The sequence below is a fragment of the Bdellovibrio sp. ArHS genome, from assembly GCF_000786105.1.
Classification (GTDB): domain Bacteria; phylum Bdellovibrionota; class Bdellovibrionia; order Bdellovibrionales; family Bdellovibrionaceae; genus Bdellovibrio.
Genome location: NZ_JTEV01000018.1, coordinates 1 through 57,671, shown reverse-complemented (window position 1 = coordinate 57,671; position 57,671 = coordinate 1). Strand labels below are relative to the sequence as shown.

At 47.6% G+C, this 57,671-nt stretch carries 48 protein-coding genes (1 of these 48 running past the window's edge); 31 read left to right on the top strand and 17 right to left on the bottom strand.

The annotated features are described in order from the left end of the window. The 5 genes from OM95_RS10375 to OM95_RS10355 form a co-directional block, all read left to right on the top strand. Nucleotides 1-408, top strand: partial view of a hypothetical protein gene (locus OM95_RS10375; RefSeq protein WP_041873369.1) — the final stretch only. The gene continues 951 nt to the left of window position 1, outside the view; the window shows 408 of its 1,359 coding nt (coding positions 952-1,359); the start codon falls outside the window, past its left edge; its stop codon occupies nucleotides 406-408. Then, nucleotides 398-2,698 carry a hypothetical protein gene (locus OM95_RS10370; protein WP_041873367.1) on the top strand — a complete coding sequence of 767 codons (2,301 nt, stop codon included), beginning with the start codon at nucleotides 398-400 and terminating at the stop codon, nucleotides 2,696-2,698. The genes OM95_RS10375 and OM95_RS10370 overlap by 11 nt, the downstream gene beginning before the upstream one ends. Nucleotides 2,699-2,712: 14 nt before the next feature. After that, the gene (locus tag OM95_RS10365; RefSeq protein WP_291516114.1) at nucleotides 2,713-3,774 is read left to right on the top strand and encodes a hypothetical protein; all 1,062 of its coding nucleotides are present in this window, start codon (nucleotides 2,713-2,715) and stop codon (nucleotides 3,772-3,774) included. Next, complete coding sequence (locus tag OM95_RS10360; protein WP_291516112.1) at nucleotides 3,774-4,961, top strand: RNA methyltransferase; 1,188 nt, start codon at nucleotides 3,774-3,776, stop codon at nucleotides 4,959-4,961. The genes OM95_RS10365 and OM95_RS10360 overlap by 1 nt, the downstream gene beginning before the upstream one ends. Nucleotides 4,962-5,044: 83 nt before the next feature. Beyond that, nucleotides 5,045-5,995, top strand: coding sequence for a hypothetical protein (locus OM95_RS10355; RefSeq protein ID WP_041873364.1), 951 nt, complete (start codon nucleotides 5,045-5,047; stop codon nucleotides 5,993-5,995). A gap of 65 nt (nucleotides 5,996-6,060) precedes the next feature. Here OM95_RS10355 and OM95_RS10350 read toward each other — a convergent pair whose 3' ends face one another. Then, on the bottom strand, nucleotides 6,061-7,245 hold the full coding sequence (locus tag OM95_RS10350) for an endonuclease/exonuclease/phosphatase family protein (protein ID WP_041873361.1): 1,185 nt from the start codon (nucleotides 7,243-7,245) through the stop codon (nucleotides 6,061-6,063). A 151-nt stretch (nucleotides 7,246-7,396) separates the two neighbouring features. On the opposite strand from OM95_RS10350, the gene OM95_RS10345 reads away from it, so the two are divergent. Then, nucleotides 7,397-8,323 carry a hypothetical protein gene (locus OM95_RS10345; protein WP_041873358.1) on the top strand — a complete coding sequence of 309 codons (927 nt, stop codon included), beginning with the start codon at nucleotides 7,397-7,399 and terminating at the stop codon, nucleotides 8,321-8,323. Between the two features lie 78 nt (nucleotides 8,324-8,401). Here the strand turns inward: OM95_RS10345 and OM95_RS10340 are convergent, their stop codons facing one another. After that, a complete protein-coding gene (locus OM95_RS10340) occupies nucleotides 8,402-9,253 on the bottom strand; it encodes an RluA family pseudouridine synthase (protein WP_041873356.1) in 852 nt (283 codons plus the stop codon). A 97-nt stretch (nucleotides 9,254-9,350) separates the two neighbouring features. On the opposite strand from OM95_RS10340, the gene OM95_RS10335 reads away from it, so the two are divergent. Beyond that, entirely contained in the window at nucleotides 9,351-10,028 is a 678-nt protein-coding gene (locus tag OM95_RS10335) for a DedA family protein (RefSeq protein ID WP_291516109.1), read from the top strand. Between the two features lie 40 nt (nucleotides 10,029-10,068). On the opposite strand, the gene OM95_RS10330 is transcribed toward OM95_RS10335, so the two are convergent. Further along, a complete protein-coding gene (locus OM95_RS10330) occupies nucleotides 10,069-11,127 on the bottom strand; it encodes a hypothetical protein (protein ID WP_041873498.1) in 1,059 nt (352 codons plus the stop codon). A 116-nt stretch (nucleotides 11,128-11,243) separates the two neighbouring features. On the opposite strand from OM95_RS10330, the gene OM95_RS10325 reads away from it, so the two are divergent. The 5 genes from OM95_RS10325 to OM95_RS10310 all read left to right on the top strand — a co-directional run bounded on the left by OM95_RS10325 (nucleotide 11,244) and on the right by OM95_RS10310 (nucleotide 15,250). After that, entirely contained in the window at nucleotides 11,244-12,053 is an 810-nt protein-coding gene (locus OM95_RS10325; RefSeq protein WP_041873351.1) for a TatD family hydrolase, read from the top strand. Beyond that, nucleotides 12,050-12,922: a tRNA threonylcarbamoyladenosine dehydratase gene (locus OM95_RS10320; RefSeq protein WP_291516107.1), complete on the top strand. Its 873-nt coding sequence runs from the start codon at nucleotides 12,050-12,052 to the stop codon at nucleotides 12,920-12,922. The genes OM95_RS10325 and OM95_RS10320 overlap by 4 nt, the downstream gene beginning before the upstream one ends. Continuing rightward, nucleotides 12,919-13,044 carry a hypothetical protein gene (locus OM95_RS17285; RefSeq protein ID WP_291516105.1) on the top strand — a complete coding sequence of 42 codons (126 nt, stop codon included), beginning with the start codon at nucleotides 12,919-12,921 and terminating at the stop codon, nucleotides 13,042-13,044. Before OM95_RS10320 ends, OM95_RS17285 begins: the two co-directional genes overlap by 4 nt. Nucleotides 13,045-13,110: 66 nt before the next feature. Next, nucleotides 13,111-14,166 carry a class I SAM-dependent methyltransferase gene (locus OM95_RS10315; protein ID WP_041873349.1) on the top strand — a complete coding sequence of 352 codons (1,056 nt, stop codon included), beginning with the start codon at nucleotides 13,111-13,113 and terminating at the stop codon, nucleotides 14,164-14,166. A gap of 112 nt (nucleotides 14,167-14,278) precedes the next feature. Further along, complete coding sequence (locus OM95_RS10310) at nucleotides 14,279-15,250, top strand: deoxyhypusine synthase family protein (RefSeq protein WP_041873347.1); 972 nt, start codon at nucleotides 14,279-14,281, stop codon at nucleotides 15,248-15,250. 93 nt (nucleotides 15,251-15,343) lie between these two features. Here the strand turns inward: OM95_RS10310 and OM95_RS10305 are convergent, their stop codons facing one another. Together OM95_RS10305 and OM95_RS10300 are read right to left on the bottom strand one after the other, a co-directional pair. After that, the gene (locus OM95_RS10305; protein ID WP_041873344.1) at nucleotides 15,344-15,862 is read right to left on the bottom strand and encodes a hypothetical protein; all 519 of its coding nucleotides are present in this window, start codon (nucleotides 15,860-15,862) and stop codon (nucleotides 15,344-15,346) included. Then, nucleotides 15,859-16,164 (bottom strand): helix-turn-helix transcriptional regulator, encoded by a 306-nt coding sequence (locus OM95_RS10300; RefSeq protein WP_041873341.1) that lies wholly within the window; start codon nucleotides 16,162-16,164, stop codon nucleotides 15,859-15,861. The genes OM95_RS10305 and OM95_RS10300 overlap by 4 nt, the downstream gene beginning before the upstream one ends. Nucleotides 16,165-16,436: 272 nt before the next feature. Here OM95_RS10300 and OM95_RS10295 point away from each other — a divergent pair, with 272 nt between their 5' ends. Continuing rightward, nucleotides 16,437-17,255 (top strand): MOSC N-terminal beta barrel domain-containing protein, encoded by an 819-nt coding sequence (locus OM95_RS10295; RefSeq protein WP_291516103.1) that lies wholly within the window; start codon nucleotides 16,437-16,439, stop codon nucleotides 17,253-17,255. Between the two features lie 40 nt (nucleotides 17,256-17,295). On the opposite strand, the gene OM95_RS10290 is transcribed toward OM95_RS10295, so the two are convergent. Beyond that, entirely contained in the window at nucleotides 17,296-17,820 is a 525-nt protein-coding gene (locus OM95_RS10290) for a hypothetical protein (RefSeq protein ID WP_041873338.1), read from the bottom strand. Nucleotides 17,821-18,003: 183 nt separating this feature from the next. On the opposite strand from OM95_RS10290, the gene OM95_RS10285 reads away from it, so the two are divergent. The 5 genes from OM95_RS10285 to OM95_RS10265 all read left to right on the top strand — a co-directional run bounded on the left by OM95_RS10285 (nucleotide 18,004) and on the right by OM95_RS10265 (nucleotide 28,309). Then, nucleotides 18,004-20,103, top strand: coding sequence for a TonB-dependent receptor (locus tag OM95_RS10285; RefSeq protein ID WP_291516101.1), 2,100 nt, complete (start codon nucleotides 18,004-18,006; stop codon nucleotides 20,101-20,103). 94 nt (nucleotides 20,104-20,197) lie between these two features. Then, entirely contained in the window at nucleotides 20,198-21,334 is a 1,137-nt protein-coding gene (locus tag OM95_RS10280) for a patatin-like phospholipase family protein (RefSeq protein WP_041873336.1), read from the top strand. 582 nt (nucleotides 21,335-21,916) lie between these two features. After that, nucleotides 21,917-23,998: an AarF/UbiB family protein gene (locus OM95_RS10275; protein ID WP_041873333.1), complete on the top strand. Its 2,082-nt coding sequence runs from the start codon at nucleotides 21,917-21,919 to the stop codon at nucleotides 23,996-23,998. Nucleotides 23,999-24,103: 105 nt separating this feature from the next. Next, a complete protein-coding gene (locus OM95_RS10270; protein WP_041873330.1) occupies nucleotides 24,104-25,498 on the top strand; it encodes an MFS transporter in 1,395 nt (464 codons plus the stop codon). Between the two features lie 123 nt (nucleotides 25,499-25,621). Continuing rightward, nucleotides 25,622-28,309 carry a hypothetical protein gene (locus OM95_RS10265; protein ID WP_041873328.1) on the top strand — a complete coding sequence of 896 codons (2,688 nt, stop codon included), beginning with the start codon at nucleotides 25,622-25,624 and terminating at the stop codon, nucleotides 28,307-28,309. A 26-nt stretch (nucleotides 28,310-28,335) separates the two neighbouring features. On the opposite strand, the gene OM95_RS10260 is transcribed toward OM95_RS10265, so the two are convergent. Both OM95_RS10260 and OM95_RS10255 read right to left on the bottom strand, forming a co-directional pair. Next, the gene (locus tag OM95_RS10260; RefSeq protein WP_041873325.1) at nucleotides 28,336-29,676 is read right to left on the bottom strand and encodes an MATE family efflux transporter; all 1,341 of its coding nucleotides are present in this window, start codon (nucleotides 29,674-29,676) and stop codon (nucleotides 28,336-28,338) included. Nucleotides 29,677-29,681: 5 nt separating this feature from the next. Further along, nucleotides 29,682-30,227 (bottom strand): NifU family protein, encoded by a 546-nt coding sequence (locus OM95_RS10255; RefSeq protein WP_041873323.1) that lies wholly within the window; start codon nucleotides 30,225-30,227, stop codon nucleotides 29,682-29,684. A 198-nt stretch (nucleotides 30,228-30,425) separates the two neighbouring features. Between OM95_RS10255 and OM95_RS10250 the strand changes: the two genes are divergently transcribed. From OM95_RS10250 to OM95_RS10235, 4 genes are all read left to right on the top strand, one after another. Further along, nucleotides 30,426-31,352: a class I fructose-bisphosphate aldolase gene (locus OM95_RS10250; protein ID WP_041873321.1), complete on the top strand. Its 927-nt coding sequence runs from the start codon at nucleotides 30,426-30,428 to the stop codon at nucleotides 31,350-31,352. A gap of 78 nt (nucleotides 31,353-31,430) precedes the next feature. After that, nucleotides 31,431-32,909, top strand: a complete 1,479-nt coding sequence (gene lysS, locus OM95_RS10245; protein WP_041873318.1) for a lysine--tRNA ligase — start codon at nucleotides 31,431-31,433, stop codon at nucleotides 32,907-32,909. A 54-nt stretch (nucleotides 32,910-32,963) separates the two neighbouring features. Continuing rightward, entirely contained in the window at nucleotides 32,964-33,809 is an 846-nt protein-coding gene (locus tag OM95_RS10240) for a rhodanese-like domain-containing protein (RefSeq protein WP_041873316.1), read from the top strand. Continuing rightward, nucleotides 33,800-34,252: a YiiD C-terminal domain-containing protein gene (locus tag OM95_RS10235; RefSeq protein WP_291516099.1), complete on the top strand. Its 453-nt coding sequence runs from the start codon at nucleotides 33,800-33,802 to the stop codon at nucleotides 34,250-34,252. The genes OM95_RS10240 and OM95_RS10235 overlap by 10 nt, the downstream gene beginning before the upstream one ends. Here the strand turns inward: OM95_RS10235 and OM95_RS10230 are convergent. The 6 genes from OM95_RS10230 to OM95_RS10205 all read right to left on the bottom strand — a co-directional run bounded on the left by OM95_RS10230 (nucleotide 34,186) and on the right by OM95_RS10205 (nucleotide 40,006). Then, nucleotides 34,186-36,327, bottom strand: a complete 2,142-nt coding sequence (locus OM95_RS10230; RefSeq protein WP_041873314.1) for an ATP-binding protein — start codon at nucleotides 36,325-36,327, stop codon at nucleotides 34,186-34,188. The genes OM95_RS10235 and OM95_RS10230 overlap by 67 nt on opposite strands. A gap of 55 nt (nucleotides 36,328-36,382) precedes the next feature. Continuing rightward, entirely contained in the window at nucleotides 36,383-37,261 is an 879-nt protein-coding gene (locus tag OM95_RS10225) for a serine protease (protein WP_041873311.1), read from the bottom strand. Then, nucleotides 37,258-37,740: a hypothetical protein gene (locus OM95_RS10220; protein ID WP_291516097.1), complete on the bottom strand. Its 483-nt coding sequence runs from the start codon at nucleotides 37,738-37,740 to the stop codon at nucleotides 37,258-37,260. Before OM95_RS10220 ends, OM95_RS10225 begins: the two co-directional genes overlap by 4 nt. A gap of 88 nt (nucleotides 37,741-37,828) precedes the next feature. Beyond that, nucleotides 37,829-38,575 carry a hypothetical protein gene (locus tag OM95_RS10215; protein WP_041873309.1) on the bottom strand — a complete coding sequence of 249 codons (747 nt, stop codon included), beginning with the start codon at nucleotides 38,573-38,575 and terminating at the stop codon, nucleotides 37,829-37,831. Between the two features lie 91 nt (nucleotides 38,576-38,666). Continuing rightward, the gene (locus tag OM95_RS10210) at nucleotides 38,667-39,062 is read right to left on the bottom strand and encodes a hypothetical protein (protein ID WP_041873308.1); all 396 of its coding nucleotides are present in this window, start codon (nucleotides 39,060-39,062) and stop codon (nucleotides 38,667-38,669) included. Continuing rightward, a complete protein-coding gene (locus OM95_RS10205; protein ID WP_041873483.1) occupies nucleotides 39,059-40,006 on the bottom strand; it encodes an HD-GYP domain-containing protein in 948 nt (315 codons plus the stop codon). Before OM95_RS10205 ends, OM95_RS10210 begins: the two co-directional genes overlap by 4 nt. Before the next feature lie 59 nt (nucleotides 40,007-40,065). Between OM95_RS10205 and recG the strand changes: the two genes are divergently transcribed. The 6 genes from recG to cysS all read left to right on the top strand — a co-directional run bounded on the left by recG (nucleotide 40,066) and on the right by cysS (nucleotide 48,661). Further along, nucleotides 40,066-42,153 carry an ATP-dependent DNA helicase RecG gene (gene recG, locus OM95_RS10200; protein WP_041873307.1) on the top strand — a complete coding sequence of 696 codons (2,088 nt, stop codon included), beginning with the start codon at nucleotides 40,066-40,068 and terminating at the stop codon, nucleotides 42,151-42,153. A 142-nt stretch (nucleotides 42,154-42,295) separates the two neighbouring features. Beyond that, entirely contained in the window at nucleotides 42,296-42,703 is a 408-nt protein-coding gene (locus OM95_RS10195) for a hypothetical protein (protein WP_041873304.1), read from the top strand. A 97-nt stretch (nucleotides 42,704-42,800) separates the two neighbouring features. Continuing rightward, nucleotides 42,801-44,942 carry a S8 family serine peptidase gene (locus OM95_RS10190; protein WP_041873301.1) on the top strand — a complete coding sequence of 714 codons (2,142 nt, stop codon included), beginning with the start codon at nucleotides 42,801-42,803 and terminating at the stop codon, nucleotides 44,940-44,942. Nucleotides 44,943-45,119: 177 nt separating this feature from the next. Beyond that, nucleotides 45,120-45,614, top strand: coding sequence for a CarD family transcriptional regulator (locus OM95_RS10185; protein WP_041873299.1), 495 nt, complete (start codon nucleotides 45,120-45,122; stop codon nucleotides 45,612-45,614). A gap of 109 nt (nucleotides 45,615-45,723) precedes the next feature. Next, complete coding sequence (gltX, locus tag OM95_RS10180) at nucleotides 45,724-47,205, top strand: glutamate--tRNA ligase (protein WP_041873297.1); 1,482 nt, start codon at nucleotides 45,724-45,726, stop codon at nucleotides 47,203-47,205. A gap of 7 nt (nucleotides 47,206-47,212) precedes the next feature. After that, the gene (gene cysS, locus OM95_RS10175) at nucleotides 47,213-48,661 is read left to right on the top strand and encodes a cysteine--tRNA ligase (RefSeq protein ID WP_041873295.1); all 1,449 of its coding nucleotides are present in this window, start codon (nucleotides 47,213-47,215) and stop codon (nucleotides 48,659-48,661) included. Between the two features lie 56 nt (nucleotides 48,662-48,717). Here cysS and OM95_RS10170 read toward each other — a convergent pair whose 3' ends face one another. The 3 genes from OM95_RS10170 to OM95_RS10160 all read right to left on the bottom strand — a co-directional run bounded on the left by OM95_RS10170 (nucleotide 48,718) and on the right by OM95_RS10160 (nucleotide 52,097). Continuing rightward, nucleotides 48,718-49,218, bottom strand: coding sequence for a hypothetical protein (locus OM95_RS10170; protein WP_291516094.1), 501 nt, complete (start codon nucleotides 49,216-49,218; stop codon nucleotides 48,718-48,720). A gap of 129 nt (nucleotides 49,219-49,347) precedes the next feature. Beyond that, on the bottom strand, nucleotides 49,348-49,662 hold the full coding sequence (locus OM95_RS10165; RefSeq protein ID WP_041873290.1) for a hypothetical protein: 315 nt from the start codon (nucleotides 49,660-49,662) through the stop codon (nucleotides 49,348-49,350). Nucleotides 49,663-49,805: 143 nt separating this feature from the next. Next, nucleotides 49,806-52,097, bottom strand: coding sequence for a penicillin acylase family protein (locus OM95_RS10160; RefSeq protein ID WP_291516092.1), 2,292 nt, complete (start codon nucleotides 52,095-52,097; stop codon nucleotides 49,806-49,808). 146 nt (nucleotides 52,098-52,243) lie between these two features. Between OM95_RS10160 and uvrB the strand changes: the two genes are divergently transcribed. The 3 genes from uvrB to murJ form a co-directional block, all read left to right on the top strand. After that, a complete protein-coding gene (uvrB, locus tag OM95_RS10155) occupies nucleotides 52,244-54,322 on the top strand; it encodes an excinuclease ABC subunit UvrB (RefSeq protein ID WP_041873479.1) in 2,079 nt (692 codons plus the stop codon). Next, on the top strand, nucleotides 54,319-56,208 hold the full coding sequence (gene uvrC, locus OM95_RS10150; RefSeq protein ID WP_041873289.1) for an excinuclease ABC subunit UvrC: 1,890 nt from the start codon (nucleotides 54,319-54,321) through the stop codon (nucleotides 56,206-56,208). Before uvrB ends, uvrC begins: the two co-directional genes overlap by 4 nt. After that, a partial coding sequence (gene murJ / locus OM95_RS10145) for a murein biosynthesis integral membrane protein MurJ (RefSeq protein ID WP_291516088.1) occupies nucleotides 56,205-57,671 on the top strand: 1,467 nt, incomplete at its 3' end. The genes uvrC and murJ, both read left to right, overlap by 4 nt.

The following is a 57,671-nucleotide window of genomic DNA, read 5'->3' as shown; positions in this document are numbered from 1 at the left end:
TTACTCAGTCCTTTTATTGAATGGACGAATGGCCGCTGGGGCGTGAATCTTCAACACCTGGATATTTTCGGCGGTGATGTGCGTGAGGAAGGCGAGCTTGCCAATCCCAATCGTGCCGCTTTGATGACTCGGTATCCTTATAAACAGGCCCAGCAAATTTCCCTTTTGACGAACTATGCGTTTGGTAAAAACCGCCGTCTGATCGGCAAGCTGAGTTTCACCCATTCAGATAAAAATCAGTTTGATTTGATCCGTTTGAGTGCGCGTTTCCGACTGTCAGGCATCTGGTCTTTGGTGGGCGAGATGCAGATGGTGAAAGCCGGGGAATTGACCGCTTCTAACCAGAATGAGATTGCGCAATTTGTGAATAATGACCGTTTGATGTTGGGAGCCGCATATGTTTTTTAAAAACACCTTCCGCATCCTCACGTCTGTCACGGTGGCGCTGACGTCGGCCGGTTGCAGTGAATTCTTAAATGGCAAAAAGGCCGAACCCCAGGTCATGGAACTTTCCGACGCTCGTTTTAAGTGTCTGCAAAGCCTGCCTCAGCAACTGCAAAAATTTTCAGTCGGAGAAGCGCAAGAACAGGACATCCGCGATGGTGCGGATTGTATGACGGAAGCTCTGCTTTATTTCAATAAGCGCACCTTTGGTTCACTTCCGAATGCTTACACTGTTGAAGAAATGCGTAAGTTTTTTGGAAAGTATTTTTTGAAAGAAAATAACGTCAGTCCGCAATTTGCCGCAGAACTGATGAAGATCAAACGGGCTCTTTTAGGGGGCTCAACGACATATATCACCAAAGAAGAGATCGTGCATATTGTCGAGATCATGAAGGTCGTGCGTGATGAGGCGGTTCTTCTGGCGCCGCATATCAAGATTCTCTTGAATCAAAAAACTCAAAACACAGCGGAATGGGAACAGATCAGTCAGGCGACCGATCAATTGCGTCGGGCTTTGCAGCGTCTTTTAGAAAAAACTCAAGTGTCAAAATCAGAGTACAGTTTTGAAGATGCCAAAAAAGCTTTGGCGGGTTTCTCGGAATTTATTCGCGGGGAAACACCGTTTGCGCCGTATGATCAATACGGTGAATGGATTCCTGTGGTCGAGGCGGTTAAAAATGTCCTGATGGGCGAACGCGCGCAATTCACCAGTCAACAGCAGTGGAGCGACAGCCTTGATACCCTGATTAATCTTTACGAGTTGGCGTTGAAGTATCACTACTCATTGAGTGATCTGCGCTTTGAAGATCGCAGTAAGTTGCGCCAGGTCAGTCAGTTTATGGGACAGGCTTTGCAGCTTCTTCAGAACTCGCACACTATGAAAACCACCGGGCGCATCGCGATCAAGGACATCGACAATCTGATCTTACAGTTGACCACCAAGTTCCCTAGCACCGCCAGTGAAAAAGCCCTGAAAAAAACCTATCGGGCGGTTTTGATCAAAGTTCTTGATCCGGAAAGAAAGGCTGACACGCGGGATTTGCAAGGTCTTGAACGCAAACATTTGGCGACGATTTCTCGCGAATTCAACATCTGGCGTCTGCATCAAAGCTTTATTGATAGTTTGCAGTTCGAAGAAAAAGAAGGCGGGTACACGCAAAGCGAACTTTTTGAAGCCTACAAGAAATTCAATCGTACTTTTGTGATTGAAAAAGGCCTGGTCGACGACGCTTTCGAGCAGCAGGCCTTGGAGCTGGCATGGCAGGACTTTGGCGAAATTTTGCAGAAAAATATCCCGGTCAGCTTTAATGATGAGGGTCGATTGCTTATTACCCGCAATGCGAATCAATTGAAGCAGACGTGGAAGTCGTTGACGAAGGCCAATTTGATCCGGGCTTTAGCGCGTCTGTTAACAATTGGCTGGGGCGAGAATGCCACGGGCCGCATGACGTCGGCCTTTATTTCCCAACAAGGTTTGATCAACTGGTACGATGATTTTCAAGAGATCGGTCGTGACTTGAAAGCTTTTGATCCGCGGTCGGCCAACTCGGGCGGTCGCAGTTTCCTCGAGGCCAATTTCTTTACCTTCAGCGGTAATGGGGATCAGGCGATGGATCAAAGTGAAACCTATGAGTTCGTCAGTACCTTAGTGGCGGCCGGTCTATCGTCGGCGCAAGCTCTTCAGAATCATATGGCGCTTGCGGGTTGTGAGGTGAAGGAAAAAGATGTGTTTGGCAATCCCTATATCAATCAGGGTTGTTTCCGAGATAAGCTGCATAAGCACTTTCATTACTACTTCAATAATCTTCCCGGTATGGTGCAATACGTACAAAGTCTTAGTGTCGCCGACTGGGAGCAGTTCTACCGTCATTTGGCGGTTGCCGCCGAAGCGCCGGGGCAGAAGCCCGGCCTGATTGAAACGGCGAACATTCGCACCCTGGTCACAATTCTTCACTACATCGAAGGGATGATGGTGATGTACGATGCTGATGGCAGCAGCACACTTTCTTTAGACGAGATTTATGCGGCGTCACCGCGCTTTATGTCGTTCTTTAAAACCGTCACGGATACAAAATCCGAGACTCTTTTAAAAGAGGGCTTCGCTTATCTCGTGTTTAGAGGCTCAATCCCCGGTGCGGGAGCGCTGGCGGGCTTCCAGTGGGATAAAATGTGGGGTGTTGAAGACGCCCAACGCATGGAGATCGCGCGTATCTTTGGAACCTTGAAGGATCAATTGAACAAGCCCAAAAAGTAAGATAAGGTCAGGTCATGATCTTAAGGGTTCTTCTTTGTTTACTTCTTGTGACGACCGCTCAGGCGCATTCATCGATGGATGAGGAAGTTCCTATTATTCTGCGCGGTCCGGCGGCAGAAGGGTCTCGCAATTATCGTCCCGAGGCGCGAGCCCGCATTCAAAGCATTATTGATCACAAAACCTTAAAGGCCGAAACCACCTTCAACGACTGGCATGTCGGAGAAGTCCTCGCGCTTGAGTCGCACACGCCTTCAATAGGCGTCATCGGCTTTGTCGAAGTTTCAGGCATTGAGAACAAACAGGATGGCACCTACGAGCTGACCTGCGAACTTTTGCGCCAATCTCGTCTTAACTTCGTGCAGGTGGGAGACCAGTTGATGCATCTGGATCTCAGCACGGAAAACGAAAAATACAAAGGCTCTACGGATCTCATTGTCAAAGAATCCGATAAAAGTATTTCTTCGAAGTACAAACCTCTTTTCACTCAAGGCCTGGCTGTCGGCGAAACTGCCGAAACGCTGTGGGAAGGCGAGTTTCTGGTCACCTGGTTCGGACAATTAAGCTACGGTGTTCAAGAGTGGTTGACGGTCAACACCATTGTTCCGGCGAATTTTATTGGCGCTCCCAATGCGGCGGCCAAAGCAAATATTTATAAATCCTATTCGAACGTGCTTTCAACAGGGGTGAACTTCGCCAAAATCCCGAGCGAAAGCCGCAGCACTCTGAATTTAAATATTTATTGGGATTCGATTTCCTCTGAAACCGTGGTTTCGCACACTCTTTTGACCTTGGCTCTTTTTAGTTTCGAGGATGCGGCAGATGCGACGGCTATCAAGTCTTTGGGAACAAGCTCTTTGCAGTCCGGTTATGAATTTATCCTGGGCAATTGGGATCGTGTTCTTCTGGGCCCCTCGTATAACTTCGAAAAAAAGGCCGTCGGGGGTTATCTGACCTATCTTAAAATCTGGGATAAGTTCCATCTCAGTTTTTCGATCAACTCTACCAACATCACTTCTTTCAAGCTGTCACCGACGGACGGATACTACGCGCTGTTTGACGCCTACTGGAGATTCTAGTGAATCGTTTTTTCGTTTCAACTCCTTTGGATTATGAAGAGCGCACTTTGGCCGAAATGAAAGAGATCTGGCCCTATCTGCTAGGGAAGGACGCGAAAACCCACGCGTTGCCTTTTCCCGAAGTGGATGTCGTCCAAGGAGGGCTGGAGTTTGACACGGATTTGTTCGCAGGCTTACAACTGAATTTCTTTTTGAAGACGGCCAATCGTGTTCTTTTGCGGATGGCCTCTTTCAAGGCCCGTGATTTACCGAAGTTTTATCAGAAAATGAAAGCTCTTCCCTGGCGCGAATACCTGGCTTCTGCCAACGTCGAATGGGAAGTGGCCGCGCAAAAAAGTCGTTTGAATAATGAAAAACGACTGCAAGACAGTGCGGAATCCGCCTTGCAAGAGCTTTTCAAAGGTATGCCTGCGGGCGAGCTGTGTGGTTCGATTTACATCCGCATGGATGATGATTTGTGCACGATCAGTTTGGATAGCACCGGAGAACACTTGCATAAGCGGGGCTGGTCGGTTTTAAAAGGTGAAGCGCCACTGCGTGAAACCATCGCCGCATTTCTTCTGAAAGAAATGATGAGCGACTTGACCCCAGCGGAATTGTCGCAGGTGACTTTGCTAGATCCAATGATGGGGTCGGGAACCTTGCTCAGCGAGGCGCGGGCCTTAGGCAGCGGGCAATTTGCACGACCCTTTGCTTTTCAAAAGTGGAAGAAGGCGCCAAAGCTTTTTCTTTCCCCGAGCTTTGCGCTTAATTATGAAATACCGGCCGCTTATGGTTTTAAAAAGTTTGTCGGCTTTGACATTAAAGAAGAGATGATTCCGGCGGCAGAAAAAAACTTTGCCGAAGTGGAGCGTCAGCTGCAATCCGTGCAAAAAGGACAGTTTAAGGCGGTTCCCGCCGAATTTAGGGCCCAGGATGCGCTGGAGGGAAGCTACGCGGGCGCGGAAGGCCCTCTTTGGTTGGTCTCCAACCCACCTTATGGGGAGCGCTTGCCGACGGCCATAAAAGGGGGCCTGAAGGGGCTTTGCGAGGTTCTTTGCCGTCAATACAGCCCACAACGCCTGGGGATTTTATATCCTGAAAAGGAGCGAGTGCAGAGTCCTCCGGCGGGCTATAAAGTGTCTAAGGAGCTTAAAATCAATAACGGGGGGCTGCGCTGCCTGTTTACGATTTTGACACGTCTGTAAATTTTTAGGAATTGGTTAGATTTGCGGGAAAGGACCGAGGTTCCACTAGAATCTTGTGCTTTTTCAGGATAGATTTCCGAGCCATGAAAACATCCGCCATTTTATCCGCTTTATTTGTTTCTTCTGCCCTCTTAACAACGGCCTGCACCCCTCGTGATGTCTCTGTGACAGATAAAGACACGCGCGCAAAAATCCAGGCTCAGAATGCCCGTAAAACAGGAAAACCTGTTGCTGGCGGTGCTGACTTTAAGATCGGTGGATATTCAGGATCAGCTCTTTTGGCGGATCGGGCGATTGAAGCTTTAGAAGTGATTCGTCTGGCGACTTCTGAAGAAAAAACTGAAAAATCTCAATATAAAGTGTCAGAAAAAACGGCGCTCAAGGATGGCGAAGGTTATTCCGTTGTTTTGAATGCGGCCAATGATGTGTTGTCTTATGACGTCGACGGTGTCGAATACAAGTCCACTTTGAGCAAAAGATGGAATGTGACGGTGAGCACGGCGGCAGGTAAAATTCAATCTGTGACGGCGGTTGCGGAAAAGGCCAAAACAACGATCGATAAAGAAAAAGGCGTGACCTTCCTGAATGTCGCGGAAAATGAGATCAAACTTGTTTTAGCAGCGGTGGAAGGCTCTGATTCCTACAAAGTGTCTTTGGAATCAAAAGGCTCGGTAAATGGTCGTTTGAATAAAGCGGCTAACACCGGCAGCATGGACACATCGGTCAGCTTTCTAGTGGACGGTGCGGGTTTAGAATCCGGAAAGGCGACCCTTACGAAGTTTGACGGCAAATTCGTTTTCACGAAAAAAGACACCACCAAGCCGAATACAAGCTCTGCCAAGGGAGAGCTGACTGTGGATCTTGAAGGCTTCTGTCATACAGCTCAAGGTAAGTTGACCTTAGGTGGTTCCAACCCTAAGAACATGATTCTTTCCAAAACCGGCATCGTGGTGGAAGGAACAAAATTTAAAATGACGACAGCCACGTGTGGTAAAAGTCCGACAGTCGATTTCAGTCGCTTGTTTGTCTGGTAAGTTTTTAAAAAATAAAGACGAAAAAAAGCCGCGAACTTCGCGGCTTTTTTATTTTTAAAGAGGGCTTACTTTTTACCCTTGGCTTTCTTTGACTCCTTGGCAGGGGTCTTCGCGGGAACTTCTTCTTGCACCGGGTTTTTGGCCTCACTTCGTTGTTTCAAACGAACATAAAGAGGGAAGTGATCGGCCACGCCTTCCATTTTGTCGTAGTCCCAGCGCTTGGGGTATTTTCCTTTGGAAAGATGCACATCATCGTAGCGAATCACATCGATGGTATTCGGAAGCATTTGGTAGCTGCCTTTGCCATCGGCAAGGAGAGCTTTGCTATAAATGTGCGCATCTAGGAAGGACCATGATTTACGATAGTTGTGTGTTCCGGGACATTCTTTACAGCCGACGAAGTGAGAAACCGCGCCGCCTTGTTGGAAGATATCGCGGAAGATGTGATTCTTTTCTTCTTCTTCGTGAGTGATATTCAAGTCACCTCCGAATACCACCATGGCATCGGGCCCTTTGGCTTTCATCAGCTCCACAGCGAAAGTGGCGATTTGCTGGCGCCAGTAAGTGGGGTTGGCTTGAGAAGGGAAGTGGGCCGCCATAAATGTAATGGGATCGCCATTAGGGGCTTTGACCGTGACTTCCAGGATGCGGCGCGAACGCTCCATCCATTCACGATCCTTTTCTTCTTTTGGTTTCCAGGGGATGGGATGCAAAACCGGTTTACCGACAACAGGCATACGGGACAAAAACGCCAGATTGATACCGCGTTTATCCGGCCCATCGATAATCACTTCTGTGGTATAGCCGGCGTCCTTAAGATATTCCGTGTTTAGTTTATGCAGGACCACGTCACTTTCGATTTCCATGATCATCAGCGCATCAGGTCCCTTACCGTCGACACCTAAAATCACTTTGGCGACGTTAGCTAGTTTTTTATTGAGGGCTGCTTCGCTCCAGTCGGTTCCCAAACACTCGTTACGGCGATAGGAACTGTCATTGTTTTTGACACAGGCCTCGCGCAGTTTAGGGTCGGCGTTTTTCGCCGAAAGCGGCATATAGGTCTCATCATTGTGACCAGGGGTTTTGACTGTGTCGAAAAGGTTTTCGACGTTGAAGGACATCACGCTCACTTCGTCAGCAGCTTTGGGCGGAAGGTCCCATTTTTCTTTTTTAAAGGAAACTGCGCAACCCGCCAGGGTTAAAAGCGCGATGCAAAGGATGAGTTTTTGAATAAGTCGTAAATTTTTCATGACGTCACACTAAGGGGTTTGTGGACTCATCTCAAGTCGAAAGAGTTTTAGGATTACGTTGAGACATACTATGTCTAAACTTTGGATATTGCGCAATGCATAGCGCTATGGCATAAACACCTCGATCCAGTCTGGAACTTGAGGAGTACGTATGTTGAGAAAATCGCTCGCTTTAGCCCTTTCCTGCCTTTTCGTGGCGTCCCCTTCGTTGGCGGCGGTTCTAGATGGTGAGGATTTCGGGCAGATTTCCACTTCCGCGGGGCGTTTCAATGACTGGAATATGTCGTTCTTCTCGATCGCGTCTGTGCAAAATATGAAGCCGGGCAAAAAGGCGACAGACACGCGTTCTATGGACACCTACAGCTATCTTTCTTTGAACTACAAGCTGGATTCCAACAGCCGCGCTTCTTTGCGTGTCCCTTTCAATTTCACCACTCAAGGTCAAAATGAATATGGCGACGAAGTGACTTCGGATTTTTCTTTGAACGACATTCACTTCGTTTATTCAAACTACGACTTAGGTTACATCGGTGATGTGGATCTTTCGGGAAAAGTGAAATGGTATTTGCCGACAAGCCGTGTTTCGCAAAATCAAAAGACCATCAGCAAGATCCGTCTTGAAGGTTATGCGGATTATTCTTTGTCGCGCTCTATTTTGGTGGCTTATGTCGCGAAGCCCGATATTTATTTGCAAAGTCAGACAGCCTCTTTCAATCAGGATGTGCCACAGTTTGATGATGGTGGTTACGTCTACGATCCTCGTCAGACAACAAAACAGTTTGGTATAGAACACTTTCTGCAATTCCAATGGGACATCAACTCGATGTTCAGTATTACGACAAAATCCGGTTTCAACGAAAGCTGGTATCACACGTCGAACGTGGAAGATCTTGAAGGGAACCATGTCACAGCTCTGCGCTTGGGTGCAAACTTGTGGATTCGCCCTATGCGTGGTCTTTCCTTCACCTTGGGTGTTAGCAACGACACGATGTTAAATAGCTACCGCGGCAAAGACATCGCTTTCGCCGAACCTCAGAATACCCAGTATTCTTTGATGACGAACGCCTGGATCTTCTAGTTTTCTTCGATCGATCTTAACAGGGAGTTGGATTTAGCCACTCCCTCGCTATGTCTTTCAGTCAAAAAATATTTCTTATTATAATGTGAAAGAATGCTTTTGCAGAGTCAGGGGATTGGTGAACGCAAGCTCATGGGCTTCCAGTTCGATTTTTTCTTCTGTACTGATTTTTGCAGCCCCATAGGTGTGATCGCCTACAATCGGATGTTTTTCGCAGCCCAATTGGGCCCGAATCTGATGTGTTCGTCCCGTAAGTAAATGAATTTTAAGTTCACTGCGGTTGTCGGCAAGCACATCCATATTCAGAATTTCCAGAACACAGTCTTGCCAGCCAGGTTGGAACTGCCGCGACACCGTTTTGGGGGCGCGGGGAGAAGGCTCCATATAATGAGTCAGAATTCCCGTTTGCAGACTCTGGCCCTCGACGACCGCTTTATAGATTTTGGTCATCTCGCGCTGCACGAGCAGTTTGTTGAATTCGCTTTGAAAGTGCAGATTCTTGGCGAAGACGATCAAACCTCGTGTCGGTACGTCCAGCCGATGAGTGACAAAGAGCTCGTATCCCAGCGCCTGACTCAGATAGTTTTGCAGATGTTCTTGATCGTTGTCGACGCTGGCGTGAACCGGAATGCCTGAGATTTTATTAGCCACTAAAAAATTTTCGTCATCAAAGATCACGCGTTCTTGCCAGCGCAGATTCGCGACTGGAAAACGGCGAGGCTTGGTGTGCACGCGCAGATAGTCGCCAGCAGAAACCGAGGAATTTTCTTTAACTCGTTTGTGGTTCAAGTAAATAGATCCAAGACCCAGCAAAAATTCGATCTCAGTCCGGTCGAGGTGCAAAGTGCTTAATAAAACATCAATAAGTCCTCCCGACTGAGGACTTATTATGTGTCTTACTCCATATTCAAAACCTCTGGCACTCTGCATACTATTCCTTAACGAAGAAACTACACATAGCACGGTGTAGCAAGTGTGTTCAAGTGCGATGCTTTCCCGCATAGTGGGTGCCTTAGGAGAACAGGATTTGGAATTTGCTAACGAGCCCATATTTCAATGGATGTCGCAATTCGCCTACCAACCCGGTACGGTTTACGCGGCATTAGTTGGTATGATGATGCTTTCGGCTGTGGGTTTTCCTTTGCCGGAAGAAGTGACCCTGATCAGTGTAGGGATTTTGGCCTTCATGGGGGCGCATCCTCAACATTTTCCGCCGCCGTTTCCTGGCGCTCCGGTTGTCAATGTTCATACCGCTTCGATTATTGCTTTCACCGCCGTGGTGGCCGCCGATTTCATTATTTATCTGATAGGGCGGGTCTTCGGACGAAAGATGCTTTATCACCCACGGGTGCGTAAGTTTTTTCCTGAGCACATGATGAAGCGTGTGGAAGAGTGGACACATAAATACGGTGCTTATGCCTGTGGGATTTTCCGCTTTACACCCGGCCTTCGTTTCCCGGGGCACCTTGCCTGCGGTATGCTTCGTTATCCCGCGTGGAAGTTCATCGTGATCGATGGTGTGGCGGCTTTGATCAGCGTGCCCACGCAGATCTATCTTTTGGCCCATTACGGCGAACCTATTCTTAAATATCTTCGTCAATTTAAGCTGGTCGTTTTTGCCATCATCGGATTGTTGATTGTTTATTTTGTCGCAAGAAAACTGCGAGCCAAGTGGTTGCAGCGTGCCGCTGAAAACAATGGATAGAAATAAAAAAGGGCCCCTTCAGGCCCTTTTCTTTTTTGGTTTAACCGGCTTTTTTACCGTAAACCGTTTCGTCGTTCACCTCGCAGCATAAGTGCAGGGTGACGGGTTTTGTATGCGACACGGGTTCAACATCTTTCCAAAAAATCTTTTCATAGCCACTTTGTAAGCCGAAAATTTCTTCCCGAATTTTAAACAGCAATCCTGCTGGTGAACCCAACAACCAGTCCATTTGCACCAAATAGAAAGCCTCTTCCAGTTCCACAGGGTTTAGGGAAGAAACAAAAGAGGGAGGAAGATTGTCCACGAGGTGACAAGCATTGTGCGAGTACTTATGGAAGGCCTTTTCCATAGGATTTACGAAAAGCTTTTCTACGCGGGGGTCCGGAGTTCTGGGGCCTGAAAATGGTTGCGAGAACTTCTTGAAGTTCCAATACAGAAGAGCGTCGTTAACAACGTATTCCGCACGCGGCAAATAGTCGGTGATCGCATCGACTTTTACACCTTCGTGTGAGGCATCTTCCACGTGCGCGTTGTGATCAATCGCCACAAGACTGCGCAGATGATAAAGGAATGAGTAAAGCGCCTGCAATTTTTCAGTGAAGTTTTTTGAAAAATTCAAACCGAAATTATAAAGCAAAGGGGCGCCAATCTTGTTTTCGAAAGAAGCAAAGGAATCTAAAAGAGGCCACAAGGCTGTCAGGTCCACGCCCCACGGCTTGATCGCCATTTCAAAGTGTTCTTGGAATTGGTCTTCAAACTCCGCGCAGACTTCTGGATTCACGACGGCTAAGTGTGATTGCAGGGCGCGCACGCGCTTTTGACAGCGTTCATAAAGTTCTGAATGGGGATCTAAAGCCTTCCAAGCTTCCACCGCGAAAGAGTAATCCAGATGAGGAGTGGCGATGGGACTTTTAATATAGTGATTGAGTTTGACCAATGACAATCCGGTCAAAGCATCCGCATGATATTTAAACGGAGCTGTGGGCGAAAATTTTTTATAATTTTCTTCCTGATTCCAGAATTGCACTTTTAAAGGACGCCACGTGGCTCCTTTATCCATTGTTAACTCAAAACCCAAACGCAAGCTTTTATGCTTCATGGAAGACTCCTTCAAAGGCATCTGCTTCTTTACGAGCGCAAAGAATCAGGCTTCTTTCCTATCGGCGGAAATTGAATCTTGTTCGAGTCCTGCTTTTTAAGGTACAACCAGGACCTATGGTTGGTTTTGGATTTTGGATCGATGCACATGGACACCTTGCGGACCCCCGGTGGGCGGGCCTGCAAGACGCGCTGATAGAAGAAGCGCGGGGCAAAGGCATTCACTTCTTTATGCAAGGAGGTGTGGGGCCTGAAGACTGGGTTCGCCAGCAAGAACTTAAGAAACGTCATCCCCGTCATATCGGCCTGTGCTTCGGACTGCACCCTTATTGGGTGGCGGAGCATGATGAAGACGCCTGTGAAGAGGCTCTTAATCAGCTTGCGGTGGCCTTGCCAGAGGCTTTGGCCTTAGGGGAAATGGGACTGGATTTCAGACCTCATATTATGAAAGAGTCGCGGGAGCGACAGCTTGATGTCTTCGCGCAGCAGATTGAACTGGCGCATTTTTCGCAAAAACCGATGGTTCTTCACTTAGTACAGGCCCACGAGGAAAGTTTAAAACTTCTAGACCTGTATGGCGTACCCCAACAAAAAGGTATGGTACATTCTTTCAATGGCAGTGCGGCGAAGGCGCGGGATTTTCTAAACAGAGGCCTGTATCTTTCCATCGGCGGGCCGGTGTGCCGTCCTGATAACAAGAAATTGCATCAGGCCGTGAAAGAAATGCCCCTGGAATATCTTCTGATTGAAAGTGACAGCCCCGATCAACCTCCTCCGGCCTATAAAGACGGTTTGAATCCTCCGGAAAGCATTTGGGAGGTGGCAAGAACTATAGGGGAGTTAAAATCACTTGATCCTCTGGAAATATTAGATATCACTACGGGTAATTTTCACAGACTGATAGGGAAACAAACGGAGACTCCATGAACCAAACTCCTGACCAACAAAACCTACAAACGAATCTGCCACAACCTCAGGAAACAGAATATGTTCTGCACCGTCGCTTTGACCGGATGGGACGCTTGGTGGGTGATGAGGTGATGAAGAAGCTTTTCAACACGCACGTGATGGTCATCGGTTTGGGTGGTGTAGGTTCTTGGGCCGCGGAATCTTTGGCGCGCTCAGGTGTTGGTAAGCTTACGGTGGTGGATTTTGATGAAGTTTGTATCACCAACGCCAATCGTCAGTTGCACGCCTTGCAAGGTCTGGTGGGCAAGAAGAAGGCCGAGGTTATGGGCGAACGCCTTCGCAAAATCAATCCTCAGAACACTGTGAACGTCATTCCGGAGTTTTACAATGAAGAGAACTCGGAAATGATGTTGTCGTGCAAGCCTGACTATATCGTGGATGCGATCGATAATATGACTGCGAAAGCACATCTTTTGGCAACGTGCAAAGAGCGCGGAATTAAAATTATCACTTCGGGTGGTTCGGCCGCAAAAATGGATCCACTTCGAATCAAGCTGAAAGATTTAGGGGAAACTTATGCGGACCCCATGGCCGCTTCGATTCGCAAGATTTTGCGTCAGAAGTATAATTTCCCGGATAAGAAGAAGTTCGGCATTCCTTGCGTTTTTTCGGATGAAATTCCACGTCTGCCTGAAGAATTGAAGTATGACAATGGCCAGGGCTTTAAATGCGTTTGTCCGACAAAAAGCAGTCTGCATGGGTGTGACAATCGTAACATCATTCATGGCACGGCCAGCTTCGTGACAGGTTCTTTTGGACTTGCGATGGCGTCGTATATCGTGAATGAGATTTATGCGTCCGTGAAAAATCCAGAGGTGCAGCCATGATCGTTGCTGCTTGGTTCACGCTTGTTGCATTGGTGATTTTGACGGGCTTTGTAATGTTGGGTCTGACTTTTCGGCACTGGTATCAGCAGAAGAAGTTAGCGCAACCTCCTAAAGCAAAATAACACCGCAGTGCTCGCTTGAGTTGCGCCTCAGTTCGCAGTAACCTGAATTGCGAAAGAGGTGCCGCCATGAAGCTCAAGATTCCATACCAGGATAAAATCACTCTGGGATATTCTTTGGCTCGGTCCGCTCACTTTGCGGCCCAGCAGTTTTCACTGCCGATTTTTGAATTTCTGACGACTGGCAAAAGAAGGCATCCACAGTCTTTAGAATTGGCGAAAATGAAACGGGCATATGCGGAACTTTATCAGTTGTTAAAAAAAGACGCCGACAATATTCAACACGGTTACTATCCCATTGACGTACTAAAACCAGAAAATTTGACCGAACATTTTCGCCGTTATCCGCGAATCATCATGGATGGCTATCAAATTGCGAAGCGTCGCACAGACAAAAGAAATAAGGACTTTGGTGACGAAGCCAATGAATTCCTGAAAGAGCTGCCGGAATACTACCAGCGTAATTTTCACTTTCAAACCGGCGGTTATCTGACCAAACAATCCGCAGACCTTTACGAACATCAGGTGGAAATTCTTTTTTCTGGCGCGGCCGATGCCATGCGCCGATTGATTATACCTCTGGTGAAAGACATCTATCCGGGACAAGGGGAAGGGTTGCATTTTCTGGAAGTGGCTGCGGGGACGGGGCGCCTGACTCGCTTTATGAAACTGGCGTTTCCAAAGGCGCGAATCACCGTCTTGGATTTAAGTTATCCCTATTTGAAAAAGGCCCAAGACAATTTACATGATTTTGCTCGGGTGGATTTCGTGCAAGGGGCCGCCGAGGACTTGCCGTTTCAAGCGGGCAAGTTTGATCTGGTTTATTCTTGTTTTCTTTTTCACGAGTTGCCTTTGGAAATTCGTCGACAAGCCATTGCAGAAGCTTATCGAGTTTTAAAAGAGGGTGGTGTCTGTGGTTTTGTCGACTCTGTGCAAAAAGAAGACGCCAAGGATTTCGATTGGGCCTTAGAGCAATTCCCTGTGGATTTTCATGAACCTTTTTACAAGAACTACACGGTGAATCCCATGGAGGGTTTGTTGTCCTATCAGGGCTTTGAGAAAATCCGCAAAGATCAGGGTTTTTTTGCCAAAGCCGTTGTCGCGCAAAAGCCATTCTCTGCTTGAGTTTTGCAGTAAAAGTGCTACCTTCTGGTGCTTTGATGGCAGCTAGAAGTCTTTAACGGTTTTCACATGGGTGAAGCCTTTCAGCTTTCATTAAATACATAAGGAGCTAGAAATGGGACCAATTACTCAGTTTATCGATCATCATTATCGCCACTTCAATGCGGCGGCACTTAAAGACGCTGCTAAAGGTTACAAAAAGCACATCGATAACAAAGGCCAAATGCTGGTGACACTTGCGGGCGCTATGTCGACGGCAGAATTGGGTCTTTCTTTGGCTGAAATGATCCGCCAAGGAAAAGTTCACGCTATCTCTTGCACAGGTGCCAACCTTGAAGAAGATGTATTCAACTTGGTTGCGCATAATCACTACGAGCGTATTCCGAACTACCGCGACTTGACTCCTCAAGATGAACAAAAGCTTTTGGAAAAGCATTTAAATCGCGTGACTGACACTTGCATTCCTGAAGAAGAGGCGATTCGCCGTATTGAAAACGTTGTTTTGGAATATTGGCAAGACGCTGATAAAAAAGGCGAGTCTTATTTCCCGCACGAGTTCATGTACAAAATTCTTCTTTCTGGAAAACTTGAACAGTACTACCAGATTGATCCGAAAAATTCTTGGTTGTTGGCGGCGGCGGAAAAGAATCTTCCGATGGTTGTTCCAGGTTGGGAAGACTCTACATTGGGCAACATCTTTGCTGGTCACTGCATTAAAGGCGACGTGAAAAAATCCACCACAGTCAAAGGTGGTATTGAGTACATGAAAACTTGGGCTGAGTGGTACATGGGTGCTTCAAAGGCGGCTCCTGTAGGCTTCTTCCAAATCGGTGGCGGTATTGCAGGCGATTTCCCGATCTGCGTGGTGCCGATGCTTGAGCAGGATTTAGGACACGAAGATGTTCCTTTGTGGAGCTACTTCTGTCAGATCTCTGACTCGACAACTTCTTACGGTTCTTATTCCGGTGCTATTCCCAATGAAAAAATCACTTGGGGTAAATTGGCTCCGACAACACCGAGCTACATCGTTGAATCTGACGCCACAATCTGTGCGCCGTTGATTTTCGGTTACGTATTAGGTTGGTAATCTGATTTTGAATGTTCCACCAAAGGCCTTGGCTAAGGATAGACTGACTGTCACTGTGACGGTCAGTTTTCAAGAGCGGGGCCTTTTTTATTTCTAGAGGTCTGTCTGGGCCGCACAGTCTAGTATTTTGCCTTCTTCATTGGTGTTGATAGTCACAGGAATGGAGATCTTCTTAGCTTCAATCCAGGGGCTGGTTGTGAGCCCTAAGATGAAGTTCAGCCGAGTTGTAAGTTGTCTATAAAGTTTTCCGTCGATTTTGCGAATGTCCTTTTTGTGCTGGTATGCCTCCAACCACAGCTTGCGGACCTGTAGTGGTGGAGGAATTCGGTGAAGCATCTCGGTCGTTAGCTCCAGGGTGACCGCCGAGTTTTTGGGGGTCGCGCCTTCGTAGATAATATCTTTTTTCCCGCGCAATAAAAACAGGGCACAGGCCTGAGGGTTTTCCAATAAGTCCTGTGTTGTGATCTGAAATTTTTCGGCGACTTGATAGAATCGATATCTTTCCGAAGCCTCATGCCACAGAAAGGAGTGAGGTGTATTTGCTTCGGCTAAAAGCAAAAGACCCAGAACTAGGATTAGGGCCGTCATTGAAAGGCGCAAGGACTCGGTCATGCATCATCCTGGCACTTTCCATAGGGGCGTAGAATGACTTCAAATATTCCCGCATTGATTTGTTCGTTCAGGCGCGCCGAGCTTAGGTGTAGAGGCGGATCTTTCTTGGTGCGTCCATAAAGCTCTTCCATCGTCAGATGAAGCGTGTCGCAAATACGAAAAAGATGCTCTATCTTGCGCGGCTGCTGACCTGCCAGCCAGTGATAGATTGTTTTGGCGGGCACTCCCGATTGGCGAGCCAATTGAGCTACGGTGATCTTTCGATCATCCAGGATGCGACGTAAACTTTGAGTCAGGCTCATAGAAAAAGACCTTTCGACCAAACCAATCTTAGTTTTTAAAAACTTTCTTGGATCAGGTACAAAATTCTCGCTCGCGAGAACAAGTTCTCGTTAACGGGTAATTATTTTCGATGTGTCTTAATCAAGCTGATTGCGAAGGAAAGAAATCAGCTCCACGAATGTCTATTTCGGCAACAGACCAAGCCTCAAAGCCGTTTGGCAGATTTAGTATATAAATTCAATATAGAAATGCAAGCTCCGAATGCAACACCGGCAGTTTAGGCTTGATTTTAATGCAACAAAAAGAAAGCATCTTAGGTATGAAAATCGAAGAGCTTTTTATTTATCCCATTAAATCCGCCCGGGCACAAAGTGTGAAAGAAATGAAAATCACGTCGGAAGGGCCGGAGGGGGACCGCCAGTGGATGTTGGTGGATGAAAATGGCAAGTTCTTATCACAAAGAACGGTTCCGAAGCTGGCGACCATTGAGGTTTTTCAGGACGAGACTTCTTTGACCGTAGGTTTTCAGAAGATGTTTTTTAAAATTTCCAAGAAGAATTCTTGGCAAAGAAGAATCACCGTTCAAGTTTGGAATGACAGTTTTGAAGCGGCACTGGAGCCGGATTTATACTCGCAGGGAATTTCTCAGTACTTGGGCGTGAACTGTAGGCTGGTTCGATACGCGCCTTTTTCGCAGCGTCGAGTGCGTTCTGTCAATGAAGAGTCCTGGCAACCCGAGGTGCGTTTTGCCGACGGACGTCCTTTGTCCCTGCTTAATTTAAAAAGTTTGGAAGACCTTAATGCCAGATTGGCAGAGCCGGTCCCTTTGGATCGTTTTCGTGCGAATATTGTTTTCAGCGGTCCGCAGGCTTTTGTCGAAGACCAATGGAGTCGCATACGCATTGGTGAAGTGATTTTTTCTCAACCTAAAAAGTGCACGCGCTGTTCGATCATTACTATTGATCAGAAGACCGGCGAAAAGACCGGACCTGAACCTCTTAAGACTTTATCGACTTATCGCAAAGAAGAAAGAGGAGTTGTGTTCGGTGCACTCTGGATTCCTGAAAACGAGGGGATCATCCGAAGCAACGATCCCATTGAGATTTTATAAGTACACTACTTGCCTGGAAACCGGGCTGCTGAATCACTTTTTAGATTTTATTTCCTTTAAAAATATAAATCTGACAGGACGTTCCCGTATAATTGGCGACGTCCTTCATGCAGGAAATAGAAAAGTTCATAGCTTCGTCCATCAGAGCGCGGATCTCGTAACCACCATGTTCGATGCCTTTGATTAGCAAAGACTTAAATAGCGGCTCGGCATCTTGAGGATCAAAAAGAGCCACTTGGATTTGCTGATCGTCGTTATGCACTTCTGTCATATCCGTGCTGAGGATCTTTTTTAAAGTTAGGATACAACGAGGATTTCCAGCCACCAGATCACAGTAAAGGTTCATGGCACCTGCTTTGTCTGCGTAGAATTTATATTGATGAGGTTTTCCGGTGACCTTATCGCCCCACTGAACAGGCAAAGCCAAATACTGATAGATGGCGCGAGCTTCTTTGGGATGGGTCAGCTCAAAACTGACTTCCGAAGCTGTTTCACGCAGTTGTGCCTCCGCAGGAATGGCTCCCAAAAAAATCAGGCTCAGGATAGACGAAATTAGCAACTTCATAGGTACCTCCGCGCGAGGATATTCTGATTTGGATGAGCTCTTTGCAAATAAAAAGCACAAGAATCAGGCACTTTTATACGCCACATCCTACAAATGACCTCTCGACTTTTGCCCCCGCTACGATTTGCTGCCTGCTCAGGGGGATGAAAAATAGCAATAATCTTTCCTTAGTTCATAGGGGGGATGATGAATAAATCAAAGGTGTGCGGGTTGTCTTTATACGTTTTAATGGCGGTTTATTCCGGAGTCGTCTTCGCAGAGGGGTCGGCAGACACACTGCCGACCGTGACCATTCAGGATTCAAATAAAACCGGGCATCTTGAACGACGAACACGGACGCAAGGGGATTCGCTCAAAGCTCTTGATGAAGAACCGTCCGTGCAAATGCAGACAGGCGGGGGCATTTCGTCGCTTCCGGTAATGCACGGGGTGTCTTCGGACCGGGTGAATGTGAAGGTTGATGGAGTCGGAGTGACGGCCTCTTGTCCTAATCACATGAATCCTGCTTTAAGTTATATATCTTCTTTTCAAGTGGAAGCGATCACCGCCATTCCAGGAATTACGCCAGTGTCTTTAGGTGGAGACAGTCTGGGGGGAAGTATTTTGGTGAATACTCAACATCCCGGCTTCACATCCGGTGAGTCGCGATACTCTGGGCAGTTTTCCTCGATTTATGGCTCCAATGAAGATTATTTAAATTTATCAGCGCATGTGGGGTTTGCTGATCTGAGCAATTCCGTGGGCTACTATGGAACGGATGAAAAGGCCCGAGACTACAAAAACGGAAAAAGCGATATCGTTAAAAGAACCGCCTATGAACAAAACAACCACAGTCTGGTTTATGCGCGTAAGTTAGCCGACGGGACGCTCTCGTTTCGGGTCGGGCGAACGGCGGTGCCCAAGCAGGGCTTCGTCAATCAATACATGGACATGCTTGAAAACACGGCGATGAAGTACAATGTAAAATACCGGGGGCTTCTTGGCACGCTAAAGAGTGACGTCTCGTTAAGCCATCAAAACGTCGATCACTATATGGATAAGCTTCGTGATTATAGCTCGGGTCAAATGCCGATGTATACGGACTCTAAAGAGACCAACTTGCTTGCAAAATCTCATCTTATTTCATCGCAGACCTCTGACACTTCCGCAGGCGTGGAGGTGAATTTTTACTCCCTGAATGACTGGTGGACGCCGGTTTCGGGGATGGGCGGCATGTCGCCGAATAACTTCGTAAATATCAATGATGGCCATCGCGACAGATATGCCTTTTTTGTCGAGAATGAAACCCAGTGGAACTCTTCGTACAGTACGAATATAGGGGCGCGGGTCGATGTGGTGAGTATGGATACGGGCCGTGTTCAGGGATATAACAATACCAGCAATGCGCCAGCCGATGAGGCCTACTTCAACAGTCTGGAACGAAATAAAACGGATGTGAATTACGATATGACGTGGTTGAACGCGTATCAGATTTCAGAATCACAAAAGATAGTCCTGGGGCTGGGTCGTAAGTCCCGCTCTCCGAATCTGTATGAACGTTATACGTGGGCGGGCTTACAGTCGACACTGGCGACGTCCAATCCCGTACGTATGGACATGCGAATGATTAACTGGTTTGGTGATGGGAATGGTTATGTCGGAAATATAAATTTGCGACCTGAAGTCTCGCACATCCTTAGCGCCAGCTACTTTTATCAGTCCGCACAAGGAGCACACATCGAGATCACTCCTTATTACTCTGAAATTCAAGATTACATCGACGCGGATTTAAAATACATCTCGACAACGGGAAGTGATACGGGCGTTCGCTATTTACAGTTTGCAAATCATGATGCGATCATTTTTGGAACAGAGGCTTCAGTCTCTTGGGATTTCCTGCAAACAGAAAGCTATGGTGCTTTCAATATCAAAGCTCTTACCAGTTTTACTCGCGGCTATCGCAAGGATGGCGTGTCGGACTTATACAATCAGATGCCTTGGAATGGTAAGTTGATTCTAAATCAGGAAACCTCCAAGTGGAAAAACAGAGCGGAAGTGCACATGGTGGCCGCGAAAGAAGATGTCTCGGGGATCAGAAACGAGCATAAAACCGGCGCCTATGCGACCGCGGACTTGGGGACTGAATACAAATGGGGGACTGCCTTCACGACGTCTTTGCAGGTCCTTAATGTGTTCGATACTCAATACGATCTGCCCTTGGGAGGTAAAGATATTTTAAACGGAAAATCCCCTGTGGCCGGGAAAGGTCGGTCCTTTGTGGTGGGCTTGAACTACGACTTGTAGTCCAGCGATAGACTTCTTTTTTGTACTGGCAAAAAGGACCCAACAGTGAAAAACTTTGAGTGAGAGGATTTCTCTCGCTCAAAGGGCGGTCACGATGGCGAAAAAAATGGGTTTGGTTCTTTCGGGTGGGGGCGCTCGCGGCGCATATCAGGTCGGGGTCCTCGCCGCCGTACAAAAGATCAGCGAGACATCGGGAATACTGCCGCGGTTTGAATATCTTTCTGGTGTCAGTGCCGGCGCCATCAATGCCAGTTCTTTGGCGGCAAACTGCGAGAACTTTAAAAATGCCTCAGAGACTCTGGTCAAATTATGGAGCGAAGTTACCGTCGATCGGGTGTTTTCCACCGACGCCTTAACCATGGGTAAAATCGGTTTTCAGTGGATGAGTGAATTGTCACTGGGCTCTTTGACCGGCACAACCCCTGGCCGAGCTCTCTTGGAAACTTCGCCTTTGCGCACGTTGATTCATGACAATATGAACTATGATAAAGTGGCGCAAAACTTTAAAGACGGTCACTTAAAAGCCTTGGCGATCACCGCAATCAATTATGCCACGTCTGCCACGGTCACTTTCATTCAAGGACAAGATCAGTTGCCTTCCTGGAATAAAGGAAGAAAATACAGCGAAAGAACCATCATTTCGACCGATCACATCATGGCGTCATCGGCGATTCCTCTGCTGTTTCCTCCGGTTCAGGTCGACGATCGCTTTTTTGGTGACGGAGCTGTACGAAATCATGCGCCTTGCAGTCCAGTGATCTATCTTGGCGCGGAAAAACTTCTGGTGATTGGAGTTCGGCGGCAGGCCGGAATTGCCTATGAAGAGCGGGCGCAACAGACCACAAAATCCCCGAATGTCGCCCGGGTCATCAACACGATTTTAAATGGCGTCTTGCTTGATGCGATTGAGCAGGACATTGATCGTCTGCGCCGCCTGAATGAATATGCGCTGGCAATTCCTTCGGATCAACAGCAGAAAATCAGTTTGCGTCCTTTGGATTATCTGTTTATTTCACCTTCCGCCGATATCGGAGAGATGGCCGTGCAGAAAGCGCGCAAGCTGCCCGGCGTGGTTCGCTATCTGTTAAAGGGACTTGGCTCGTTAGAAGACGCCAGTGAGATCATTAGCTATCTGCTTTTTGATCCCGGTTTTTGTTCCGATCTGATTGAAATTGGTTACAAGGATGGGATGGCTCAGAAAGATGAATTGATCGCATTTCTTTTGAAGTAGGCGGTTGAAACTCCCGAACATCAGCGCTTGGTCTTGAGCAGCACCACTTGCCTAGTGGTGCTGTTATTAGTCGGTTCATTAAATGAAATCCTCCCAACACAATGGGAGCCCATTTAATAAGAGGAAAAACGGCATTTTTTTAGGCTCATTTTTATCCAACCCACATGGATTTTAATACATTTTTTCATCCAGGCATTGAACACTGAAAAGACGAAGGTATTCTGAAGACATTCCCGTGTGAGGAGGCATCTATGGAAAGTTTGGATTTTGTGTGGATCATTGGTTTGGGATTTCTTGGTTTCATGTTGGTGATTGGCGCGGTTGTGATGTTCAAGCCTGATATCTTGGATAAGCTTTTAACATAAAAGTAGCTGATCTATGCACCGCACTCATTTTTGAAGCCCTCAGTGACCTTCACGAGGGCGTCTTTATTTCTGCTTTCGCCAAGACCTCGTCTTTCTAAAATCTGCCCAAAAAGGGGCTCTGTCTAAATTTTCGTCAGCTCAGAATGTTCTCTGAATGAGCCTATGTCGGCCTATTCCGTGCAAAGCCTATCATGGATATTTTTTCCAAGGTTGTGGCATGTTGAAGGTCTTTAAATTCTCACTTCTTTTGTACGTTTTTGTCGCGAAGTTTGCTTGGGCGGCCGCGCCGGCGTCAGTGGGTTTGCATTTGTCTTTTGAACAAAGGCTGGCTTTGACTTATGCGCTTTTAGCCCAAGGGGAATCGTCCGAAAATAAACACGAAATATTAGAACGCGCGAAAGCCTATTTTCAAGATGTCTATAAGCAAGAGGTGCAAGAAGTGAAGGTCAAAAACTTTGACGAGTTTTTGCGTCTTCATAAAGGGTCTTGGCCCAGCACTCACAGTGTCGCCCTCGACGTCGAGCTTATTGAAAAGCAAGGGCCTCAGGCGATGAAGATTTTTGTGTCGGAAAGTCCGCGTGTGCAAAAGCAGATTGATCAGTATTTGGAGTGGCAACAAGAACAGTTGAAGTCCATGGCGGAAAAACAGAGTGGTGGTGAACCCGTTGACATCGAGAAAATGGCGGGACAGGCCCTGGCCTTATTGCAGAATCCCGAGGCGCAAAAAATTGCTGAGAATTGGGCCTTGCAGGAAAGTGAAGCCTTGTTAGCTGATCGCATGAAAGAATTGGATCGCGTCGGTGAAAAAATCGCGCAAAACGGTTTCGCGCAACAGCAGGATGCGACCATGAGAATCTTTATGGAGACGATGTTCAGTGAGTACTACTCTCGCTTAACGCCGGCTTCAAAAAAACTTATCGTGTCCTCTTACCTGGGCGGCGATCTTTTGATCTCTGATATGAAAAAATTTGAGATCATGGTGCAAAACAGTGGTCCCCAATTGCAGAAACTTTTGCAGGTGGTTGCTCGGCAGGCGGATCTAGGACCTGAAATGTTAGAGGTTTTTCGAGCTTTGGAAAACTCGGTTCGTCCGGTGCCTTGGGTGCAGGTCGAACAAATCGTCAATAAAGAGCACGGCAACTATAAATTCATTTATTTTGAAAGAAAAGCATTGGGCGTCGGTACGATGGCGCAAGTGCATCGTGCAAAAATCCTTTTGGATGGCAAACGTCATGATGTCGTCGTTCGTTTTATCAAACCAGGAATTGTCGACCGTGTGCAGGAAGACAAACTGATTCTGACGGAAGTGGCGAAGATCCTGGATGCGAATCCGGAGTTTCGTAAAACCGGTGCTCCGAAGCTGACACCCATCATCGAGGACATCACATCAACGGTGACCGCAGAACTAAGCCAGGAAGACACCATTCGCCGTCAAAAACTGGCGAAGACCCGTTATGACAGCACGGTCCTGATGAAAACCCGCGACTACAAAAACTTCATCGAATTCAATGTGCCGCGGATTTACGAACCCACCGGCGAATCCAATCTGATGGTGCAGGAGATGGTGATTGGTAGAAAACTTGATAAAGAAGTGGCTTTGTACAAGGAAGTCGCTCCGGAGATGAAAAAAGCGGTGATCGAAAACATGGCGAAGTTATGGGCCAACGAAGTGATGTTCGGTGGCGGCTTCTATCATTCGGATCTTCATCAGGGCAATTTCATGATGAATGTGACCGACCCCAAGATTCGTTTGCACATTCTTGATTTCGGTATGGGCGGTGTGATTGCCGAGTCCATGCAGCGGCAGGTGATGGTTTTGGGGGCGGGTACGGAACTTTTAAATGCCGAGCTGATCGCCCGTGCTTTCTGGAATCTGAGCGACAAAGAAAGAAATGCGGTCAACCAGACGCAACTGCAAAGCTTGGTGACGGAACGTATTCGCCGAATCAAAGCGGGTGCGGAAGCCAATACCTCCTTAGAGCACTGGACGGCTTTTGCCATGGATAATGGCCTTAAGCTGCCTTACGAGTTTGTCAGTCTCAATCGCGGTATCGTGATTGTGAATAAGCTTTTGGCTGACGCCGGCAGTACTTTGACAGTAACCAGTATGATGAAAAGTTATGCAATTGCACATCCTGCGATGGTTTACCAAAAACTTGTGATCGAAGAAAAAATGTCTCGCGCCGACTTGGTGAAACTGGGTTGGGGAGAAATGAAAACTCTTCTTTTTGGCGCCAAAGACAAACCCGCCACCGTCGTTCCCGCAATCAGCTTGCGTTGTGAGGGTGTTTTTCTTTAAGCCATCTTTAGCGAACTAAATTAAGAGTAAGTAATCCGTAAAATAAAAGATTGTTGCTGGGCCTGCCGCTCTCCACAATGGAGAAAAAAAGGGGGGGGGCCCTTTATGGCTTCGTCTGCGGATGCGACACTGAGTGTGACAGAATCGCGAAATATTTGGACCGTCATTGCGGCGTCCAGCGCGGGCACGCTCATCGAGTGGTATGACTTCTATATATTCGGCAGTTTAGCGACGATCATTTCGGCACAATTTTTCCCAAAAGGTAACGAGACCGTCGCCTTGCTGGGGACTTTAGCGACCTTTGCGACCGGCTTTATCGTCCGGCCTTTTGGCGCCCTGGTGTTTGGAAGAGTCGGCGATGTTGTCGGCCGTAAATACGCCTTTATGATCACCCTGCTGATTATGGGACTAGCGACCACGCTGATTGGTGTTCTTCCCAGTTATGAAAGCATTGGTTTTTTTGCGCCGTTACTTCTTTTAATTTTGCGTCTTTTGCAAGGTTTGGCTTTGGGTGGGGAGTACGGCGGCGCAGCCACCTATGTCGCCGAACACAGCCCCGATGGAAAGCGCGGCTTTTATACCAGCTTCATCCAGACGACGGCGACGTTGGGACTCTTTGTTTCCTTAGGCGTCATTCTGGTGACTCGTCTTATTTTAGGTGAAGAGGAGTTCGCAAGTTGGGGCTGGCGTATTCCCTTTTTGCTATCAGTTATTTTAGTGATCGTTTCTTACTTGATTCGTCGTCGTATGGAAGAGTCTCCAGTCTTCGTGCAAATGAAGTCCGAGGGTAAAACTTCAAAAAGCCCCTTACGCGAAAGTTTTCTGCACCCTGAAAATCGGCGCATGGTGATTCTGGCCTTGCTGGGCGCCACAGCAGGACAGGGGGTGGTGTGGTACACGGGGCAGTTTTATGCGCTCTATTACTTGCAAACGGTTTTGAAAGTGGACTTTGTGAAGGCCAATCAGATCATCGCCACCGCGCTGCTTTTAGCCACGCCCTTCTTCATCGTTTTCGGTGCGATGTCCGACAAGATAGGTCGTAAAAAAATCATGATGACCGGTTGTTTGATTGCAGCCCTGACTTACTATCCTATTTACCGAGCCATGGAAGCGTATTCGGGGTGGGACCCAGTGAATCCGGCCGCGACGGCCATAAATCCCAACATATTCATGCTGACCGTGCTTGTCTTTATCCAGGTGATCTATGTGACGATGGTTTACGGTCCGATTGCAGCTTTTCTCGTGGAGCTGTTCCCCGTGCAGATTCGTTACACCTCGATGTCGCTTCCGTATCACATTGGTAACGGTGTTTTTGGTGGTTTGGTGCCCTTTATTGGGACTGCGATGGTGGCGGCAACAGGAAACCATTTTGCGGGATTGATTTATCCGATCTGTATCGCTTTGATGACATTCATCATTGGCAGCCTCTACATAAAAGAGGATCGCAGTGTGCGTTGGCATTCGGTGACGTCGTCTCAAAGTGGGAACACGCGCACGTAAACAAATTTTAATAAATAAGCTGCTGATTCTCATTTTGAATCTCAGTTTCACGAGGGGCGCTCCGATAAGTCTAGTATGCGGGCAGGGGCGCCAATCCAGCTATTTCTTTATGTCATAATTTGCATGCTTTTATCAGCATGCACCGAGCGCTCATTGGAAATGGCCTTCCTGAATCCCTCGATTCTCAATAAATCCGAATTCAAGGTGACGAATGAAGATAATGGCGACCTTGCGGCCGACGCAACGGAGTCTTCACTGTTATTGACCGCGGAATGCAGCGCGAATGTGCAGTCCGTTGAAGTTCAAAACCCGGTGACGAAGACCTGGGCGAAAAGCACAGATTTGATTGCCGGCGGCGATTCCGATTGCGCCGATGACGGCAAAATTTTCTTCAGCATTCCGCTTTCCCATGCGGCCCCCGCGATGGCGACGGAGGGTGGGGATTTTCGTCAGCCTTTTCAAATTCGCTGGTCCGTGAAAAATCAAGACGGGGAAGTCTCCTTCTACTACAAAACGTTGAGTGCGCTTTTTCGTGCCCCCACGGTGACGGCAACCTCTGGCGTGATCGGTCCTCATCAGGTGAGCGGTGGTTATACTGTTTCGGGAACCTGTTCACAGACACCGGGTGTGATTGAAATCTCGGGCGTTTTTGAAGATGTTCATTCCGTCAGTTGTGTCGGTGGAATTTATAGTGCGACCGCAGCGTTGAAGTCTCCGTTAAGCTCTGGACCTGTGACTTTCAAAGTGAAACATGCGAGCACGGCCTCCAGTCATGCCTATGCGGAGGTGCAGATGACCGTGAATGTGGATCTGGATGCACCAGAGCTGCATATCACGACGCCTGTAGCCGGGGCGGTGCTTACGGATTTGGATTATTCTACGGGAACTTCCTTCCTGGTTCAGGGAACCTGTAGTGAAGATCTGATGCCGGTGGAAATTAAAGTTAACGGCGTGTTAACGGAAACTTTCACCTGTACCGTAGCTAAGAGTTTTTCCGGCGAGGTCGTTTTGCCGGAAGGGGTCTCGACTTTGACGGCATACCAAAGTGATGCTGTGGGAAATGAATCTTCTGTCGACATCACGGTCACGAAGGACACTTCAGGGCCTGGTGATTTTACCATCACCGGAGTTCAGTCCACCGTCGATGATTCGACAATTGATAATCTGCTGAAGGGCAGCATCCTGCGCGTTGATTTTTCAAGCTCTGCTGATGCGGCTTCTTATGATGTCCAGGTGCGGGATACCGGTGGGGCGGTGGTGTGTCCCACTCAGAATGTCTCCACGGGGTATGCGGTTTTTAGTTCCTGTATTCTTACCAACGGAATTTCTTATAAAATTTTTGCCACAGCCAAAGACAGTTTAAACAGACCAACGGCAGCGCTTAATAATGGTTTTTCGTTCCTTGTACAACTGCCTATGCCCCAAATCACGAGCCTCTATGGGGATCTTTCCAATGTCACATATCGTGCGGGAGAAGACATCGCTCTTTATATGCAGTTCTCCCGGCCCGTTGTCATCACCGGATCGCCGCAGATGATTTTAAATACGGGACGAGTTTTATCGTTTTCCTCTTCTTCTTTCTTGGCTGGATCTGGAAATACGATTGTAAAAATGAATTACGTGCCCGATCCGGGGATCGATATTAGTCCCTTGGATGTCACAAGCGTGACTTTAAATGGTGGCACTATTCGTGATCAGGCGAATAACACGAACGCGGATTTAGCTTTACCGACGTTGACTGCAAACCGTTTAAGCGCGAGAAACATTGGCATCGATTCTTTGAATCCCGGCGACGTTTCCGGAATAAATATCACCGCAATCCCGGCGCGCATTGATATCACGCCCACGATCGCCTTCACGCCACCGGCTGACCCTGATCCTTTGACTTATTGGTTGAAAGTCTCTCGGCATAGTGATGGTCTGCAAATTTTAGGATGGACTCAGGTCGCGACAACGTCCACGGGACTTTCTTTAGGCGCGGCCGTTGAGCCTGGAGTCACTTACCGCGTGGAGATCCAGGTGCGCGATCCATACGGAAACACCAGCGGCATTGTTTCTCAGAGTTACATCTCGACGGCATGTCCGACCAACTTCGCTTACATCTACAATCCTGCCATTGAAGCAGATCCTTTCTGTGTGGCCCGCTTTGAAGCGAAGGTCAGTGCTGCGACTCCGCAGTTCGTTGCTTCTGGGGATCCGGTCAGCGCGAACCTGATGCAGGCGGTTCCCGGTTGTACGTCTTTAGGAGCGGGGTATTCTCTGATTACGAACTCCAAGTGGAACGCGGTTGCAAACCTCATCGCCAATCAAGCTGGGAATTGGACAAACGGCGTTGTCGGCACAACAGGGCTACTGCATAGAGGAAATAATCAAGTCATATCCATATCATCCGTTTTGGAATCAGATCCGTGTTGGCCCATCTCTGACTTGGTACTTTGTGAAAGTAATGGGAATCGCCGTAAGCATGTGTTGCCCCATAATCAGTCGATCTGGGATTTTTCGGGAAATGCGGCGGAGATTGTCTATGATACGGACGCCTCCATCTACAATCCGAATCTGGACTATGTTTCAACTTTGGCGGCGGGATTTGTGAAAACGAAATACGGGACGACAATGACCTGTACTTATCCTACGGGCATTGATCATTGCGGCTTCGGAAAAATCGATCTTTCGGTCAGCGCCAGCGCGATCTGGAGGGGCGGCAGCTCGGTGGGGGCTTCTGAATCAGTCGGTGTGTTTTCCGCGCTTCGAAGTGGAGACTCGGCAACCGCAATAATGGGCTCCGGCTTCCGCTGTATCTACGAACTCTAAAAGCGAATCGAAAGAGGAACAGGTCGTCAATTTTTAAGAAATCTTTTGCTGAGGACATGAAATCTCCACGTCAGTAGAATTGCCGCAAAGATAAGTCCAATTAAAAGCCCGATCCAAATTCCAACAGGTCCGACGCCCAAATGGAAGGCGAGAAGATAGCCGAGGGGAAGGCCCATGATCCAGTAAGCGAAAAAAGCAATCAGACTGGGCCACTGGGTATCACTCATGCCACGCAGAGCTCCGATCGCAACGGCCTGAACGCCGTCAAAAATCTCAAAGATCGCGACCACGATAAAAAACTTCGCAGCCCAGGCGATGACATCACCGTCAGTAACATAGAAAGTCGGAAACCAATGTCGTAAAAAGAAAAATCCCAGAGCACAAAGGCTCATGTAGGCGCCGCCCAATTTGATGGCGGTGAAGCCTGCAAATCGCGCCAAAGAATAATCGCCGCGTCCTAACTCATAGCCCACCCGAATGCTGGCGGCGATGCCAATTCCCAGAGTGATAAGAAAGCTGGTGCTGGCAAGACTGATGGTGATCTGATGCGCGGCCAAAGGCATGGCTCCGAACCATCCCATCATCACGGCTGCCGATGAAAAAGCTCCCACCTCAAAGATGTACGTTAGCCCATTGGGAATGCCCAGACGAATCAGATTTTTGAGAAGATGATGGTCGAAGCGGTGAGTCCAGCGTTCTTGTAAGTAGTGTTTAAAGTGCGGATGAAGATGCACATAGAAGACGAGCGCCAAGGCCATCAGCGTGCGCGCCATCAGCGTTGCCCACGCAGATCCGTTCAGTCCTAACTTTGGAAAGCCATAAAGACCGTGAATTAAAACGTAGTTGCCGACGATATTAAAGACAACCCCGAAGATCATCACATACATGGCTACTTTGGTTTTGCCAATCCCATCGGTGAACTGCTTGTAGGTTTGATAGATCAGGCTGGGCAAAATGGACCACGTGATGATCTTAAAAAAACTACTCCCCATGGCCAAGACTTCATGGGTTTGCCCGAAGCGATGCAACTGCGGGGTCAGCAGGTACAATAGACCGATGGTGAAGGCGCTCACACCCAGGGCGACAAAAACACTGTGGCGAAGAAGAACGCCCCCATAGGGATAGTTTTCTTGACCTTGCATGCGCGCAAAAAGTGCGGTGATCGGAGACAGCATGCCAATACCAAAAATCAAAAAGACAATGAAAACGCTGCCAGCAAAGGCAGAGGCGCTTAAGGCCAACGGTCCCAAGGCTCCCACCATAATGGTGTCTGCCAAGGTGATCAGATTTTGGCCGACCTGACCGACAACGATAGGGCCTGACAGCTTCGCCAGGAGTTTACTTTCGTGAAAAAACTTAGAAGTCATGAATTTTAGACTGCGACAACTTCTTCAATTTCCGGGAACAACTCTTTCATTCGCGTCTCGATGCCGTCCTTCAGTGTGATCTGCGAGCTAGGGCAACCGGAGCATGCGCCTTTCATGCGGATATAAAGAACATTGTTTTCATATTTATAAAAAACAATGTCGCCTCCATCCAAAGCTACAACCGGTCGAATCTCGCGGTTGAGCACAGACTTGATATTGCGAACAATAGGAAGATCATTGGTGTCGTCTTCGGGGGCAGACACGAATTCGACCACCACGGGCTCATCTCGATCCAGGTGCTCCTGAATAAGGCCGCTTAAAGGTTGAGCAAGAAGTTCCCAATCCACCCAGTCTTGCTTTGTGACGGTGATAAAATCAGGTCCCACAAAAACGGAACTTGTCCAAGGAAAGCCAAAGATTTTCGCGGCTAGCGGTGAGCGTTCGGCGTCCTCCGCCGAGGGGCAATCAAATCCTTGCGAGGTCACTTGTTTTCCCAAAAGAAACTTCATGGTGGCAGGATTGGGTGTATTTTCGAACGTCACTTTATGCATAACAGACCTCTTTGCGGACAGGGCTCACAGTATATCACAGAGTGTTTTCTGCCAAGCGTGTTAATCCATGAGACGCGCTTGATTATCTCAAAAAATATTACTAACTTATCTCGGCTTAAGCCCGATTTTGCGCGGTTTTGCAGTTTATTTGTGAGCTTTATTTAGAAGTTACGCTGATTAATCAAAAAGGAAGCAGACATGACACCTAGAGTTAGAGAGATTTTGAGTTGGTATGGAGCTGATAATCCGGGAGTGCTGGCTAATATGGCTCGCATTATGAACCACGGTAAACTTGCGGGCACGGGTAAAATGGTGATCTTGCCGGTAGACCAAGGTTTTGAACATGGTCCGGCGCGCTCTTTCGCGAAAAATCCAGATGGTTACGATCCTGCTTATCACATTCAATTGGCGATTGAATCCGGCTGTAACGCTTATGCAGCTCCATTAGGAGCGATCGAAGCGGTGGCTCGTGATTTCGCCGGTGAAATTCCTTTGATTCTTAAAATCAACAATTCTGACACTCTTTACACGGATAAGCGCCCGCATTCGGCACTGACATCGTATATCGACGATGCCTTGAGATTGGGTTGTGTCGGTATTGGTTTCACAATTTACCCCGGGTCAGCCGAACGCAAAGGGCAATACGAAGAGATCGCGCAAGCGGCGCGTGAAGCCAAAGCGGCGGGTCTTGTGGTGGTGATCTGGTCATACGCTCGTGGCGAACAGATCTCTAAAGAGGGTGAGACTGCTATCGACGTAATCGCTTACTCAGCGCACATCGCAGCGCAATTAGGCGCGCATATCATCAAAGTAAAACCACCTACAGCGCACATCGAACAAGCGGCAGCGGCGAAAGTTTATCAAGAGCAAGGCATCAAAGTCGCCTCTTTGGCAGACCGTGCTCGTCACGTTGTGCAATCTTGCTTTGCCGGTAAACGCATCGTGATCTTCTCGGGTGGAGAAGCTAAAGGCACAGAAGAAATTTTGAAAGAGGTTTCAGACCTAGCTCAAGGTGGCGGTTTCGGCTCCATCATGGGCCGCAACGCTTTCCAACGTCCGAAGAAAGAAGCCATCGAACTTCTTCATAACGTAATGGAAGCCTTCGCCGGTAAAAAAATTAACTAAGCAGTACCCAAGGTACCTGCTTCCCTTCGTGTGAAAAAGGTACCAGGTACCTTTTTCCCCAATTTGGAGCTTACTTTAATGTCGATTCATGAAAATCCGCTCAGAGCGGAAAAACGTAAAAAACTTCACGCACTTCGCGAAAAAGGGATCAACCCTTATCCGTACGTATTTGAAAATAAAGCGAAGATCGCCGAAGTTGTCGCTGAACACGCGGCAACTTTGCAAGCTGGAGAAAAGAAGCCTGAGTTTTCTTACCGTATCGCGGGCCGCTTGATGACTTTGCGGATGATGGGAAAGGCCTCTTTCTTCAACGTGCAAGACCAAACGGGCACCGTGCAAGTTTACGTTAAAACCGAAGAGCTTTCTGAAAAAGACCGCGAAGCTTTCAATCTTGTCGACTTGGGCGATATCGTTGGTATTGAAGGTTATGTTTTCAAATCTCAAAAAGGCGAGTTTTCAATCTACGTAAAGAGCTTCCAAATTTTGACGAAGTCGATTGAGCCTTTGCCAGAAAAGTTCCACGGGGTTCAAGATATCGAAATCAAATATCGTCACCGTCATTTGGATTTGATCTCGGATGCGGAATCTCGCAAAGTTTTCGAAACTCGCTCAAAGATCATCAAAGAAATCCGTCGTTTTTTGGATGACCGCGGGTTCATGGAAGTGGAAACGCCAACGCTGCAGCCGGTTTACGGGGGAGCTGCAGCGACACCATTTACCACTCATCATAAAGCTTTGGATATGAAGCTTTACATGCGAATTTCGCCGGAACTTTATTTGAAGCGCCTGATCGTCGGAGGTTTTGAGAAAGTCTACGAGATCTCTAAGAACTTCCGTAACGAAGGTATCGATCGTACGCACAATCCTGAGTTCGCATTGCTTGAGTTCTACGAAGCTTATACCGACTACAATTATCAAATGAGACAGTTTGAAGAGCTGATCTCGCAGTTGGCGTTGAAGATCACAGGCAGCATGAAGGTGAGCTATCAAGGTAAAGAAATTGATTTCACGCCACCTTGGCGCCGTTTGACGGTTTTTGATGGTGTTCGCGAATACGCGGGTATTGATCCCGATAAGGCGAGCGAAGAAGAGTTGTTCCAAGCCATCCGCAAACACGGTGGCGATATCGAAAAGCCGGGTAAAAAAGGCGAAATGATCATGGAGCTTTTCGAACTGACGGCAGAACAGCACTTGTGGCAGCCGACGTTCGTGATGGATCATCCGGTTGAGATTTCTCCGTTGACGAAAATTCATCGTCGCGATGGTCGTTTGGTTGAGCGTTTTGAGCCGTTTGCTGCCTGCATGGAAATCGGCAACGCCTATTCCGAACTGAATGATCCTGAGGATCAGTTGGCGCGTTTGAAAGAACAAGAAGCCAACCGCGCGAATGATGAAGAGGCGCACCCTATGGATGAGGATTTCTTGTTGGCCATTGACGCCGGTATGCCGCCGACGGGTGGTGTGGGAATTGGTATTGAGCGCATCGTGATGATCATGACAGATCGTCCAAGTATTCGTGATATCATCTTCTTCCCGACGATGAGAATTACGAAATAAGATTTGCAAAAAGGGAGCGAAAGCTCCCTTTTGACTTTTAGAGGACGTTCATAGATGAAAAACATTTTCTTGTTATTCGCGGCCGTTATTCTTTTCGGAGGCTGCCAACAAAAACCCACGAAGGTGGTTTCGGAAGAGCCCGTTGTGGGCGAAACTCTTACGGCAGAAAAGTTGATTAAAGGAAATCCGGTTCTTCTGGATGCGCGACCTCCTTTTGAATTCAATCTTATGCACGTGCCCGGTGCCATCAATGTTCGGTGGGAGGATTTCTCCTCGCAAAGTCCCAAATCTCGCGGTCTTCTTCAGGGCGATCTTTTTGCGTTGGCCCGTCGCCTTTCACTGATCGGAGTTGATCCTGACACCAAAGTCTTGGTCTTAGGTAAAGGGACTCAAGGAATGGGCGAAGAGGGCCGTATCGCGTGGACGTTGAAAGTACTGGGTGTGAAAGAAGTCTACACGGTTTTGCACACTTCTTATCGAGAAATGAATACGACGCGGGAAGTACCACCGGTGCAGAACAAACCGTATTGGAAGCCGCAGGTGCAAGAGCAATTGGCGGTGGATTTTAAAACTTTCAAAAATCAGGCTCTTTCTGGTGGAAATGCCTTGGTGATTCTTGATGTGCGGTCTAGTCAGGAGTTTGCTTTGCGCAATCTTGGCCAGGATCAAGAAATCAAAACCCCCGTGCTCAACGTGCATTGGACCGAGTTTTTCGATGACAAGGGACTTCCAGCAAAAAAAGCAGAACGAGTTCTTTCAGAGCAGAATATCAGTAAAGACACGCGTATTTTAGTTCTGAGCAACCACGGTGTTCGTTCAGGTGCGGTGACTTATGCTCTTCAGTATCTGGGCTATAAAAAGACAGCGAACTTTGCCGGAGGTTATGAGCAGTGGAAGTAGACTCCCAAGAACTCATTCATATTCTTAAAGATAAGATCACTCTTTACGAGCACCTCGGAATTGAATTTATCACTTTTCGCTCTCACGAGGTGCACTTTAAAGTGGCCTTGGCAAAGAACAAAAACCATAAAGGAACGGCCTTTGGTGGCAGTCAGTATGCGGTGGCGGTGTTAGCTGCCTACGCTTTGGTCTTGGCGGGGTTAAAGGAACGAAACATTCCAACAGAAAACATTGTTATCGCAAAAGGTGAAATCCAATATTTCCGTCCTGTAGAGACTGATTTTGAAGTTATTTGTAAATTCCCTTCACCCGAAGCGGAAGAGGAGTTTTATAAAGTTCTGCAGTCGTCGGGGAAAGTGCGCGGGCTTATTGAATCTCACATCGTGGGGGCCGGTGGCTCACTGAAGTCTTCTTTAAAGGGAGACTTTGTCGTTAAACTCTGAGCCAGGATTTGCACGATCTCGGCTTTTTTTACTGGCTTCACCACATAGGCATCGCATCCCGAAGCCAGCGTGCGTTTCAAATCTTCCACGACCGCGGTTGCCGTCAAAGCGATAATCGGGGTGTGAGACCATTTCCTCTCGGATTCCCAATGACGAATGGTTTCCGTGGCCTTGTAACCGGTCATGATCGGCATTTGCATATCCATAAAGATCAAGTCATAGCGTTTTTGTTTAAACTTTTCCACGGCTTCTTGGCCATTGACGGCTTCGTCGCAGTCGAAGGGGAGGTTCTTTAGATAGTGAATGATCAGCACGCGATTGTCTTCGGAGTCGTCAACCAAAAGTATATTGAAGCGCTTATTCGGAAATCGCGTGTTCCAGGCCGCCGAAGGCGAGGGCTTCTTTTCAAGATGTGTCGTGGTGTCGGGACGGTGGGGCAGAAGAATTCGAAAGGTGGTTCCGCGCCCGGCCAGGCTCTTCATTTCTAAGGTGCCTCCCATGATTTCTACAAGATTTTTAGAAATCACAAGCCCCAAGCCTGTACCACCGTATTTTCGGGAAATTCCCACGTCGGCCTGAAAGAATGGAGAAAATAGTTTTGCCTGTTTTTCCCGGGGGATGCCGATGCCGGTGTCTTGTACTTCAAGCGATATTTTTTCGCCGGTTTCATTGACGATCTTCACTGTAACTTTGACAGTACCTTCCGAGGTGAACTTCAGCGCATTTCCGATCAGATTAAAAAGAACCTGGCGTAAGCGCGTTGGGTCACCCCACTGTTGCAGGGGAACATTGTCATCAAACTGCAATTCAAAATGGAGACCTTTTTCTTCGGCCTTGATTTGCAGAATCTCAAAAACGCTACGGACGGTGGCATGAAGATTATAACTGACATTTTCGACACTCAAAGCTTTGGCCTCGATCTTTGAGAAATCCAAAAGGTCATTGATCAAGGCTTTCAGGTTTTCACCAGCGTGACTGAATAAGGTCAAATATCTGGCCTGGTCTTTGGAAAGTTGGGTTTCTTTTAAAAGCTCCAGCATTCCTAGAACCGAATTTAGGGGCGTGCGAATCTCGTGGCTCATGCGCGCCAAAAATTCGGATTTGGCTTGTGACGCATCTTCGGCCTGATCTCGCGCGGCTTTCAACTCACTTTCGGTTTCACGCAATTTGACAAGCTTATCGGTTAAAGTTGTAATGGCCGAGCCTGTCAGTAATGAGCAGTAGCACAGAGTCAAAAGTGTTGCAGGAGTCTGCAAAAGAAATGGATCATTTGCCCACGGCAGCCCCAGAATTTTTGGCAGCGGAACGGCCAGCATCGTGACCAAAGTATTCATCAGCAAAGCGGCGTAAATTCCATACCAGGCGGCAGATAATAGCAGCGTGATACCAAACACGTACCAGGTCTGAGTAAACGGCATAGACAGGCCTAAAAAAACAGAGCCAGTAAGTCCCGCAAGCCAGACAAGACGTTCTTTTTTTGTCAAATAGGACAGACGTAAAGGCGGATGGCTGTCGATCGGAAAGAGGGAAAGTCCCCGTCGATACAAAAACGGCGTTGCCAAAATAATTGCGGGCAAGGTGAGCAGTACTGCGCCTGTCATATCGCCAATTGCCGTGACTAAAGTGTTCCAAAGAAATGCTTCAGCGGAACTGAACTTGGTGAAAACGAAGATGGCTTGAATCAAGGCCGAGGCCACAACGGAAGGAATCAAAATTCCATAGACCGAATACAGGGTGATGTTTTTGGGACTGGGTTTCCAGGTCGAAAATGTTTTGAAGCGCTCTTTTAAAAGCATCCACGCCATGAAAACTTCCAGTGTTTCCGGAACAGCGTACAAAGGATAAAGGACGGGCCGTGGTAAATCCAAAAGAGGAGCTGCTAAAAGACCATTTAAAAAAACGGCAATCAGGACTCGGGGACCCCACCACAAAATCATCGGTATAGCCAGATTGATCGGAAAATAAATCCAATAGATGCCTTGAATAGACGTAAAGGGAAGACTTGCCCATGTTCCTAAAGCAAGGACGGCAAAGGGAAATACCCATGTCCACCAAGGCAGTCTTTTTTTATTCATGCCTCTATTCTAGGATGAACAGGGAAATACTGACCAAGAAGGACTGCATAATGTGCTAAAGGTCAATAGCCGAAGATTTCAGAAACGTTTCGCCACCGAAACAAGACCCGCTGGCGCAACGATTGAAGCGAATGCAGCCGCCTTTGGTGCGCACTCGATAAATCTCGTCTTCCAGAAAGTCTTCCTGACCTCGACTTAAGATGCCCACAAGAAAACCTTGGCGATCAAAAAGGGGAGATCCCGAACTTCCCGCAAAAGTGTCCACTTCGACTTTGAAAGTTTGCTTTTCTACAGAGTTATCACTGACCACACCGACATCCTGTTTCATTGGCAGACCCAGGGGATAAGAAAGACTTAGAACCTTCTCGCCTTTTGCTAAAGAGTGCTTTGCGAACTGGACAGGTTTGGTGTTTGGAACAGGACGATCCAGTTGAATAATGGCGTAGTCTGTTCCCCGAGAAAGACTGTGCTCTATTTTCACAATGTTTTGGCAATGAAACACGTCCTCGTTTTTGAAGGGCTGTAAGGATTTATTCGCCGTCCAGTTAAAAACAAATTTCGTATCTGAACAGCTGTCCTTCTTATCCACGCAATGTGCGGCGGTCAGAACTTGATCGGGTGCAATCAGAACTCCGCTGCAAAATCCTAACAATGGCTGATCTAGGAATTTTTCGTCTTCACAAAGTGGCCAGCTTTTTCCCAGAGTCGAAAGACGTGGTGTCCATGCGTTGTCCTGTTTTGTTAGATTGAATTTTTGAATGAGCATAGCCGTGGCTTGCGCGATCTGAGCGACATCTCCTGAGGAAATCACTTCGCGACGTGTGTCTTCGCCATAAATAACCCCGTGAGAATCTGACAGGCCAGCAACCACCTGTTGCGAAGGTTGCGGTCCACAAGCCAGAAGAAATAAGGGTAACAACAGGAAGAGTCTCATGGTTTCTCCGCCTTCGGGTTGATCAAGCCGGTGACGACACCATTGATGGAAAGGTAGCCGTGCTCGTGGGTTTTCAAATTGGGGCTCATGTGCAGCCAGTGCACCACCGCTTTAAAAGGAGAGTACGGGTCCACTACAAAATCCCCACAAGCCACCAGAACATCACCCGCGCTGAAGTCAGGCAGGGGACCGAACTTGGTATTGTAGATCACTTCGATGCGATCATCAGTGGTTGCGAAATTCTCGTCCAAATCGACTTCGAAATGAACGTGTTTTTGGCGATCCTCCATAACGCCGACGATCAGACCCTGAATAAAGGCGCGGGCCGTGAACTTCTTTTCCATTTCATCCCGGTAAACCAAAAGACGGCTTTCGTTGAAATCCATGCGCTCTTTTTTATCCAGGCACGCGGGATTCTTGGCGAAGGAAAGTAAGGGCAAAAAAGCTGTGAAAATCAAAAAAAAGAGCATCGATTTCATAGGTCGGAATATACCAAAAACAGAGCGAGGCTTCGCCCTGTTGCCGGTCTTTAGGAAAAAAATTTAATCTGTCAAAAACTTCGACAGTCTAGAGAGCGCCGGCTTCAATCCAGCGTTTTAAGTAGTCGGTTTCTTCGGCAGTCAAAGGCTTGATACTTGTTTTGCCATTTTGTGGCGGCATAAACCGTTTGTACATTCCCGGAACCACGATCTGATAAAGAATACTTTCTGTGGCACTTTCTTTAATTAAGCCTTTGGCTTTGATCAGGTCCAGATCATCCAAGACGGTGCGTCTGGCAGTTTCCTTTGAATGGCAGACCAAGCATTTGGCGTTAAAGATTTCGGTCTTCAGGTTTTCAAAGCTTAGCTCCAGGGTTTTGAAATCTGTCGGTGGTTTTTCCCGCGGCGCCTGAGCGTTGGCGCAAGTGGCAAGATCTTTCACTTTTTGCACCTCTGTACGCTCGTGCATTTGATCATCCACCCAGGTTTCCAGAATCTGCTTTTCACAGGCATCTAAAGGTTTATAACCCGCTGAACGAGGAGGCATACTTTCTTTATGAACAGCTGCGAGAATTGAATCTTTTTGCGCGAGGACCTTGTCGGCCGTATCCATCGCGCGATTGCCACTGGCATGGCATTCCTGACAAGTGCGCAAAGAGGTGGACTTCACAACTTCAAAAGAGATGGGTTGATCGCGGAAGGCTTCAAAAGATCCCACGCGGGGAATCCCTGATCCATCCGTTTTAAAGACACCAAGCTCTTCCAGCGCATAACTGCAGCCGGTTAAACTTAGACCCATGAATGCACTCATAATAATAAGAACGGCCTTTTTCATAAGGCTGGATTTTTATCAAACTTTGTCGAGGTTGTGGGGTTCTATGGGGGCCTCAGGAAATAAATTCCCGAATGTCCAAAGAGCAAGCGGGCTATCGCCCTCGTTTTTTAATCTCGATCTTTTGAAAGGGGGAGTGGTGACCTTGAGAAGCCGGCTTTCTGTTCGCCAAGGCGCCGTTAATGCACGCTTGTCTTGAGTCATCACTCATATCCTCGGACTCCGTACAAACAGTCAAGGATCGAGGGTCAAAGCTTTTTCCTTTTACGCGGTCCCAGCAGTTCCAAAAAGCAGAGTCCTCTTTTTGCAAATTGCAGGCGGACAGGGCGTACCAGTCGATATCTTCTTTTTGCGTGCGTTGACGACATATCTCCATGTCTTTTTCGCCGATAAAGCGACCGCAAATACCTTCAGGGTTGGTGGGTTCAATGGCTAAAGACAAAAGGGGAATGCCTGCAATCAGAAGCAAAGACTTCGCGAAAAGACTCATGAGGCGACCTTGATTTTAAAGAGAACTGAATACATGGCTTTCAACATGTCGGGGTCATAGCGACCCGCCAGTTTTTCCTTCATCATGCTCACGGCATCCAAAGGAGTCATCGGCACGTTGTAAGAACGTTGGGTGGTCATGGCATCATATGTGTCGGTGATCGCCACAATGCGCGCAAAAGGATGAATTTCTTCGCCCGCGATTTGTTGAGGATAACCGTTGCCAGACCAAGATTCGTGATGTTCAAAGCAGGCGGCTTTCACGGCATCGCTGATGTTCGGATGATTATTTAAAATCACCAATCCATATTGAGGGTGCATTTTCATCTGCTCCCACTCAGCGTCGGTCAGGCCGCCTTTCTTGCAAAGAATATCCAGGCTGACATTGCGCTTGCCGATATCATGGAAAAGAGCGCCAACGCCAAGCTCTTCCAAGGTTTTAGCATCATAGCCCAGAGCTTTTCCCAGGCCGAGTGAATAAATGCTGACATCCAAAGAGTGGTTGTAAGTATAAAAATCATGCCCTGATAAAGAGATCATAAAGCCCATGGCTTCCGGGGCATTTTCCATCAGATCAATAAAGTCTTTGATGATGGGACGTGAATCATCCAAGGCGCGGTTGACATCTGGATTTTCAAAAAGATCTTCCATCAAGGCAACAGAGGACTCACGCAAAATGGCGGCTTTTTCAAAAGGATCAATCAGGCTGGAGTTCATTTCTTCACGAACCCAGTCGCGATATTTTTGTTTGTCTTCCAAAAGAACGAAGAAAGAATCACCGGTGTCTTTGCGGTGCAGATTTTTAATCTTTCCGTCAGACAAGCGATCGCCTGCGCGAAGATAGAGAATGTACTTTTGATCCACTAATACGTAGATGTCGAACGAGGTCACTTTATCAGGCCGGATGGTGCTTAAGCGGATACGAAAATAAGATGGCGTCGTCATATGAAAATTCTGCCATGGATACATTGACTTAGATAGAAAATCCTGAATAATCGAAGGCGATGGCCCTTCGTCTAGACACACAAATACAGTACCTTAAAGGAGTCGGACCCAAGCTCGGAGATCTCTTCTCTCGCAAAGGATTAAAGACTCTGGGGGACCTTTTTGAGTTCTATCCTCGAGCCTATGAGGATCAGAGGGCCGCTCGGAACATTTCCAGTCTCAAACCAGGAGACATCGTCAGCATCAAGGCTCAAGTTGTAACGGTTCATAGTATCAATATGGGACGTTCCACCCGCAAAATGTACGATGTGGTGGTCAGAGATTCATCGGGACAAATTCATTGCAAATATTTCCGCGTTCCTTACAAAGGATATTTTGAAAGGTTTAAACCTTTCACGGAAGTGCGCGTGGTGGGAAAGGTCATCGAGTATCGCGGACGTATCGAGTTTCATCATCCTGACATCAAAGACATCGAACCCGACGAAGAAACTCAGGATGCCTTGATCCCTCTTTACACCGAGATCGAGGGTCTGGCGACGGCAAAAATCATGAAGCTCGTGCGCGCCGCTTTTGCGCAAATGGGTGAGTGGCCGGACGAGGCTTTGCCAAAATGGATTCTTGAAAAATATCAATTGATCAAGCGGCAGGATGCGATCAAAGAAATTCATTTTCCCGATCCGGCACGAGCCCAGCAGTATGCCGAGTTTAAAAGTGCAGCTCAAAGAAGAATTATTTTTGACGAATTCTTTTGGTTGGAGCTTTATCTTGCTTCACGCAAAACGGGTTTTCAGAAAGAGGGCGCGCCTCAGATAAAAAATAAAGCGGAAAAACTTAAAGACTTGGAAGCTTCGTTGCCCTTTGCCATGACCAATGCGCAAAAGCGGGTTTTTGCGGAGATCAAGGCCGACATGGAAAAGACTCACCCTATGCATCGGATGGTGCAAGGGGATGTGGGGAGCGGTAAAACTCTGGTCAGCTTTATGGCGGCACTTTATGCCATGGAAAGTGGTTTTCAATCCTGTTTGATGGCACCGACAGAAATCTTGGCAGAGCAGCATTATAAAAATGCTCGAAAGGCTCTTGAACCTTTGGGGGTGCGTTTAGCCTTGTTAGTAGGAAAGTCCAAAGCTTCTGAAAGAAAACAGGTGCTCGCGGCGTTACAAGCGGGCGAGGTGGACTTAATTATCGGCACGCACGCCTTGATCGAGGACGAAGTACAGTTTGCAAACCTTGGGCTGGTCATCATCGACGAGCAACATCGCTTCGGCGTCGAACAAAGAGGCATTTTAAAAAACAAAGGCAAGTCGCCGCATTTTCTGGTGATGACGGCCACTCCTATCCCACGCACCTTAGCTATGACAGTGTATGGAGACTTGGATGTTTCCATTATTGACGAAATGCCAGCGGGGCGAAGTCCCATTCAAACCCGTGTAACCTACGAAAGTAAGCGCCCCCAGGCTTTGCAATTTATGCTCGACCAATTAAAAAAAGGGCGACAAGCGTACATCGTTTATCCTCTGGTGGAGGAGAGTGAAAAAATCGATCTTAAAGATGCGGTGTCTGAATACGAAAAACTGAAAACCCAGTTCCCCGAGGTGCGCTTCGGGCTTCTGCATGGAAAGATGAAGCCGGATGAAAAAGATCAGGTCATGACACAGTTTCGTAATCAGGAAATTCAGGTCTTGGTTTCAACAACCGTCATCGAGGTTGGTGTGGATGTGCCAAATGCCAATATCATGATCATCGAACATGCAGAACGTTTTGGTCTTTCCCAGCTTCATCAGTTGCGGGGGCGTGTGGGGCGGGGCGAGTTCAAAAGCTTTTGTATTTTGATTATGGGGTACGCAGTTTCCGAAGAAGGTCGTCAACGCACAGAAATGATGGAAAAGACCTCAGATGGCTTCAAAATCGCCGAATTTGACTTGGAAATGCGTGGGCCTGGAGAGTTCATGGGGACTCGTCAATCAGGGCTTTCGGGGTTTAAGCTGGCTAATCTTGTTCGTGACATGGCCATCCTGCAGCAGGCCCGCGAAGCCGCCTTTGAGGTGTTGAAGAAAGATCCAAAATTAGCATATCTGGAGAATCAAAAATTACGCGAAGAACTTTTGCGTGAGCACGGGCCTGCGGCTCTTGCTGGAATTGCGTAACGCCGATTTCTTCACAACGCAGTTTTTATTGTCTCAGCTTTTAAGCAAGAAGTGTGTTTGCCTCGATCACAGTTTTTAAAAATAAAGTTGCGAAGACTTTTTTTTTGAGTCATCCTGAAAGAGATCACAAGGATGTGTTCATATGACAAAAAGATTTTTCAGCATAGTTACGGCATCAGCTTTCATTTCTTTATCAGCTTTGGCAGCTCCTTCTTCTTATAAAGTCAGTATGCGAGTCGGCATCAAAGGTCAGTCACCAATTTCTGTAAACACGGTGGCTAAGTCCGGCAAAAAAAGTTTCGTCAGTCAGTTTTCTGATGACGGACAAACCGAAACTCTGGTGGAAGTCTTCGCCAAAAAGTCTCAGGTGAAAAACAAAGACGGTCTTTACATGGATGTCCTTGTTACGAAGCGTGTGAAAGGGCAGTCGAAAGTCACCGAACGCGCGCAAATTTTCGCTCCCGAAAACCAGGAAATGGAGTTCGGCATGAACTCCAAGGGAAAGATGGCGGGAAATCTGTCTTTAGCCGTTATGGCTCACAAACTCTAAGCGCAAGTCTTAGAGTTTTCACTCAGTGCGACATAAATATTCCATTTGATACTCGACCTCGGTCGTGGTGTGATTTTTCCCTATGAGGGGGTATCAGATGAATCGTCTTGTGAAAAGCATCACAACAACCACGGTGATGGCAGCGATGGCTGCAAGCGCCGCTAGTGCCGGAACTGTTTTGAAGTTGAACAGTGGTGCCGTTGACACTACAAAAATCTCGAACAACTACGCAGCATCTTGGATGATGGAAGTTCAGCCGACTGAGTACATCGTGCAATTCAAAAAAGCGATTACAGAGGCTGATAAAGCCAAAATGAAATCGCAGTTTGAAGTTTTCGGTTACCTTCCAGACGACGCTTTGGTGGTGCGTGGAACTTATGCCAAGCTTTTGAGTTTCAAAAACTCTCATCCTGAAATTCAAGCTGTGGTTAGATATTCTGCTTCCTATAAGATCAGCAACACTTTTGATGTTGCCAGCATTTTCAATAAAGACGCTGTTCAGTCTGTCCTTGTAACCACATTTAAAGCATCAGATGCAGAGTTTGTTGCTGCAAAAATGACGGCCTTAAGTCCTCAAGTAGAACTTCAAGTTGTTGATGGAAACTCTGTGATGGCTTTGCTTCCGCGTGGCCTTGTTTCCCAGGTTGCGGCTTTATCAGGAGTCGAACACGTGCAACCAACTCCAGAAATTGAGTCTTTCCATTTCGTGATGGATCAGGATTTAGCTGCAGATGTCCATGCGACGGCAGCCGGGGACTATTCTGATTTAACGGGCGACGAACCAGGAACTCGTGTCATGAAGTTCCAAGCGGCGTGGGCTCAGGGCTTTACCGGCCGTAATCAGATCGTTTCTATGGCCGACACGGGTTTGGATTCAGGCAGTGCTAGCGCCATCCATGCTGATTTCGCCGGTGGTGTGATCTCTGGTTACCCCTTCGGTCTTTGGTCAAAAACTTGGGATGATCCGATGGGACATGGGACGCACGTTGCCGGTTCCGTCATGGGGCGCGGCACGGCTTCAAATGGTCTGCTAAAGGGCGGAGCTTATGAAGCAAAAATGGTGGCTGAAGGTATGTGGTCACCGATGCTTAAAAATCTAAGTGTTCCATCCAAGTTGGGAGATTTGTTTGCTAAAGCTCAAGCTGACGGCGCCAGCATCCACACTAACTCTTGGGGGGGAGCACGTACGTTTGGTGCCTACGATAATTTCGCGGTTCAAGTAGATACTTGGTTATACGACAATCCGGATATGCTGGTTCTTTTCGCGGCTGGAAACAGTGGCGCGGACAAGAATAAAGACGGTCGTATCGATGCAAACTCCATGGCTTCTCCTGGCACAGCTAAGAACGTTTTGACGGTAGGGGCTTCTGAAAACGTCGTTACAACCGGTGGTATTCAAGTGCCTATCAGCAAGTTGAGAGCCGCGAAGGACGAATGGCCTGCAGAGCCCATCTACAGCGATTACATCTCTAACAACGAAAATGGTCTGGCGATGTTCTCGTCTCGCGGGCCCACGGCAGACGGTCGTGTGAAGCCAGATATCGTGGCTCCAGGCACAAACATCTTAAGCGTGAAGTCTCAACAAAAAGACGCTTCGGAATTGTGGGGCGCTTACAACAAAGACTATGTTTGGTCTGGCGGCACTTCAATGGCAACACCTCTGACGGCGGGGGCTGCAGCTGTGGCTCGTCAGGTGTTGGTTGAAAAGCTCAACATTCAAAAACCTTCAGCCGCATTGTTGAAGGCGACAATGATTCATACGGCTGTGGATATGTATCCAGGTCAGTTCGGTGAAATCGGGGCCTCGCGTGGGCAAGAGATTTTGACTCGTCGTCCAAATTCAGACGAGGGTTATGGTCGTGTAGACGTTCAGAATATCGTAAACTTGGGGTCCAAAACTCAGTTCGTCGACAATCGCCAGGGCGTTGCGCAAGGTCAGGAAGTTTCTTACGACTTTACACTGTCTCGTGAAGGTAAACTCTACGCGAACCTTGTTTGGACGGATGCTCCGGGATCTGCAAATGCAGCGCAAGCTCTAGTAAATGACTTAGACTTGGTTTTGACTCTTCCTAACGGTCAGACGCTGAGCATGAATGATCACGTGAACAACCTTGAAATGATCGAAAAATCCGGCCTTCCGGCTGGATCTTATAAGCTCACGGTAAAAGGCTTTAAAGTTCCGCAAGGTAAGAATGGCTCGCAAGCTTTTGCTCTTGTATACACCGCGACTGAACTCTAATTTTATGGTTTAAGTATTTGAAACTATTTAAAAAAGGCCTGGTTTATCCCAGGCCTTTTTGCTTCTGAAGATCCCTCTGAAAATATTTCCTAACACCCCGCTCTCGTTTGATAACTTGCGTCAGATTTGATAGAACAGACGAGGTTGAAACTCTGTCCAATCTAAGGGGGAGGTCGAATGCAGACGTTTAATGTTGGTGATAATGCTGTTTATCCCGGCTATGGCGTTGTGAAAGTGGTTTCTATTGAAATCAAAGAAATGTTGGGAACTAAAACAACATTCTACAACATGCAACTGGTCGACACTGGCTTAAAAATCATGATCCCTACTACGAACGTGAAATCTGCGGGGCTTCGTCCGATCATTTCGAAGGATGAAGCCAACAAGGTCGTTGGAATTCTTAAAGAAAAAGACATCAAAATCGACAATCAAACTTGGAACCGCCGGTACCGCGAGTACATGGAAAAGATCAAAACGGGTTCCGTTTTCGAAATTGCTGAAGTTTTACGCGATTTATTCCTCTTGAAAGCGGACAAAGAGCTTTCTTTTGGCGAGCGCAAGATGCTTGATTCTGCGCGCAGTCTTCTTTTGAAAGAGCTGACTTTGGCGACCAGCCAAGAAGAGCTTTTTATGGAAGAAGAAGTGAAAGCCATCTTCGGAATCACGGGCTAGTCGGCCCCCACCTTGATGTGGTGGACTTAGGTAAAAAAAGAATATAAGTTTTAGGCTTGGTTTCTAACCAGGCCTTTTTTATTTGTGCCTCGGGCAACTTGGAGTTCTCATGACCTCAAAAATTTCACCGCATCCGCGCGTTCGTTTTGCACCGTCTCCCACAGGGTATTTGCATGTCGGGGGGGCCCGAACGGCTCTTTACAACTATCTTTTTGCTAAGAAAAATGGCGGCGAGTTTATCTTGCGTATTGAAGACACTGATGAGGCGCGTTCGACGGAAGAGTCTCTGCGTGGTGTGGTGGACGATCTAGTGTGGCTGAATCTTCTTTGGGATGAAGGTGTCGATCCAAAAACGTTGCAAGATGTGGGACCGTTAGGACCTTATCGCCAAAGTCAGCGTCAGGATATTTACAAAAAATATGCGGACCAGCTATTAAATGAAGGCAAGGCCTATTACTGCTTTTTGACTGATGAAGAAATTGAAAAGCAACGGGAAGAAGCCAAAGCGGCGGGACGTTCTCCGCATGTGAATTCTCCTTATCAAGAATGGCCTCTGCAAAAAGCTTTAGAGCATATTAAAAAAGGCAATAAAGGTGTTGTTCGTTTTAAAACCAAAGGTTTGGCGAAGGACTACACGCTTCACGATTTGGTTCGTGGGGAAGTGAAGTTTCCTTCTGATATGGTTGGTGACTTTGTTCTTCTGCGTTCTGACGGTATGCCCGTCTATAACTTCTGCTGCGTGGTCGATGATCACTTGATGAAGATCACCCATGTTTTCCGTGCGGAAGAACATCTGCCAAATACACTTCGGCAAATGATGATTTATGAAGGTTTGAATTGGCCACTTCCTGAATTTGGTCACATGGCTTTGATTCTTGATGAAGATCGCCAAAAGCTTTCGAAACGCAAAGGGGCTGTGGCGTGTGGTCTTTTGAAAGAGGAAGGTTACCTTGCTTCGGCAGTTTTGAATTTCATCGCGCTTCTTGGATGGTCGCATCCTGAGGGTAAAGAGATCATGTCCGTGGAGGACATGATTCAAGCGTTTGATATTTCTCGTTTGAATCCATCCGGGGCGATCTTTGACCGTGTGAAATTCAAATGGATGAATTCGCAACATTTGCGAGCGCTTCCGAATATGGAACTGTGGAATGCGATTCAGCCGTTCTTGGCCCGAGAAAAAATGGAACTTCCCCAGGATCCTGTGTGGCAGGATAAATCCATCACGGTGTTTAAGCCCTATATGGAAATCCTGTCTGACGCGATTGAGCTTTATAGACCTCTGAATGATAAGTCGTATGTGATCCTTCCGGAAGCGGAAGAGGCGATGAAGTGGGAAGCCACCAAGGCCGTTTTGACGGCATGGCGCGATCTGGTCAAAGCTCACACCTCTGACTATATGTCGGAAGATGAGTTCTTAAAAATACAAGATGAAGTGAAGAATCAGACGGGAGCCAAGGGGAAGAACCTTTTCATGCCGATTCGTGTGGCGGTGATTGGTAAACCTCATGGCGCTGAATTAAAGATTCTGGTGCCGCTAATTAAAAAAGACTCTTTGGTCGCGCGCGCCGAAAAAGCTTTGGCACAACTATAGGTGAAAGATGTCGTTGAAGATTTACAACTCTCAGTCTAAGCAGCTTGAAGAATTTGTTCCTCTGACTCCGGGTCAGGTGAAAATGTATGTCTGTGGTCCGACGGTGTATAACCTTCTTCATGTCGGGAATTTCCGCGGGGTTGTGTTCTTTAACTTGGTTCGCAACTGGTTGGAGTCTTCTGGTTATAAAGTTGACTACGCTTTGAATTTCACCGACGTGGACGATAAGATTATCAATAGGGCTCATGAGTTGGGGATGGATCCGCAGGCTTTGTCGGAAAAGTACATCGTTGAATATAAAAAGGATTTTGCGTCTTTAGGGCTGCGTCCACACGATCACAATCCCAAGGTGACTGAACACATGGATGAAATCCTTGAGATGGTTCAGACGTTGGTATCTAAGAAGATCGCCTATGAAACTCAAGGCGATGTGATGTATTCGATCGAGTCATTTGATGGTTACGGAAAGTTAAGCGGTCGCAATCCCGAAGAACTGCAGGCGGGGGCTCGGGTTGACGTGGATGAAAAAAAGCGCAATCCGATGGATTTCGCCCTTTGGAAAGCGGCCAAGGCGGGTGAAGTTTCCTGGCCTTCTCCTTGGGGGCCTGGCCGACCGGGCTGGCATATCGAATGCTCCGCGATGATTAAAAAAATCTTCGGTGATCAGATTGATATTCACGGCGGTGGGATGGATTTGATTTTCCCTCACCATGAAAATGAAATTGCTCAGAGTGAAGGCTGCACCGGAAAACATTTTGTAAAATACTGGATGCACAACAATATGTTGAATTTCGGCGGCCAGAAGATGTCGAAGTCTTTAGGTAATGTTGTGACCATGCGGGAATTTCTGGAAACCAACAACGCAGAAATTTATAAGTGGATGGTTCTTTCCGTGCACTACCGCACGATGAGTGATTTTAGTGAAGCGGCGGTCGAAAGAGCGATCTCAGGGTTGGCACGTATTTATTCGGCACTTTCCTTGGCGGATGAGTACGTCGCTGAAGGTGTTTCCCCTGACGCAGGATTTGAAAAAATCACGCAAGAGGCTTGGAAAAAGTGTGAATCCGCTCTGAATGATGATTTCGGAACTCCCGAAGTTTTCGCGGCCCTTTTTGAAGTGGTTCGTCAGTTCAATGCTCAGGTCCGACGGGGCATGAAAACAAATCCGGCGGTACAGGGGAAAGCCGTTGCCTTTAAACAGTTCGTGGCAAAGCTCAGTCGCATTCTAAGTTTATTCCAAGAGCCGGCAAGTTCTTTCCTGATCCAGCTTGACGATATGTTGCTAGCTAAGATGAATTTGCAACGTGCGGAAGTGGATGCCTTGGTGGCAGAACGCGCGCAAGTCCGTGAAGCCAAAGACTTTGCCAAGTCGGATGAACTGCGCGCAAAGTTGACCGGTATGGGGATTTCCGTCAGCGATACGCCGACGGGGAGTTTCTGGGAAGTGACGAAGTAGAAAAAAACGCCAGCGATGTCTGGCGTTTTTTTTACAAGTTGTCGGGGGTGTACTTGCTAAAGACCCGCGACGATGGATTGAAGGTCCGGAATATCGGCTAACTTTGTGCCTTTGACGACGGCTTTTGTATTTTTGCTAACCACTCCAAATGGAATATTGCCCCACCATTTTTCGACAATCGATCCGTCGGTGTTTTTTGTTGTCAACTTGCAGGTCTCGTAAGTTCCGGGGGCGGCTTCGACTTTTTCGATGGAACCGCCACTAGTAACACAGTTTGCCAGAATCTGTTTGTAACGTTCCGGAGAATAAAGTTCTGAGACTTCGATGTTTTCTGAAAAGACGTCGCCGCCCATGGTGGCTTCGTATTTCACGGTCCACTTTTGGGTGTCCTTATTAAACTTCACGACTTCTTTTACAATACGCACCGATTTTTGGGTGCCATCGCGTTGTTGAACAGTCCCGGTCCATTGAACTTTGTCTCCCACGCTGGGATAGGCCCAGGCATGCAGCGAGAACGAAGAAACCGCCAAAGCGGAAAGAAATAAAAGTTTCATCATGCCTCCTGTGTTGGAATCAGAATGACATGGTTTTGCTTTAGCGGAAGGATTCTTTCAAGCGTTTGCAATTATACAGAAGGGGCTTTGGGAAAAACAAGGGACGCTGGTAAAGTCCCTTGTTATGTGAAATCAGTCTCGGCTCGCCACTTCTTTTACGGAAACTGTTTTGCAGCGGCCGTGGTTTTCTTGAATCGTCACTTCGTAATCCACTTCCCAGAATTCACCGTCTTCGTTGTTGTCAGCGATCGTGACAGTATACAAATAGGGATTGTTCCATCCTGCCTCTTGAACCGCCCAATATTGAATGCCTTGCGAGCCCTGGATGACACCAGAGTCCGCCTTGTATTTGCGAATAGCAGCGGCTTTGGCGTAGTTTTCACAAGGGCCCGCCGCCAATGCGAAAGAAGAAAACATCATTACGAAAGCGCCCATAAGATACTTCATTAGAAACTCTCCTTTTGGTTTATTGGGCGTTCTTATAGCAGAAGTTGGGGCGATAGATTGTTAAGATTGGGCCGGATTGAAAAAAATTTTAGCAATGCTGATCCGTGAGTTTCCGGGGGGGGCGAAAGCTCACGTCTTGGAAATTATTCCAGGGTGAGCTCATGAGTTTTGACTCCCGCAATGTCCTTTTCATCCATCCACTGCTGGCGGTATTTTCCCTCAATAAAAAGATGAACCTGGTCTTTGTAAAACGGGGAAAGCATATGGCCCGAAATCCCGATGGGATTTATACCCCAGCTTTTTTGAGGTTCGGCGAAGTCAATAATCCGGCGAGTGGAAGGGCCCGCTACCACCTTGAAGTCGCCTCCCATTCCGCGCATTTTGTTGTTGTTGATTTCATTATAGGCGCCAGGGATGGGGTAGGGGCCGAGATTGAAAACCTTGTTGAGTGGCGGAGTGCGGCCAAGGGGATGGATGTATTCGACGGTGTGAAGCTCTCCCCAAGTTTTTTGTCTTACTTTTTCAACCGCATTCTTAAATCCGGTGGTGACAACAGCCGAGCGGCGAAGGTCCTTCCACCACGGAGAGTTTTCATTAAGAATCGTGCGACGATAAAACTGCCACGCATAAGGCGTATTCAGAAATTCCTTACGATCTTGCTCAGGCAAATCTGCAAGAATGAGCAGAATGTTATCATTATTCCATTGATGATACAGGCTGGCTGCGGTTGAAGAGATGTCCGAGCGAAGGTTCCAATCTTTTAATTCTTGCAAAGGTCGCACGTATTTGGCGTTTTCTTCAGGCGTTAACTGTAGCTCCGTCAGTAATGTGTCGAGAATTCTTTTTGTGAAGATGTTGTAGTTTTCAGTTTGTAAAGTTTTAAACTCTTCTACACTCCACAGATCTTTTTCTGAAAGAGCTTGAACCAGAGTTTCATAACGATCATCTGCCTGGAAGTCTCCACGAATATGCGCAGGCAGCATCGCGGGTCGCGAATTCGCCGTGACAATGAAACCGGAAGAAGGGTTCACGGAATGAGGTTTTTCGTTCCATTCTAATAAACGCAGATACTCGTCATCGCCGGAGGCTCCATCTAAAAGCATGTCGGAATTAGGATTCTTTTTGACAGCAATATCACCAAAAACCCACCACGCGATGTTCTCGGCATCCGCGTACATGACATTCAGGCCGGGGGCTGTTGCGGTCTTCAGTGCGGATTCAAATTCGTTCAGACTTTGGGCTTCAGCCATCAGCTTTAAGGCTTTCATCGGATTATTTTCTTTGCGATGAAAGGCCCACTTTAAAGCCAGACTCTTCTGTGAAAAAAGGGCATCCATCAAGGGCCCATGCCGGGTTTCAATCATCGAGATCGTGACGTCCTCCTGGTCTTTGACTTTGATGATCTCTTGCCACTCCTGATAGGGTTCGGGTTTTTTATTGAACAACGCCGTTTTCTTTTCTTGATCTAGAGTCTCGCGGTACAAATCCATGTCATCGGTCATCGACATGGTGAAGCCCCAGGCGTGATGTCTGTTATGTCCCAAAATCGCAAAAGGCACCAAGGGCAGGTAATGGCCGTAAAGCGCAAACTCCGGTGTTTGAATGTGAGCTTCGACCCAGACGGCGGGAAGTGAGTAACCGATGTGGGGGTCATTGGCGAAGATGCTTTTTCCTGAAAGGGATTTTTTAGGTGAGATCAACCACGAGTTGCTTCCTTCAAAAGCGGGAATAAACAGGCCTTCCGTTAACACCGGGAAAGCGGCGTTGTTGTCGACGATTTTGAAGGGGACGGGCAAAGGGTTGTTTCTGAGAGCCTGAAACTGCTCCTCCGAAAGTTTTTTTGCAAGCTCTGACATCAAGGGATCGGCCTTTAAAGCGATGCCAAAACTATAGGCCATGTGACCGGTCATGATGTAGGCGTCTAAAGGAGAAAAGGGTCGTGGTTTTAAGCCCAGGACTTTCATTTCCAGCGGTAAAGGGCGTGTGGCGATATACTGATTGACGCCCTCGAAATAGGCCGCCATCTCGTCCCACATTTTTTCGTCAAACAGTCCACTTTGCTTTTCATGTTGAAGCATGCGTTCAACAGAGCGTTTGATCATCAGACTACGATAAAGCTTATCGCTGTTCAGAGCAATTTCACCGAAAACTTCGCTGAGTTCCCCTTGGGTCATCCGGCGAGATAGCTCCATTTGAAAAAGCCTTTCGCTGGCCATGACAAAACCCAGGGCGCGCAGGGCATCCATTTTATTTGCAGCTTTTATGTGAGGAATTCCAAACGTGTCGCGAGTGACTTTAACAGGTGCAGAAAGTCCTTGAAGATTTAATTGTCCATCGAGGGGGGCCAAGGCACTTGTCATCGAGAAATAAACAAAGAACGCAGCCGCGCTAAAGAAGATCACAAGAACGAGCAGAATTCGCTTTAGGTTTTTCATAGTAAAACTCTTGACCGGAGCTCAGTGTGAATCAAGGGCAAATCATGTCACTACGCAGAAAGGGTTCGCCTGGACTTTCGATTGACGCAATGTAGACCCAAAAAAAGGAAGCAGGTTGCCTCTGAAATTATGCTATGCTCGAAGGGATGGCCTCTACTTATAAAAAGAACTTTCAACTAGTCTCTGAGTATAAACCTTCTGGGGATCAGCCGCGTGCGATTCAGCAGATGATGGAAAACTTTGAGGCGGGATTAAAACATCAGACACTTTTGGGTGTGACCGGATCGGGAAAAACTTTTTCGATGGCGCACACGATTGCAAAATTGAATCAACCGGCTTTGGTGTTGGCTCCGAATAAAACCCTGGCGGCGCAGCTCTATGCCGAGTTCAAAGAGCTTTTCCCCCACAATGCGGTTGAGTATTTTGTCAGTTATTACGATTATTATCAGCCGGAAGCCTATATTCCTTCGACGGATACTTATATCGAAAAGGATTCCGCGATCAATGAACAGATCGATCGCATGCGCCACTCGGCCACGCGTTCTTTGTTTGATCGCCGCGACGTGATCATCGTAAGTTCGGTTTCTTGTATTTATGGTTTGGGTTCGCCGGAAGCCTATGAAGGCATGATGATTCAAATCGTGTCGAATACGGAAATGAAACGGGATCATTTGATCCGTGAACTGATTCGTATTCAATACCAACGTAACAACGTAGATTTTTCGCGCGGAACCGTGCGCGTGCGCGGTGACAATGTCGAAATCTTTCCTTCTTATGAAGAAGATCGGGCCGTGCGTGTCGAATTCTTCGGTGATTTTATTGAAAGACTGTCCTGGATTGATCCTTTAACGGGACAGGTTTTGGAAGAGCTGGATCAAATTGGCATTTATCCGGGCAGTCATCACGTTACCAGTGATGACAATCTCAAGCGAGCGATCCGCACCATTCAAGATGAATTGCGAGAGCGCTTGGTGGACTTGAATAAAGAGATGAAGTTTCTGGAAGCACAACGTTTGGAACAAAGAACATACTACGACATCGAGATGATGGAGCAGATGGGGTTTTGTCAGGGCATCGAAAACTATTCTCGGCATATGACAGGGCGCGGGCCGGGTGAACCACCGCCCACGCTTCTTGAATACTTCCCTAAAGAATTCGTCACCTTCATCGATGAGTCTCATGTGACGGTTCCACAAATCGGTGGCATGTACCGTGGGGATCGCGCGCGCAAGATGACTTTGGTAGAGCACGGTTTCCGTTTGCCTTCAGCCTTGGACAATCGACCTTTAAACTTTCAAGAGTTTGAAGCGATGATGGATAAAGTGGTTTACGTATCCGCCACTCCGGGTAATTACGAGCTGCAAAAATCCGAGGGTGTTATTGTTGAGCAGATCATTCGTCCCACGGGATTGATCGATCCGGTTGTTGAAGTGCGACCGGTGAAGCATCAGGTGGATGATCTTTTAAAAGAAATTCGTGAGCGTATTAAGAAGAACGAACGGGTTTTGATCACAACGCTGACGAAGCGTTCTGCTGAAGACCTTACTGAGTACTACGAAAACTTGGGAATTAAAGTGAAATACCTGCACAGTGAAGTGCAGACCGTAGAACGAACCGAAATTCTTCGTGATTTGCGTCTGGGTGTGTTTGATGTTCTTGTCGGCATCAACTTGTTGCGAGAAGGCTTGGATATTCCTGAGGTGAGCTTAGTCGGCATCACGGACGCAGATAAGGAAGGTTTTTTGCGTTCCGAGCGTTCCCTGATTCAAACCATCGGTCGTGCGGCCCGGAATCTGAACGGTCAGGTGATTCTGTACGGCGATAGAATCACCGATAGCATGGCCAAAGCGATGGGTGAAACCGAACGCCGTCGGCGTATCCAGCAACAGTATAATGAAGACCACGGCATCACTCCGCAATCCATCCGTAAGCGGATTAAAGAAGGCTTGGGCGAAGTTTTTGACGGCACATTGGCCGGAGGGCCGCTGCAAGGTGAAAACAAAACGGCGGCTGTCACTTCGAAGTTTGCGCATCAGCCAGATAAACTTCAGGAAGAGATCGAAAAACTGCGCGCTAAGATGAAAAAACTTTCTGCCGAACTTGAATTTGAGGAAGCCGCCAAAGTTCGTGACGAAATCAAACGTCTGCAAATTATTGATCTGGGACTGCGTAGTGGTGAGGTAGAGCAAAAAAGCGCTGAGGTTTTGAAAGAGGGCCTTGAATGAACTCAAGGTTTGAAGAGGTTCGCGACAAAGTCAGAGAATTCCCGACCCAAAGTGGAGTCTATCTGATGAAAAGCCAAACCGATAAGATTATCTATATCGGTAAGGCAAAAAATTTGCGGTCTCGGGTGCGAAGCTATTTTACTGACAGCAAAGATCACTCTCCTAAGACGCGTCTGTTGGTTCAGAATATTCATGAAGTTGAATATATTTTGACGAAGACCGAAGTCGAAGCTTTTTTGCTGGAAGCGTCCTTAATAAAAAAACATCGCCCGAAATACAACATTCGACTGCGCGATGATAAAGCCTACCCCTATATTCGTTTTACCTGGGCTGACGACTATCCTCGACTTTATGTTGCGAGGAAGGTCAAAAAAGATGGTTCTCTTTATTTCGGTCCCTACACCTCGGGTCTGGCGGTGCAGGGGACGATTCGTTTCTTAAATAGAACTTTTAAAGTCCGCGACTGCACCGATGCGGTTTTTAAATCGCGCACACGTCCTTGTATGACTTATCAAATCGGACGCTGTACGGCTCCTTGCGTGGACTATATTTCTCTAGAGGACTATCGTTCTGAGGTTGAAGGCGCCAAACTTTTTCTAAAAGGTCAGAACAAGAAGGTCGTCAAAACCATCACTGAGCGCATGATGGTGGCAGCCGAAGAAGAAAAATTCGAAGTCGCGGCTCGTTTGCGTGATTCGGTCCAGGCCATCAAAGCCATTTTGGAAAAACAAGCGGTCATCAATGACACTTCGGAAAAAGATCAGGATGCAGTTGGTTTCTTCGGGGATCATCGCGGCTGTCTGGTGGAAACAGTGCACGTGCGTTCAGGTCGGGTGATCGGAACGCGTCCGCACTTCTTGCCTCATTTTGATCCCAATGATCCGGCCGAGGATCCTCGCGAGTGGCTCGTGGATTTTCTGAATCAATACTACGAGGACAACTTCATTCCAGACGAAGTTTTGCTCGCCGTTGATATTGGCAATGACCTGACGAAACTTATGGGTGAGGTTCTGAAAGAGCGCTCTGGAAATAAAGTGGGAGTGCGTTTTGCGACGGATGAACGAGGACGCAATTTGGTGGATATGGCGAATGAAAATGCCAAGGCCCACTTTTTAAAATACGTCTCTAAATCCGAGGAAAAACTTCGTGGTTTGGATGAAATCAAAGAAAAGCTTTCTTTGCCAGAGCTTCCGCGCCGTATTGAGTGTTATGACATTTCGACGTTCCAAGGGGCTGAGACGGTGGCCTCACAAGTGGTGTTTGAAGATGGGGTTCCCGCCAAGGAACACTATCGTCGCTATAAGATTAAAACGGTTCAAGGAATCAATGATTTTGCCTCGATGTACGAGGTTTTGAGTCGCCGCTTTAAGCACACGGAATACGAGGATCCCCAACTGATCGTTATTGACGGTGGGAAGGGACAGTTGGCTCAGGCTATAAAAATCCTGCAAGAGATCGGCCGCAATGATATTCCTGTGGTCGGTTTGGCCAAGGCTCGCACCGAAAGTGATTTCCAAAAGCAGGAAATAGAATCTACGGAAGAAAGATTCTTTTTGCCTAACAGATCAAATCCCGTGATCTTTAAACACAATGCGGAGGCCTTGCATATTCTAACGGGCATTCGGGACGAGGCGCATCGTTTCGCCATCACGTACCATCGCAAACTTCGCGAAAGCAGCTCTTTGGAAAGCGAATTAGACTATGTCGTGGGATTAGGCGAAAAAAGAAAGAAAGTTCTTTTGACTCGCTTTAACTCTATTGATGAAATCAAGGGTGCCGTACCAGAAGAGATCGCCACACTTAAAGGCTTTAATCGCGTACTGGCGGAGCGCATTCTGCTTCAATTGAATGAGCCAGATGATGAAGATGCCGAGGTTGAAGAGTGAAAAGTCATGCCCTGTTAGTTGGTTTGGGAATTTTCTTAAGTCGTATTGCAGGGCTGGTTCGTGAAAGAGTTTTCGCGCACTTTTTTGGCAACTCCGATGCCGGGGACGCCTTTAAGGCGGCCTTAAAAATTCCTAATTTTCTACAAAATCTTTTCGGTGAAGGTGTTCTTTCCGCAAGTTTTATTCCGGTCTACGCTCAGCTGCTAGCTAAAAAACATGATGAAGAAGCGGCCAAGGTGGCTTCGGTCATTGGCAGCCTTTTATTCTTAATGACCTCCGCGCTGGTTTTGGTCGGTGTTTTCGCAACGCCTTTTTTAATTGATGTTATCGCGCCCGGATTTCAAGGGGAAAAACGCGCCTTGACCATTCAGATTGTGCAGATTCTTTTTCCTGGCACCGGCTTTCTGGTTATGTCGGCATGGTGTTTGGGGATCTTAAATTCACATCGCAAGTTTTTTCTTTCTTATGTCGCTCCCGTGGTCTGGAATCTAGCGATTATTTTCACCTTGGTGATGTGGGGCAGTCGTCAGGGGCAGTATGACCTGGCCGTGACAGTCTCTTGGGGACTTGTGGCTGGCAGCTTTTTGCAATTTGCCATTCAACTGCCCTCGGCCCTGCGCCTGGGGAAAAAGATTTTTCCGTCGTTGGATCTAAAGTTAGGCAGTGTGCGCTCGATAACAAAAAATTTTGCACCAGTGGTGGTTTCAAGAGGGGTCGTGCAAATCAGTGCCTACATCGACAACATGCTGGCCAGTCTTTTACCTACGGGCGCGGTTTCCGCTTTGGCCTATGCGCAGACGCTTTATCTGTTACCGGTGAGTCTTTTTGGTATGAGTGTGTCGGTGGCAGAACTTCCGGCCATGTCTCAGGCGACAGGTTCCGAACTAGAGGTGCGCGAGTACCTGCAAAAAAGATTGAATCGGGGACTTGAACAAATTGCCTTCTTCGTGATTCCGTCCGCCGTGGCCTTTTTATTTTTGGGTGATCTTATTGTTGGCGCGGTTTTTCAGACGGGTGAATTCCAAAAAGAAAATACGGATTTCGTGTGGATGGTTTTGGCGGGTTACTCGGTGGGACTTCTCGCATCTACATTGGGCCGTCTTTATTCTTCGACATTTTATTCCCTTAAAGACACGCGCACACCTTTGCAGTTTGCGATCATTCGTGTGATTTTTACGACTATTTTGGGTGTGATTTTCGCATTTTATTTACCCGATGTTTTAGGCTTTGATCGCAAATGGGGAACAGCCGGTTTGACGGTGTCTGCAGGTCTTGCGGGTTGGATTGAATTTTACTTTCTTCGCAAATCTTTGAATAAAAAGATTGGTCACACCGGACTGAAAATTCGCTTCCAAATTAAAGTGTGGGTGGCCGCGATTTTATCAGCCTTGGCCGGAGCTGCTGTTGCACGATTTGCTTTGCAAGTCGAGCTGCATGTGATCGTGAAAGCAATCGTGGCACTG

Coding starts and splice junctions, on each gene's coding strand:
- OM95_RS10160 (WP_291516092.1), bottom strand. CDS start 52,097: ATGAAAAACCTAAAGCGAATTCTGCTCGTTCTTGTGATCTTCTTTAGC.
- OM95_RS17285 (WP_291516105.1), top strand. CDS start 12,919: ATGATCGTTGCTGCTTGGTTCACGCTTGTTGCATTGGTGATTTTGACG.
- OM95_RS10215 (WP_041873309.1), bottom strand. CDS start 38,575: ATGAAAAAGGCCGTTCTTATTATTATGAGTGCATTCATGGGTCTAAGT.
- OM95_RS10195 (WP_041873304.1), top strand. CDS start 42,296: ATGACAAAAAGATTTTTCAGCATAGTTACGGCATCAGCTTTCATTTCT.
- gltX (WP_041873297.1), top strand. CDS start 45,724: ATGACCTCAAAAATTTCACCGCATCCGCGCGTTCGTTTTGCACCGTCT.
- uvrB (WP_041873479.1), top strand. CDS start 52,244: ATGGCCTCTACTTATAAAAAGAACTTTCAACTAGTCTCTGAGTATAAA.
- OM95_RS10205 (WP_041873483.1), bottom strand. CDS start 40,006: ATGACGACGCCATCTTATTTTCGTATCCGCTTAAGCACCATCCGGCCT.
- OM95_RS10295 (WP_291516103.1), top strand. CDS start 16,437: ATGCAACAAAAAGAAAGCATCTTAGGTATGAAAATCGAAGAGCTTTTT.
- OM95_RS10320 (WP_291516107.1), top strand. CDS start 12,050: ATGAACCAAACTCCTGACCAACAAAACCTACAAACGAATCTGCCACAA.
- OM95_RS10225 (WP_041873311.1), bottom strand. CDS start 37,261: ATGAGACTCTTCCTGTTGTTACCCTTATTTCTTCTGGCTTGTGGACCG.
- OM95_RS10300 (WP_041873341.1), bottom strand. CDS start 16,164: ATGAGCCTGACTCAAAGTTTACGTCGCATCCTGGATGATCGAAAGATC.
- OM95_RS10185 (WP_041873299.1), top strand. CDS start 45,120: ATGCAGACGTTTAATGTTGGTGATAATGCTGTTTATCCCGGCTATGGC.
- OM95_RS10285 (WP_291516101.1), top strand. CDS start 18,004: ATGATGAATAAATCAAAGGTGTGCGGGTTGTCTTTATACGTTTTAATG.
- OM95_RS10290 (WP_041873338.1), bottom strand. CDS start 17,820: ATGAAGTTGCTAATTTCGTCTATCCTGAGCCTGATTTTTTTGGGAGCC.
- OM95_RS10165 (WP_041873290.1), bottom strand. CDS start 49,662: ATGAAGTATCTTATGGGCGCTTTCGTAATGATGTTTTCTTCTTTCGCA.
- OM95_RS10355 (WP_041873364.1), top strand. CDS start 5,045: ATGAAAACATCCGCCATTTTATCCGCTTTATTTGTTTCTTCTGCCCTC.
- OM95_RS10265 (WP_041873328.1), top strand. CDS start 25,622: ATGCTTTTATCAGCATGCACCGAGCGCTCATTGGAAATGGCCTTCCTG.
- OM95_RS10190 (WP_041873301.1), top strand. CDS start 42,801: ATGAATCGTCTTGTGAAAAGCATCACAACAACCACGGTGATGGCAGCG.
- OM95_RS10345 (WP_041873358.1), top strand. CDS start 7,397: ATGTTGAGAAAATCGCTCGCTTTAGCCCTTTCCTGCCTTTTCGTGGCG.
- OM95_RS10240 (WP_041873316.1), top strand. CDS start 32,964: ATGAAAAACATTTTCTTGTTATTCGCGGCCGTTATTCTTTTCGGAGGC.
- OM95_RS10305 (WP_041873344.1), bottom strand. CDS start 15,862: ATGACCGAGTCCTTGCGCCTTTCAATGACGGCCCTAATCCTAGTTCTG.
- recG (WP_041873307.1), top strand. CDS start 40,066: ATGGCCCTTCGTCTAGACACACAAATACAGTACCTTAAAGGAGTCGGA.
- OM95_RS10365 (WP_291516114.1), top strand. CDS start 2,713: ATGATCTTAAGGGTTCTTCTTTGTTTACTTCTTGTGACGACCGCTCAG.
- OM95_RS10325 (WP_041873351.1), top strand. CDS start 11,244: ATGGTTGGTTTTGGATTTTGGATCGATGCACATGGACACCTTGCGGAC.
- OM95_RS10210 (WP_041873308.1), bottom strand. CDS start 39,062: ATGAGTCTTTTCGCGAAGTCTTTGCTTCTGATTGCAGGCATTCCCCTT.
- OM95_RS10250 (WP_041873321.1), top strand. CDS start 30,426: ATGACACCTAGAGTTAGAGAGATTTTGAGTTGGTATGGAGCTGATAAT.
- OM95_RS10315 (WP_041873349.1), top strand. CDS start 13,111: ATGAAGCTCAAGATTCCATACCAGGATAAAATCACTCTGGGATATTCT.
- OM95_RS10370 (WP_041873367.1), top strand. CDS start 398: ATGTTTTTTAAAAACACCTTCCGCATCCTCACGTCTGTCACGGTGGCG.
- cysS (WP_041873295.1), top strand. CDS start 47,213: ATGTCGTTGAAGATTTACAACTCTCAGTCTAAGCAGCTTGAAGAATTT.
- OM95_RS10330 (WP_041873498.1), bottom strand. CDS start 11,127: ATGAAGCATAAAAGCTTGCGTTTGGGTTTTGAGTTAACAATGGATAAA.
- OM95_RS10270 (WP_041873330.1), top strand. CDS start 24,104: ATGGCTTCGTCTGCGGATGCGACACTGAGTGTGACAGAATCGCGAAAT.
- OM95_RS10260 (WP_041873325.1), bottom strand. CDS start 29,676: ATGACTTCTAAGTTTTTTCACGAAAGTAAACTCCTGGCGAAGCTGTCA.
- OM95_RS10275 (WP_041873333.1), top strand. CDS start 21,917: ATGTTGAAGGTCTTTAAATTCTCACTTCTTTTGTACGTTTTTGTCGCG.
- OM95_RS10340 (WP_041873356.1), bottom strand. CDS start 9,253: ATGCAGAGTGCCAGAGGTTTTGAATATGGAGTAAGACACATAATAAGT.
- OM95_RS10350 (WP_041873361.1), bottom strand. CDS start 7,245: ATGAAAAATTTACGACTTATTCAAAAACTCATCCTTTGCATCGCGCTT.
- lysS (WP_041873318.1), top strand. CDS start 31,431: ATGTCGATTCATGAAAATCCGCTCAGAGCGGAAAAACGTAAAAAACTT.
- OM95_RS10170 (WP_291516094.1), bottom strand. CDS start 49,218: ATGATGAAACTTTTATTTCTTTCCGCTTTGGCGGTTTCTTCGTTCTCG.
- OM95_RS10220 (WP_291516097.1), bottom strand. CDS start 37,740: ATGAAATCGATGCTCTTTTTTTTGATTTTCACAGCTTTTTTGCCCTTA.
- OM95_RS10280 (WP_041873336.1), top strand. CDS start 20,198: ATGGCGAAAAAAATGGGTTTGGTTCTTTCGGGTGGGGGCGCTCGCGGC.
- uvrC (WP_041873289.1), top strand. CDS start 54,319: ATGAACTCAAGGTTTGAAGAGGTTCGCGACAAAGTCAGAGAATTCCCG.
- OM95_RS10230 (WP_041873314.1), bottom strand. CDS start 36,327: ATGAATAAAAAAAGACTGCCTTGGTGGACATGGGTATTTCCCTTTGCC.
- OM95_RS10255 (WP_041873323.1), bottom strand. CDS start 30,227: ATGCATAAAGTGACGTTCGAAAATACACCCAATCCTGCCACCATGAAG.
- OM95_RS10310 (WP_041873347.1), top strand. CDS start 14,279: ATGGGACCAATTACTCAGTTTATCGATCATCATTATCGCCACTTCAAT.